A 53,695-nucleotide genomic window follows, 5' to 3' on the forward strand; every position below is an offset into this window, starting at 1 on the left:
ACCGAAATACTTGGTGATCGCTGCGGTCAGCGTCGTCTTACCATGGTCAACGTGGCCAATCGTACCAATGTTGACGTGCGGTTTTGTACGCTCAAACTTTTCCTTTGCCATTCCTCAGGCGCCCTTTTGCGATTTGGGGGACCCTTGGTCCCGTGGTTACATCTGCGCGCGCGAGATATTTGGTTCACACGGGAAAATCAAGCACATCCTGAGGGAAAAGCGCTTTATGACGCGGGATTTTGCGCGGGCTCACCGGTTTCCAGCGGCTGGATCAATGCAGGGCGCTGATCGAACCAGCCATTGTCGCGATGTTCCTCAGCCAACCACTCTTCGACACGGTCGGCCACTTTCAGGGCAAGACCGCTCATCTGCTCTTCTCTGGTACGGGTGTGGCCAGACCCGGCAAAGGCGCTTTCACCGGTTGTATCCTCGAGCACCTGGAACTGTTTGGCCTTGGCCAGAAACTCTTTTTTGCTCACGTCATAGACGTTGACCAGAACAATCGCGGTGCTTTTGGGGTTGTAGATCACCGGCACACCGGGAGGGGCCAGCATGTACCCTTCGAGGCTGATGCCAATATCATACTCCTGCGCGCCCTCATAGCGGCCAAGACGGATATCGACGGCGTTCTGAATGGCGTCTTCCCACTCTTTCGGTGTCGCATCCCGCGAAATCGGGCCCTGTTTGGCCTTCTCGGCAAAGGCGTAGTTCACGCGCAGATTAAACTCGCCCAGCGATTCAGGTTCTTCATAAACCTGTGTCTGCGTACAAGCGCCCATCAGGGCAAGTCCGGCGATCAGGGTCAGAATGCGCAACATGTCTCTCGTCTCGATAGGCCTGTTTTATTTTGATCTAGCGCACCGATACGGCCTGTGCCAAGCCGTATCAGCGGATTTTCACCACACTGTGCCCCAGATCACGAAAACTTATAGTCGCGTGGGAAGCCATAGGGCGCTTTTTTCCCGACCCCTGCCCGCTTGGCCAGCCATTGGGACATATCCGCCTCGTGCCGGGTTTTGTCGCCACCCATGGACCATTTTAGGCCGTCGTCCCAGTTGAAGGTGGTGATGTCAGAGAGACCCCCATCCAGTTCGAGTGTCCCCTGACGGCCCCGCGCCATGTTGTATTTCTGCAGCCGAACACCTTTGCCACGCGTCATCTCGGGCAGTTCAGATGTCGGGAAGACCAGGAATTTGCCGTTCTGAGACACCACGGCCACGTGATCGCCATCGACCGGTTTACAGATCATCGCCGTCTCATCGCCTTTGACGTTCAGCACCTGTTTGCCGTTCCGGGTCTGGGCCAGCACATCATCCTCGGGCACCATAAAGCCGTTACCTGCATCGGATGCCACCAGCAACTTGCGACCCGGCGTGTGAATCAGGATGTCGATGATCTGCGCTTCATTCGGCAAGTCGACCATCAGGCGCAGCGGTTCGCCCATGCCGCGCCCGCCGGGTAGGTTGGCAGCGCTGACGGTGTAGAAACGGCCGTTGGACGCAAAGACCAGCAGGCGATCTGTGGTTTCCGCATGAAAGATGAACCGCGGGCCGTCGCCATCCTTGAATTTCAGCTCGCGCTTCAGGTCGATATGGCCGGTCATGGCGCGAATCCAGCCCATCTGAGAGCAGACCACCGTGATCGGCTCTTTGTCGATCATCGCCTCAAGCGGTACTTCCTCGACCTGTCCGGCCTCGGCAAACTGCGTGCGGCGCGCGCCACCTTCGTAGTCTTTGCCAAAGGTCTTTTTGGTCTCTTTCAGCTGCTCCGCAATCTTGGCCCATTGCAGGGCGGGATCGGCCAGCAGGTCTTCGAGATTGGCGCGTTCGAGCATCAGCTCGTCGCGTTCGCGGACCAGTTCCATCTCTTCCAGGCGACGCAGGCTACGCAAGCGCATGTTGAGGATCGCGTCGACCTGAACCTCGGACAGCTCGCCCTCACCCGGTTTGGGTGAGACATAATCAGACTCGTCGGTGGCGCGAACGTGGTCGATGCCCCAATCTTCACGCATCAGCGCATCTTTGGGGTCGTCGTCGTAGCGGATGATGTCAATCACACGGTCGAGGTTGAGGAAGGCGACGATAAAGCCTTCCAATACCTCCAAACGGTGGTCGATTTTGCCCAGACGGTGACGAGATCGCCTGATCAGCACCTCTTGGCGGTGATCAAGGAAGGCGCGCAGCACTTCCTTCATCGAGCAGACCTTGGGCGTCACGCCGTCGATCAGCACGTTCATGTTCAGGCTGAACCGCACCTCAAGATCCGAGTTGCGGTAGAGCATGCCCATCAGCACCTCAGGATCCACGTTTTTGGACCTTGGTTCGAGGATCAGGCGGATGTCATCGGCGGATTCGTCGCGCACATCGGCGAGGATCGGGATTTTCTTGGTCTGGATCAGTTCCGCGATCTTTTCGATCAGCTTGGATTTCTGAACCTGGTAGGGAATCTCGGTGACAACGATCTGCCATTGACCGCGTCCAAGATCTTCGACTTCGAACTTGCAGCGCAGACGGAACGAGCCGCGCCCGGTACGATAGGCCTGCGCGATGTTCTCGGGTGGTTCGACAATTACGCCGCCGGTCGGGAAGTCCGGACCTGGGACGTAATTCAACAGAGTGTCGTCGCGGGCATCCGGCGTCTTGATCAGATGCAGACAGGCATCACAGAGTTCCGAGATATTGTGCGGTGGTATATTCGTCGCCATGCCCACCGCAATACCGCTGGCCCCGTTTGCCAACAGGTTCGGGAATTGTGCGGGCAGCACAACCGGTTCGGTCAGCGTGCCGTCATAATTGTCGCGAAAATCAACGGCGTCTTCGTTCAGACCCTCAAGCAGCGCCTCGGCCACGATGGTCATCCGCGCCTCGGTATATCGCGAGGCCGCCGGGTTGTCGCCGTCAATATTGCCAAAATTGCCCTGCCCGTCGACCAGCGGATAGCGGACGTTGAAATCCTGCGCCAGACGCGCCATCGCGTCGTAAATCGCAGCATCGCCATGCGGGTGATAGTTGCCCATCACGTCGCCCGAGATTTTGGCCGATTTGCGGAAGCCCCCGGTTGCGCTCAGCCGCAGCTCGCGCATGGCGTAGAGGATTCGCCGATGCACCGGCTTGAGACCATCGCGCGCATCCGGCAGGGCGCGGTGCATGATGGTGGACAAGGCATAGGTCAGATAGCGTTCGCCAATGGCACGGCGCAGCGGCTCGGCCACTTCACCCCCGGTTTCGGGGGTCTCCATGTTGGGGTCGTCGATCGTGTCGTTCATATATAATGTGGTACAACGCAAGCTCAGCTTGGTAAAGCAAGCAACGCGTATTTTGCTGGGGACAAGTCGCGCTTTTTGCAACAGGGGGACGCAAGCCCCGGTTTTCCCCGGTTTTTCGACTCGGCCCCCAAAATATGGTATGATCTCTGCAATTGAATTGCTGCCAAATTTAGTTGTTACGATTGATCTGGGGGATGCGCCATGACGCGCCTTATTGTTGTTACTTTTGCCGCGCTCGGCTGGGCCTTTTACGTGATGAGCGGAGGGCCCGATTTCGAACCACGAGGCCTGCGCACCGAGACGCCGCCGCAGGTGGCCAGCGTACAGAAACCCAAGCCACAGGCCGCCACCGCAGCCGAAGAGCTGGTGACGCGCGCCGCGCTGCGCCCAACCGTGGTTCAAGAACCTGAGACCGCAGTTGCCGTTGAGGCTGTGCAGGAAGAGGTCGCCGCCGATGTGCTGCTGGCGCAGGTGGCTGCCGGGCTGAGCGCCAACGCGACTGTCTTTGATGACCAGGGCACAACGATCACGCTGGCCTCGCTTGAGGACGGCGCTGCCGGGTTGCAGCAGATCACCACACCAGCGTCCGATGAAGCCGCCGAGGCCCCCGTCCCTGCTGCGCCTGAAAAGGACATCCGCGAAGTATCGGGCACCCGCGTCAACATGCGTGACGGCCCCGGAACGATCTATCCGATTGTCGGCAAAGCCGCGCTTGGCCAGCAGGTCGAAATCCTGAGCGACTCGGGCACCGGCTGGTTGCGTCTGCGCGTGTTGCCAGAGCAACAGGTTGGTTGGATTTCTGCCTCGCTCATCCGAAAAATCCCTGACTGACGCAGTCGTGTCATTGCCCTGAGATGAACCGCGCCATAGCTATGTGCGAGGTTCATCTTTGGGTAGGTCATGCAAAAAACCATCCTTATCACCGGCTGCTCATCAGGCATCGGGCTGGACGCCGCGCATGGGATGCGCGCGCGTGGCTGGCGGGTCTTTGCGTCTTGTAAACAACAGCGCGATTGCGATCGGCTGCGGGCGCAGGGCTTTGACAGCCCCCGAATCGATTACACCGACACTGCAAGCATCACCGCAGGGCTGGCCGAAGTTCTTGAGGCAACGGGCGGCACGCTGGACGCGCTGTTCAACAATGGCGCGCACGGGCTGCCCGGGGCGGTCGAAGATGTGCCCACAGACGGGCTGCGCCATATTTTCGAGGCCAACTTTTTCGGCTGGCACGAACTGACCCGACAGCTGATCCCCGTCATGCGGGCGCAGGGGCATGGGCGCATCGTCCAGAACTCGTCCGTTCTGGGGCTGGTCGCGTTTCCCTGGCGCGGGGCCTACGTGGCCACCAAATACGCCATCGAGGGCCTGACCGACACGCTGCGACTGGAGCTGCGCGAGAGCGGCATCAAGGTCATCCTGATCGAGCCAGGGCCGATCACCTCGAAAATCCGCGAAAACTCGATCCCCAGATTCGAACGGTTTATCGATTGGGAAAACTCGGCGCTGCGGCAGAAATACGAGGATAGCCTGCTCAAGCGGCTCTATAACTCGTCCGGGCCCGATACGTTCGAACTGCCGGCCAAAGCTGTCACCGCCAAGCTGGCGCAGGCGGTGGAATCGAAACGCCCGCGCGCCCGATATTATGTGACCACGCCGACCTATATCGCCGGGTATCTGCGGCGTGTCCTGTCATCCAACGCCATTGATCGCATCCTGTCCCGCCTCTGAGACGAAATTACCCGTTCGCTTTTGCCCATATCGGCGCTAGATGAGATCGAACGGATTAAACGCGAACGGTGAACTTATGGACCCGATGATGGTCATCTTGCTTTTGGCTATGGCGGCGGTTGTCGTCGTGCTGGTGCTTGGCATCGCCAATTTTGGAAAACCCGGCAAAGACGCCGCGCTGAAAAGCAACAAGATGATGCGGCTGCGCATCCTGTTTCAGTTCATTGCCGTGGTGCTGATTGTGCTTTACGTCTTTTTGCGCGGACAGGGGGGGCAGTAAATGGTCGTACTCAACAAGATCTACACCCGTACGGGCGACGACGGCAAAACGGCGCTGGGAAATGGCGAACGTGTTGCCAAATACTCGGGCCGCGTGGCGGCTTATGGCACGGTGGACGAGTTAAACGCTTTTGTCGGCCTTGCCCGCACAGAAGCCGAAGGTGAAACCGACGCAGCGCTGGCGCGCATTCAGAATGACCTGTTCGATCTGGGGGCTGATTTCTGTCGCCCCGATATGGAGAAAGACGCCGAAGCGGATTATCCGCCGTTGCGCATCGTCGCGGCCCAGATTGACCGGCTTGAGGCCGAAATCGACGTCATGAACGAAACGCTGGAGCCCCTGCGCAGCTTTATCCTGCCCGGAGGGTCGCGGCTGGCCGCGCATCTGCATGTCTGCCGCACAGTGTCGCGCCGGGCCGAGCGGCTGGCCGTTGAACTGACTAATATGGAGCCAGTCAACGAAGTGGCCGTAAAATACCTGAACCGTCTGAGCGACTGGTTCTTTGTGGCGGCCCGTTGCGCCAATAATGGCGGCAAGGACGACGTGCTATGGGTTCCGGGTGCCAACCGCTAACGCTTGAAATGGCGGCCTGTATCGAAGACGCATATGCGGTTTTCGATCGGGCCAAACCAACCTCTTTGGAGGTGTGCGACTGCTGCATGTATCCGGAAATCAAAGATAACTTCTTTGAACCGGATATTCGCGACCTGCCGCTTCACTATGTCAGAGACTGGTTTTTTGCCGCAACCGCCCCGCAGGTTTCGCTGGCCCTGTCGCGTTATCTGCTGCCGCGCGTGTTCGACCTGCTGGCGCAGGGGCAAGAGGTCGCCAGCGTAGGGCTTGAGGTCAGCCTGAAACGGTTCGCAACCGGCGCGCCAGATCGGTGGACCGACCCCGAAACCGAATTGATCAACCGCTACACCCTGCTGTTTCTGGACTATCATAGGCCATCGGGCCCGCTTGCGCAGGGCTGCTATCTGGACGACGTTCTGTGCATGTTCGGTAGCGCCGGGCATGATCCGTCCCCCCTGCTGGATCATATCTGGTCCTGGGACGACGCTGATCTGTTTCGCCGTCTGGCCCATGACTGGAACATCACCGGCGGTTTCCCCAGCATCTGGTCGACCGCGTTTTGGGTGGGCGACGAATGGAGCCTGCCGGATCAGGACGCCCGCGCGCAGCAGGTGACGGAGTGGTATCGCAGCCCTCAGATGACCAACCGCGCCGCGCGTGCGATGGATAGCGCGGATCCCGGCTCTGATCTGCATCGCCATGCGGCCTGGATTCTCGACGCCCTGACGACGGCCTGAATCTGGCCTACAAACCGCTCCTTAGCGCAGCGCATTTCCTGAAAGATTCCCGACAGAAAAGGTAAAACGCGACGTCCCGACGCCATGACGTGACGATTTTGCTCTGTTGCCGGGCAGCGCAAGGCGCTATTTAGGCCAGCGAAAGCATTGGTGGAGCCGTGCAGCGGTTCACCGTTTTTTTGAGGAGAAAGCGCCAAAATGAAGGTACTCGTGCCTGTCAAACGCGTGATTGACTACAACGTGAAAGTCCGCGTCAAAGCGGATGGCAGCGGCGTTGATCTCGCCAATGTGAAGATGTCGATGAACCCGTTCGACGAGATCGCGGTTGAAGAGGCGATCCGCCTGAAAGAAGCTGGCAAAGCCGAAGAGGTTGTTGTGGTTTCGATTGGCGTGAAGCAATCGCAGGAAACACTGCGGACCGCTCTGGCGATGGGCGCGGATCGCGCAATCCTGGTCAATGCGGCTGACGATGTGCATACCGACATCGAACCGCTTGCCGTTGCCAAGATTCTGGCCAAAGTGGTCGAGGAAGAGCAGCCCGGTCTGGTTCTCTGCGGTAAGCAGGCGATCGACAACGACATGAACGCCACCGGTCAGATGCTGTCGGCCCTGCTGGGCTGGAGCCAAGGCACCTTTGCCTCGGAACTGGACATCGAAGGCGACAGCGCCAAGGTCACCCGCGAGGTTGACGGCGGTCTGCAGACCATCAGCGTCAAGATGCCAACCATCGTGACCGTCGACCTGCGCCTGAACGAGCCGCGTTATGCGTCGCTGCCGAACATCATGAAGGCCAAGAAAAAGCCGCTGGATGAGAAGACCGCCGCCGATTATGGCGTCGACGTCTCGCCGCGTCTCGAGGTCGTCAAGACCGAAGAGCCGCCCGCGCGCGCCGCAGGTGTCATTGTCGGCTCGGTTGACGAGCTGGTTGCGAAACTCAAAGAAGCGGGGGCTGTGTAATGGCTGTACTTCTGCTTGCCGAAGTCAACAACGGCGAACTGGCGCTGGACGCCACCGCCAAGGCTGTTGCTGCGGTTAAACCGCTGGGCGACATCACCGTTCTGGCCGCAGGCGGGTCTGCCGCTGCTGCCGGTGAGGCCGCTGCCAAGATCGAAGGCGTGTCCAAGGTTCTGGTTGCCGAAGACGCCTCGCTGGGTCACCGTCTGGCGGAATCGACCGCAGCCCTGATCGTGGGTCTGGCCGATGGCTATGAGCATATCGTTGCACCGGCGACCACCGACGCCAAAAACGTCATGCCGCGCGTTGCCGCGCTGCTGGACGTGATGGTGATCTCGGATGCGTCCGGCGTTGTCGACGCCTCGACCTTTGAGCGTCCGATCTATGCGGGCAACGCGATCCAGACCGTCAAGTCGAACGACGCCAAGAAGGTCGTCACCATCCGGACCGCGTCATTTGACGCAGCCGGCGAAGGCGGTTCGGCGGCTGTTGAGACCATCGCAGTTGGCGACAACCCCGGCCTGTCCGAATGGGTCGAGGACAAGGTGGCCGAGAGCGACCGTCCTGAACTGACCTCGGCTGGTGTAGTTGTGTCGGGTGGCCGTGGTGTTGGCTCGGAAGACGACTTCAAACTGATCGAAACCCTGGCCGACAAGCTGGGCGCCGCTGTTGGCGCTTCGCGCGCGGCTGTCGACTCGGGCTATGCACCGAACGACTGGCAGGTGGGCCAGACCGGTAAGGTTGTTGCACCGGACCTGTATGTCGCCGTTGGCATCTCGGGCGCGATTCAGCACCTTGCGGGCATGAAGGACTCGAAAGTCATCGTTGCGATCAACAAGGACGAAGAAGCGCCGATCTTCCAGGTCGCCGATCTGGGTCTGGTCGCCGACCTGTTCGACGCCGTCCCGGAGCTGACCGAGAAACTCGGCTAACATCCGTTTCGGCTACACACTTCAGAGGCCCGCCAATGGCGGGCCTTTTTCATACGCAGGCATCACTTAGAACTGCGTCGGCATCGCGGCAATATCCGTTGGCCCTGGCGCTGCCCCTTGTGCGGTGAGCATGGCATGGACCTGCCCGCGATGATGGGTCTGATGGTTGAACAGCTGGACAACACAAACCGCCTTGGGCATTTCCACCCTAGGCGCGCCATTGACGGGGTAGAACCCGATCAAGCCACCCAGATCCGTATCGCTGACACGGGCCGCCCATTCGACGATTTCAGCATCCCGCGCGGCACGCAGTGCTTTGAACTCCGCCCAGTCCGCGGGGCTGTCCAGGGCATGTCTGATCGTGTCCTGCGGGCGTTCATTTCCCTTAATGCGCTCCAGAATCAGAGCATCCGCCCAATGGAGATGGTTCAACGTCGCCGCGATGGATTTGAAGAAAGCCCCTTGATCCATCCAGCGCTGAGCATGGGTCAGTGGGTCTGCGGCGGTCAGAAGCGAGATGTTTTGCCAGCGATTGTAACGGGCAAAATAGCGGCAGTATTCGGCAGAGATCATCATATGAGGCCTCAATGTAGGATGCGATTTTGGGAAAAGGGATGCTACGCGGCCCGAGGGCGGCAGAGTGCAGCGGGCTCCGATCACCGGATGACGCCCACCATAGGGCGACACCCGGATTGCGTAAACCCTTTCTGAGGCCCTGACCGATGGCGAGGCAGCTGCCCCCTGCGATCTGTTAGCTCAGATCGAGAATGGCCTTGCGCAATGCCTCTGCGATGCTGCGATGCGTCGCGGGGCCCAGCATATGTTCAGCCATGGGCTGTTGCAGGCTGCCGAACATGACATCCTCCAACTCATTGGAGACACCTGCAGTCTGAACATGTAGCTCAACACAATCGGCGCAGTAAGCGCGCAGTAGGTCGATCATCGCCTCATGGATCGGAACGGGTTCCGATGATTGCGTCTCGGCCTCATCCGACAGGTCCTGTTCATTCACCCGCAGCCAGAGCAGCACAACGGGCGGCTCTACTTGTTTCAGAAACGCACCAAGCGCCCTGCCCCAGGCAAGCCGCAACTCTTGCGCGATGACCTCGAACCGGGCATCCGAGAATCCCTGCAGGCGGGTCAGAAGGTGGCGCACGAAATGCACATCGGTAAACTCCACCTCAGGATAAAGCGTTAGCAGATCCGGTGTCGGTTCCAGAAAGCGGTCATTGCGCCGATGATGAACCCGGTAGAACCGGTTCGCCTGCATCAGGACACCGGGCAGTTGCAGGATGCAAAGATCGGCTCCGTTCACAAGATCCAAAAGCCCACCGTCTTGCGACAGCGCCTCAGCCCCACTGAACAGGCTGCCGAAGTTGACGCAAGGCTGGTCCAGCCGATCCTGCAAGACAGACGCATAGGGCTGCTGAACAAAACGCCCAAAGGTCTCATTCCCGCCCACACAGGCCACATATGGTTTGTCCAGCGCCTGTTCCGGCCCGCGAAACCACAGCCTGGACGCTTCGTATTGGCAAACTGATGTGTCCAGCTCGCCTGGTTCACCATGATAGCTCATGACACTCACCCATTTTTTCACCCGATTGCCATCTTGCAGCCTCAAATGTTGAAAAATTCCTAATGCGCGCATTTGAAGCGAATTGGATCGGTCCGATCCTCTTGCTGCCGCCCCCTGTCTGCCGATAGTGTCGCGGCAACCCCTGAGATAGAGGCACCTGAACATGGATGTGAAATCGGTCGGAGTGATTGGCGCTGGACAGATGGGCAACGGGATTGCCCATGTCATGGCGCTGGCAGATTACGATGTTCTTTTGAACGACATCAGCCAGGACGCGCTGGACAGTGCCTTGGGGACCATCCGGGCCAATCTGTCGCGGCAGGCGTCACGCGGCAAGATCTCGGACGAGGCCGTCGAGGCCGCTTTGAAGCGGATCAAAACAACCCTGCATCTGCCGGAGGTTGGGCAAACCGATTTGGTGATCGAAGCCGCAACCGAACGCGAGACCGTCAAACAGGCGATCTTTGAGGATCTGCAGCCGCATTTGCAGCCGCATACGATCCTGACGTCGAACACGTCTTCGATTTCCATCACGCGTCTGGCCAGCCGCACCGACCGGCCTGAACGGTTTATGGGATTTCATTTCATGAACCCGGTTCCGGTGATGCAACTGGTCGAACTGATCCGCGGCATCGCTACCGACGAAGAGACGTTCAGCGCCTGCAAGGCCGTGGTCGACAAGCTGGGCAAAACGGCGGCCAGCGCCGAGGATTTCCCGGCCTTCATCGTCAACCGTATCCTGATGCCAATGATCAACGAGGCGGTCTATACGCTGTATGAAGGGGTCGGCAGCGTCAAATCCATCGACGAATCCATGCGATTGGGAGCCAACCATCCGATGGGGCCGCTGGAACTGGCCGATTTCATCGGGCTGGATACCTGTCTGGCCATCATGAACGTGCTGCATGACGGGCTGGCGGACACCAAGTATCGGCCCTGCCCCTTGCTGACCAAATATGTCGAGGCCGGATGGCTGGGCCGCAAGACCGAACGCGGGTTCTATGATTATCGGGGCGATGTTCCAGTGCCTACCCGATAGTATATGAGAAGACCCACCCAATCTTGAGCTTGCCGCTGAATTCCCTTCGGCGATACCTGGGGCCGGGTACCGCTGCGGATCAGGGAGTAGGATTTCGCCCTAAAGACATTGTGCGATCTCTGAGCCATGCCATGAAGCCCCGCGGGTCTTTCTCCAACAGCTGCATGTCATCGTCTGATATCGGCTCACCAATCACGGGGGACTGAGGCTTGTTGCAGGAACGCACGATCTCGTGCAGCAGCAGGCCTTGCCGCAAGATTCCGGATATCCGGTTGGCGATCTGGTACCAGCGCGAATTGCTGCCGGGGAAAAAGATCGGCACAACACGGGCGCCTGAACGGCGGATCATCTTGGCGGTGAAGACATTCCATTCGCGTTCTATCGCAGGGCCAAACCAGTCATCGGAAGACATGACCACGCCCGACGGGAACAGCGCCACAACACCGCCATCCTTGAGGTGGTCCATCGCCTTGCCGCGCATCTCGAGCATTTTGGTCTGAGCCTCGGGGTCATGCGGGAACGGCACCGGGATCATGAAAGAGGTCGCCGCCTCGTCCAGGCCGGTCAGGACCGAGCGCGTCAGGATGCGGTAATCGCTGCGCACACGGCCGATCAGTTCGGCCAGGATCATGCCGTCCACCATGCCATGCGGGTGGTTGGCGACCACAACGACCGGGCCTTCTTTGGGAATACGTGAAAGCTGTTCGTCGGGGGTGGTCAGGTCAATGCCCATAACCTCGAGCGCGCCGCCCCAGAATTTCTGACCCCGGTAATACTCGTTCTTCTTTTCGAACTTGTTGACCATCCGCAGAATGGTCAGCTTGCCGGTACACCATTCAATGGCTCGAATGGCGGTGCCGGTCCAGGCGTCGTCGAACGAATTGGCATAGGTCAGAGTTCTACGGTCGTAGACTTCACCCTGGTCCGTGGGTCCATCCACCACAGAATTTGTCTTGGTATCGTGAGTGGTTTCCGCCAATTCCTGGTCTTCCCGTTCATCATCTTGTGGCAGAGGGGATCAGAATCCTTCGCCGAACTTGTCGTTCACCAGGGTTTCCAAAGCATCTGCCAACGCCTCAGCATCCGGTCCGGACGTCTCGACGTCAATAGTTGTTCCGCGGGACGCTGCCAACATCAAAAGCCCCATGATACTGTCGCCGGATGCAGAAAGTCCGTCTTTGGACACCTCTGCCCTTGCGTCAAACCCTTCGACCACCTCAACCAGCTTGGCGGAGGCGCGGGCGTGAAGCCCTTTTTCATTAACGATTCTCAAGCTGCGGTTAGTCATCTTCAATCAATCCGGTTTAGTCCAGCGTCACATTTTGCGTGTTAATGTATTTGCGTCCAGCCTCCATCGCCTGACGGACAGCATCCCCGACAGGCAAGTGGCGACTTTTGGCCAATTTGATCAGCATAGGCAGGTTGGCCCCGTATAAAATGCGCCGACCCTGCGGTGCGCAGGCCCGCAAACTGAGATTGGATGGGCTTCCGCCAAACAGATCGGTCACAACGACAACGCCGTCGCCTACGTCCACCTCATCGGCGGCGCGGCAGATCTCAGCCTGCTTTTCGTCACGGTCGTGATCCGGTTCGATGGCGATGGCGACGAGCCCGGGCTGTTTGCCCACGACATGCTGCATGGCGGCCAGATATTCCTGAGCCAGCCCGCCATGCGCTACGATTACGATCCCGATCAATCCGACCTCACACTCAACGACCGACGCTCCATTTCGCGATGCCTAATTGCCACTTGCTGCCCCCCTTCTGCAAGGGCCTTTGCAACGGCTTCGGCCACCGCAACCGACCGGTGCTGACCGCCGGTACAGCCAAAGGCCACCGACAGATGGGCCTTACCCTCGGCCCGGAACCCGGGCAGCAGCACGGTCAGCAGATCGACGACCCGGTCAAAGAACGGGTCATAGCCCGCATCCGACCGGACATAGGTTGCCACATCCGGGTTTCTGCCGTCTTCCGCGCGCAGATCGGGCCGCCAATAGGGATTGGCCAGAAACCGACAGTCGAACACCATGTCCAACCCGCGCGGCAAGCCGCGCTTATAGGAAAAAGACTCGACAGAGACGGCCAGATGCCGGCCGCCTTTTGGCGCAAACCAATGTTCTACATCTTTGCGCAACTGGTGGACGTTCAGCATGCTGGTGTCGATGAGCGTATCCGCGATCTCGCGAATGGGGTGCAGCAGCTCTTTCTCTTGCCGGATCCCGGTCTCGGGACTGGCATCGGACGCGACAGGGTGGCGTCTGCGGGTTTCCGAAAAGCGGCGCAGCAAGACCTCATCACTGCAATCGAGATAGAGCACGGTCAGATCAACCTGTTCCATCCGGCTCAATTTGGCGGCGAGTTCGATGAACCCGATGGTGGAAAAATCGCGGTTGCGGGCATCGATGCCCAGCGCCATGGGACGCGCGGGTTCGGGGCCGTCCAGCAAACGGGACAGCAGACCCATCGGCAGGTTGTCAATCGCTTCGAACCCCAGATCTTCGAGCACGTGAATCGCGGTCGAGCGCCCCGCCCCCGAAGGTCCTGTCACCAATACGATGCGTCGCTGCGTGGTCATATGCTCGGCCATTGTGGATCGACGCGCCCCTGTTTCATGAGTTGGATGAGTGCTGCAGCCAAATTGGGCACACCCTGCGCCCGAAGCAAGGGGACACACTGCCCCAACAGATTTAGTGTCAGCGGGTCCGGCAGGCGGGCTGGTTCCGGCTGGTCCAAATCAACAACAAGGGCCACAGGCACCGGCCCGCAGGGTTCGGCCCGCAACAGTCCCACGCCGCGGGCTTCGATCAGGCCGCGGATCGGTGGCACAGCCGCGGCAATGAGGGCCCCGCCGTCGGTCGTCAGCTCAACACGGTCATCCGCCACAAGCTGAGCGCCCAGCGCCATCAGTTGCAAAGCCAGCGCGGATTTGCCCGCCCCGGACGGACCAACGATCAGGATGCCCCGGCCCTGCAGCGCGATACAGGTTGCATGAAGGCAGGCGTCGTTTTGGTTTTCCAGACTGGACAGGCTATCTGCAACCATAACCTAGACGGGCAGCCCGACGACAAAACGCGCGCCCAGCGGGTCAGAGGTGATGTCGGCCTCAGTGGGGCGAATGTTTTCGGCCCAGATCACACCGCCATGGGCCTCGACAATCTGTTTCGAAATCGCAAGCCCAAGGCCGGAATTGTTGCCGAAATGCTCTTCGGGCCGTTCGGAATAGAACCGTTTGAACACTTTGGTCAGTGCCTGATCCGGGATGCCGGGGCCGGTGTCTTCGACCACGACCAGCACACGATTGTCGCGCTGACGCACCCAGACGCGGATCGCATCGTTTTCTTCGCAGAAAGAAATCGCGTTGGTAATCAGGTTCACGAAGACCTGCGCCAGCCGCGCCTCAAGCCCATTCACGGTGATCGGAGCCGAAGGCAGATCGGTGATATAGTCAATTCCTTTGGAGCGGGCATCCTCACCCAGAAACTGGCTAATATTGCCAAGCAGGGTCAGCAGGTCGAAGGGTTGTTCTTCTTCCTTCACCAGTTCCGCATCCAGCCGCGATGCGTTCGAGATATCGCTGACCAGCCGGTCCAGCCGCCGCACATCATGTTCGATCACACCCAACAGCTTGTCGCGCTGATCGTCGCGCTTGACCATACGCAGTGTGCCCACCGCCGATTGCAGGCTGGCCAGCGGGTTCTTGATCTCATGCGCAACATCTGCGGCAAACTGCTCATTCGCGTCGATCCGGTTATAAAGCGCCGTCACCATCCCACGCAGGGCCTGGCTGAGGCGGCCAATCTCGTCGGGCCGCGCGCTGAGGTCGGGGATACGGATACGCCCCGGATTGACCCCTGCCCCCCGGTCTTTGCCCATCTCGGCCGCCGCTGCCAAATCGGCCAGCGGGTTGGCGATGGTCGAGGCCAGCACAAGGCTGAGGCCGATCGATACCAACAGAGCGACGACGAACATCTGCAGAATGCGTTCCTGTTCTTTGCGGGCCAAAGCGTCGATCTCGCCCGGCGGACCCGCCATCGCAACGGCCCCCACTGGCACATCACCGTGTATGATCGGCGCTGCCGCAACGATCACGGTGTCGCCCGCCGCATCCGATACAGCCTGAACCTGCATCTGGCCATCCAGCGCAGCCGGTATGATTTCTTGCACCCGTTGCGCCAGCGTTGGCGCCTCATCCTCTCCTGCACCGCTGAACACAGCCGTCAGACCCGTCCAGACCGCGTTCAGAGCATCGCTGATCAGCGTGCTGTTAGTGGGGGCATCGGCCTCAGGGTTGAGAAGTCCGGGCAATTCCGAGATCGGAGACGCCCCGCGTGTCCAGCCAATCAGCGTCCCCGAACGGTCATAGACAAAAACCTCGCCACGTTCTGGCAGACTTAGCCCCGACAGAGTATCTTTGACATCCAGATCGGCGGCATCCTCTGGCCGTGCCGCTGTTGCCTGCCGCAATTGAGTTTCGAACACGTTGCTGACCAGCTGCGCATCGCCGATTAGATTGCGTGCGGTCTGCTGAACCCGCTCTTTTCTGGTGTTGTCTAGATACAGCAACCCGGCAACCAGGATCACCAGAGCAATCAGGTTAAAGGTGATGATCTTGCGCGCAAGGGGTGAACCGCGCAGCGAAAACAGATTGCGCCGCAGGCGGCGTTCACTCAGTTCGACCGACTCGGGATCCTGCGGGATGACCCAATCATCCCCGAGGACGACATCGCCGTCCCGCATTTCGCTGGCTTGTTCAGTATCGCGCACGAGACCCTTTTACCTCTTATAAAAGGCCACGCCTATTCTTCGTTATATCTATATCCGATTCCATAGAGGGTTTCGATAGCCGAAAACTCTGGATCGGCGGCGCGCATTTTTTTCCGCAGACGTTTGATATGACTGTCGATGGTGCGGTCGTCGACATAGACCTGATCATCATAGGCGACATCCATCAACTGATCGCGGCTTTTGACAAAGCCCGGACGCTGCGCGAGGGCCTGCAACAGCAGAAACTCGGTCACTGTCAACGAGACATCACTGCCCTTCCATGTAACAGCGTGGCGCAGCGGGTCCATGCGCAACTCACCACGCTCCATAACTTTGGTGTCACCGGTGCTGGCGCTTGTGGCGTCGCCTGTGGTGGCCTCTTGCCGGCGCAGCAGGGCGCGGATCCGCTCGACCAGAAGACGTTGCGAAAACGGCTTTTTAACATAATCGTCCGCACCCATGCGAAGGCCCAACACCTCGTCGATCTCATCATCTTTCGACGTCAGGAAGATCACCGGCATCTGGGTCTTCTGACGCAGCCGCTGTAGCAGGTCCATACCATCCATACGTGGCATCTTGATATCCAGCACAGCCATATCGGGCAGTTTCTTGTTGAACGCATCCAGGGCCGCCTGGCCGTCATTATATGTCTCTACCTCGAAACCTTCGGCCTCGAGCGTCATGGATACAGACGTCAGAATGTTTCTATCGTCGTCCACCAGTGCAATCTTTGACATCGGGCTCACCCCTATTCCTGCTCACTTATGCAATAATGCGCTTATTTCTGAAGCATTGTTGGCGTTTTTAGGACGCCGAATCAATCCGTAACCGCGAATCGTGCCTTTGTTGCGGCAGCTATGCGGCAAAATTGCCTTGCTGCTCGCAAAAAGCTGCCCAGTTTCACTGCAGGAAATTTTTGGTGGCGCTAAACCTGAACTTGGTTGCGCTAACTGCGCCAAACCGTCCTGTTCATGCCCTAAACGACCGTGATAAGACCCAGCCAACCGCCGGTATTTCCCGGTATACTGCCCAAGAGCGTGTGCGGCCAACACCCGCAGCGCCGCCACAGGAGAAGACACACATGACATCTGGACGGGTTAACCCGCAATTCCGCCTCGAGGATCAGGGCATCGAGGGTCTGGACAATGTCTATTACAACTTCATGGAACCGGCGCTGATCGAAGAGGCGCTAAAGCGTGGCGAAGGGACCCTAGGCAATGGCGGAGCCTTTCTGGTCACCACCGGAAAGTTCACCGGTCGGTCACCCAAGGACAAGCATGTCGTCAAAACGGACAGTGTTGCTGACACCATCTGGTGGGAAAACAACGCCGCAATGAGCCCCGAGGGCTTTGACGCACTGTATGCGGACATGCTCGAACATATGAAGGGTCGCGACTATTTCGTACAGGACCTGGTGGGCGGTGCCGATCCGTCCTACTCGATAAACGTGCGTATGGTCACTGAGCTGGCCTGGCACAACCTGTTCATCCGCCACCTGCTGCGCCGCCCGGACCGTGAAGATCTGGATGAGTTCACAGCAGACTTTACCGTCATCAACTGCCCCAGCTTTCAGGCGGACCCCGCCAAACATGGCTGCCGCAGCGAAACCGTGATAGCGTTGAACTTCGACCGCAAGCTGATCCTGATTGGCGGTACCGAATACGCGGGCGAGAATAAGAAGTCCGTCTTTACCCTGCTGAACTACATGCTGCCCGACAAAGGCGTGATGCCGATGCACTGTTCGGCCAACCACGCCGTTGGCAACCCGGTCGACACTGCCGTGTTCTTTGGCCTTTCGGGCACCGGCAAGACCACCCTGTCGGCAGACCCGGCACGCGTTCTGATCGGTGACGACGAACATGGCTGGTCGGATCGCGGCACCTTCAACTTCGAAGGCGGCTGCTATGCCAAGACCATCAACCTGAGCGCTGAGGCCGAGCCGGAGATTTATGCCACAACCAGCAAGTTCGGCACCGTCATCGAAAACATGGTGTTTGACCCGGAAACCAAGGAACTGGATTTCGACGATGACTCGCTGACTGCGAATATGCGCTGCGCCTATCCGCTCGAGTATATCTCGAACGCGTCCAAGACCGCGCTGGGTGGCCACCCCAAGAACATCATCATGCTGACATGTGATGCCTTTGGTGTGCTGCCTCCGATCGCGCGCTTGACGCCGGCGCAGGCGATGTATCACTTCCTGTCGGGCTTTACCTCAAAAGTCGCTGGCACCGAGCGCGGCATCACCGAACCGCAACCAACCTTCTCGACCTGCTTTGGCGCGCCGTTCATGCCGCGCCGCCCTGAAGCATATGGCAATCTACTGCGGGACAAGATCGCTCAGCACGGCGCGACCTGCTGGCTGGTCAACACCGGCTGGACCGGCGGCGCCTATGGTGTGGGCAGCCGCATGCCAATCCGCGCCACGCGCGCACTGCTGACCGCTGCACTGGAAGGATCGCTGCGCGACGCCGAATTCCGCAAGGACGCCAACTTTGGCTTTGACGTGCCGGTATCGGTTCCGGGCGTGGCCGAGGTTTTGCTGGACCCGCGTCGCACATGGGACGACCAAGAAGCGTTCGACAAACAGGCCGATAAGCTGGTTCAGATGTTTGCCGAGAACTTTGAGCAATACGTCCCCTTCATTGATGACGACATCAAGGCCGTTGCAATCGGTTGACGCCTTCCGGGTGTGCACACCCTATGCGAATAAGGAGCCTCTCTCGGGCTCCTTATTCCTTTTGGAACGGAAACGAATCCCGCGATTCCAACGTGCGCGAGACTTTGACGGACCGTCTGCACGGGCCTGCGTGATGCTTCGTGCGCGCGTTACGTTACTGTCGATCATCACATCAATGTGCAAATGCATTGCCCGGTTAACCGACATACGATATGTCAATTAGATATCGAAACGAAAAAGCCCGGCGCAACTGCACCGGGCTGATCGTAAAATACTTATGGTCAGCTCTTCACGCGCCCACTCACACGCACAGGTTGAGCTGACTCAGAATAACGGCAGTCTATTCGAGAGGGGATGGGTGTCAACATGATACATCGCATTCGGCACATGAAACGGTGCCATATGCTGCGATATGTTGACACAGAACAAGAGAGTTAACGATATGACAGAGATTTCAAAACTGACAGAGCTGCGCAAGCTCATGCAAAGCATGGAGCGGACCCTGGGGCTGGAGGAACTATCTCCGGTTGAGCGCGACATCTATTACGCAGCGGGTGAGCTATCCAAAGCCAACACTGAAGTCCGCACATATGGCCTGATCGAACATACGCTGGTCCAGAGCGTCTCGCGCCCGACATTTTTTCGCGCACTGAAATCTCTGGTGCAAAAGGGGTACCTCTCGCAGAGCGGCAGCGCCAACCGGGGTCGCTATATCGTTCATGCGCCTCAGTGACACCTGTAACGGTGTAACGACGACTATAGGACATGCGCAGCTGGGCCTCTGAAACATTCATCGCCTCATTGGCTTATATAGTTGCATCATTCCTGACCTTCGAGGTCCTGATGCCGCTGCAAAACGTGTTCTTTCCAGAATATCCAAGCCGCGCCAGCCTGCTGTTTCTGCCGCATGGGGTGCGTGTACTTTCGGCCTGGCTGCTGGGCTGGCGCGCAATCTTCGCGTTGCTGCCGGGCGTGTTTGTGGTCTTCGCCTTTCTGGGCGGGACCGACGTGTTCATGCCCAGCCGCCTGCTGGCCATCGCAATTGCGGTCACAACCGCCCCTGCGGTGTTTTACCTGTGCAAGTGGCTGGGATGGGATCTGTTCCCGGCGGTTGATCGTCGCCCCTGCTGGATCTGCGTCATGGGGGTCGGCGTGGTCACGTCTTTTCTGGTCTCCGGCCTGACCAACTTGGCCTTTGGCAGCGCAACAGCAGAATATATTGCTTATCTGATCGGCGATCTGTCCGGCTTGTTCTTCTTGATGCTGGGCCTCTATTTCGGGTTCCGTTACATCGAAAGACGAGCCTCATAGCTTATGCCAGCAGCCCGCGCCGCAAGAGGTTCAGGCCTACCACCAGCAGCACCAGCAACGTTGCCTTCCGAAAGGTTGCCTGATCGATGCGGTCCTGCAACCGCATCCCCACCCACAGCCCCGCCAGAGCAGGAAGGATCAGCACCGCCGAAAACGGCACCGTGTCCGCCCGCAGCACGCCAGAGCCCAGATGGGCAAACACCAGCGCAACGGCCCCTAGACCATAGATGACCCCCTGTATCCGCAGCTGGTCTTTCTTGGGCGTGTTCAGAGCCGTCAGATACGCCACTGTCGGCGGCCCCCAGACACCGGACATGCCGCCGATGAACCCGGCAATTGCGCCAATGGCGGCCTCGATCCGCATCGACGGGTGCGCCAGCGTCAGCCTGACGCCGATCAACTGGACGAAGGCAAAAAACGTGACCGGCAGTCCGATCATAACCAAAAACACCTTGAGCGAGACCAGGCTCACTAGCTGCGCGCCTGTCACCAGAAAGATCACGCCCACCGCAAGAAAGACGCGAAACTGCCGGATGGAAAGCAGCGCCGCAGCCACCCCCTCGCGCAGGGCCTGAACGCCGTTTGTGACCAGTGTCGGCAGGATCAGTCCAGCCAGCGCAAGGTCCGGCGGCAAGATCATGCTCAGCCCCGAGACCAATACCATCGGCATAGCAAAGCCAACCATCCCCTTCACGCAGCCAGCCAGAAAGGCAACCGTCAGCGCAAGGTAGAGATCCTGTAGGGTAAACAATGAAAACAAAGTCATACGCCCTACATAACACCACAGAGTTTCTCTGCACTGCAAAAACGGGAAAGTAATTTTCGAATAATATGCAGCCCTGCAGAGAATTTTTGTTGCGCTGCACGTGCAGCATGATATGACCAGACGACCCAGAGAAGGACGTGATTCATGGCCCATGACGGACAGGATACTGCGAATATGACCGCTTCTGCGATTTTGCCCGATCTTCTGACACTAACCCGCGCTGCGCTGCCAGCGGTGGAAAGCGTTGTTGACCGCGCGCGCAACACGGTGCGCGCCATGGTCAGCGCCGACGGAAAGATCTCGGGCGCTCTGATCGAAGCGAATCAGACTGCGGCGCATGGGCTGGCGTGGCTGGCTACCTATCAGCAGTCGCTACAGCAGATGCAACGCTGGGCCGAAGCGCTGGAGGCTGAAGGCAAATTCGGTGAGCTGGAACAGCTATTGCACCAGATCGCCTTTGGCGAATACCTCTGGCAGATCTACGGCGGCATCCAGATGAACCAGGGCGAAATCGTGCGCCTGCAGGACATGGGCCTGAGCCAGGATGACATGCGCGCGATGATGCTGCCTGAGGTCATGACCCTGACCCAGAGCGGCAATACGCAAGCAGTGCGCACACGGCTGGTCGAGCTGATGGAAGATCAGGCAGGCGCCACCATGTTCGGCGCTTCCGGTCTGGACGAAGAACTTGAGATGATCCGTGACCAGTTCCGCCGCTATGCTGTTGAAAAAGTTGAACCAAATGCCCACGACTGGCACCTGAAGGATGAGCTGATCCCGATCGAAGTGATCGAAGAGCTGGCCGAAATGGGCGTCTTTGGCCTGACCATTCCCGAAGAGTTCGGCGGTTTTGGTCTGTCCAAAGCCTCGATGTGCGTGGTGTCCGAGGAACTGTCGCGCGGCTACATTGGTGTAGGCTCGCTGGGCACCCGGTCCGAGATCGCGGCCGAGCTGATTATCGCGGGCGGCACGGATGAGCAAAAGGCCAACTGGCTGCCAAAACTGGCCAGCGCCGAGATTCTGCCCACGGCCGTCTTCACCGAGCCGAACACCGGATCCGACCTTGGCAGCCTGCGCACCCGCGCCGTCAAGGATGAAAGCGGTAACTATAAGATAACAGGTAACAAAACATGGATCACCCATGCTGCGCGGACCCACGTGATGACCCTGCTGGCACGGACCGATCCCGACAGCACCAACCACCGCGGCCTGTCGATGTTCCTGGCCGAAAAGACACCCGGAACCGATGAGAACCCCTTCCCCACCCCTGGCATGACCGGCGGTGAGATAGAGGTACTGGGCTATCGCGGCATGAAGGAATACGAGCTGGGCTTTGACGGGTTCGAGGTCAAAAGCGAGAACCTGCTGGGCGGTGAAGAGGGCAAAGGCTTTAAACAGCTGATGGAAACCTTTGAATCTGCCCGCATCCAAACCGCCGCCCGCGCCATCGGTGTGGCGCAAAGCGCGCTGGATATCGCGATGCAATATGCGCAGGACCGCAAGCAGTTCGGCAAGTCTCTGATCAATTTCCCCCGTGTTTCCGGTAAGTTAGCCATGATGGCGGTCGAGATCATGATCGCGCGCCAGCTAACCTATTTCTCGGCTTGGGAAAAAGATCATGGTCAGCGCTGTGACCTTGAGGCTGGTATGGCCAAGCTACTGGGCGCACGCGTGGCATGGGCTGCGGCGGATAACGGGTTGCAGATCCATGGCGGCAACGGCTTTGCGCTGGAATACAAGATCAGTCGCGTGCTGTGCGATGCGCGTATCCTGAACATCTTCGAAGGGGCCGCTGAAATTCAGGCTCAGGTGATCGCGCGGCGTTTGCTGGGCTGACCCTCAAGACAACATCCTCGTTTCCCCAACTTGACCCGGCCTGCGCCGGGTCTTTTCTTGTTTGTCTGTTTTGTACGCCCTCAGGGACACGGATTATATGTTTTGTACAAAACAAAACCGGCACAAATCTGCGGTTTGCCGCTTGCAATTTCCCCTTCTGCACTGCAGCACGAATGCGGTAGACGCCGTTCATGATTTCGTAACCAAAGCGCGCAGTGTTGCGTGTCAAAAGGCAGAGAATGACCAGACTCATTACCTCAATTCTAGGCGCGCTGATGATGGCGATTCTGGCCGGATGTGCCATGGCTCCGGTCACTGGCCCCGACGATGTGGATCAGCTGGCGCAAGCGATCCAGCAGCTTGGCCCTGATGTCGACCCGTCCGAGGCCAGACGCGCGGCCGAGATTTCCTATGCCTATTCCAGCCAGCTCAAGCAGGAGTGGAATGTCACCGACCCGGCCATTATCCACAACGCCAAGATCATCAACGGCTTTCGCGAGAAGGGCCTGTGCAATGACTGGGCGCAGGCGATGACGACGCGCCTGAAGCAAGAGAACTTCCGCACGCTGGACCTGCACTGGGCCACCTCGCCCCCGACCGCGTTTCGGATCATCCACCACTCGGCCCTGATCAGCGCAAAGGGGGATTCGATGTATGAGGGCATCATTCTCGACCCGTGGCGCAACAGCGGCGCGCTGTATTGGGCGCCGGTGCGCGAGGACACGAGGTACAACTGGCGGCCGCGCCTTGAAGTCCGCGAAGAGCTGATCAGCGGCGCGAACCCCTATTAAACGGAGCTTGCGATGACACGTTTTGCCCTGCTTCTGCCCGCCATGGCTCTGTTTCAATGCGACAGGGATGAAACAGTCGCCGCTTATGGCGCGGCGGATCAGGATTGGGTCCTGCAGGAGGTCGATGGCCAGCCTTTTGCGGCCACAGCCACGTTGCGTTTTCCGCAAGAGGGTCAGATCGCGGGCGGTGCGCCCTGCAACACCTATACCGGTACGTTGAACGCGCCTTATCCATGGTTCGAAGTTGTTGATCTGGCAGCCACCGAAATAGCCTGTTCCGGGCTGGAGGCCGAAGGGTTCTATTTCGCCGCCCTGATGGCGATGACCCAATCCGAAGTGTCCGGCGATGTGCTGGTCCTGCGCAATGAGGACGGGCATGAGATGGTGTTCACAGCCGCCGAGTGACCTGATCTGTGAACCGCGTACGGGCCTCAGGCAAGGGCGTGTGGCCCAGCGACGGGGCGAGATGGTGTTCAAGAAAATAACCGGTGGTGCGCAGCGCCGCAGCGATCTCGGCATCCGGGGCCGCGCCTTCGCCGCGCAGACAGGGAGGCAGTGGCAGCAACCTGTCGGCCCACTCCCCGGCCCCTTGGGCGCTGACCGCGCGCCCGGTTTTGGGCGAGACATAGATCAACCCCTCGGTCGTGCCGGTTACGGCGCAGGCGCTGAGGTCGAGGCCAAAGCCCAACTCTTCGAGCAGCGCCAGTTCCCAGCGCAGGTAAGCGAGAGGCCAGATCTCATCCTGCCCCAGCAGGTCCATCAGCTGTTCGGTCTGCTTGTAAACCGCCGGGTGCGGTTCACGTTCGGGCAGGCAGAAGGACAGCAGTGACACCACCGCGTTCAGCCCCGCCAGCGCCAGCCGTCCCGAAAACGCCGCTGCCGCGCGGGAGCGCAGGGGTTCGACCTGAAAGGTGCCGATATGTTCCTCAAGCCGCGCGCGCCATAGCACATCCAGTTGCGCGCCCGGCTGCAGGATCGGCGCAATCTTGCGGCTGGCCCCCCCGCGCACAACGCCGGCATGACGGCCATGGCCTTCGGTGAAGACCTCGATTATCGCCGCCGTTTCGCCGTGGCGCCGAGAGGCCAGAAGTATACCGTGATCGCGCCAGTCCAAGTTTGGGTCCGCTCAGTTGTCAGCTACGTCTGCAGGAAATCTTAAGCCTGTCATACGCGCAAGGCAGAAACTGGCCGATGGCATTTATGCCGTTGGACAAACGAATTGCTTGTAACGGGTGCATTGGCTAATGTTCGCTTATTGTTCTTTCAAAAGGAATTCAAGCCATGTCTCTTAACTATGTCATGATCGGCTCAAACGATGTTGCCAAAGCCCGCACCTATTACGACGTGGTCATGGCCGGAATGGGCGGCAAGGTTGTCGCCGAATACATGCCCTACGCGGTCTGCTATGAGCTGCGCGGCGGCGGGCGCGTGTGGGTGTCAAATCCGCATGATCAGAAAACGGCGACCCCCGGAAACGGCAACATGGTTGGCCTGATGTGCGACAGCGAAGATGAGGTGCGCGCAGTCCACGCGGCAGCGCTGGCCAATGGGGGTGCCAACGAAGGCGACCCCGGCCCGCGTCCGCAATATGGCCCGGACTTCTTTGGCGCCTATGCCCGCGATCCGGAGGGCAACAAGATGAGCTTTGTATACTTCAAAGAGAACGGCTGAGCGCAGTCGCGGTCAGGTCAGCCAGAGGGCGTGAAGCAGCATCACGCTTGACGTGCATAAGGTATATCCTTTAATTAACTTAAGTGTTAAATAATGTGAGATATCATGCGCGGAATTACGATTACGTATAGTTACGACGGCGATGAGAGCGCCTGGGTCGACGCCACTGCGGCCTTCATATCTGCCATCGACTCTGACCCGGCGGTGGCGGGGAGATTCACCTATCAGGTGGCGGTTGCCGATGACGGAAAGTCCCGGTTTCACTGGGGCCGGTGGGACAGCGCCGAGACCTTGGCGCATGTGCAGGCGCAGTCCTATTTCAAGGAATTCGCTGCCAAGGTGCGGGAATTTGCAGATGGCGCGCCCAATGCGACCGGCCACGATATTTCCGCAAAAACGGGCGGTTGGTAGGTTAATCCAACCCCTCTTCGCCCAGCAGATGCCGCCCCTGTCGGTCTTCGACCTCGATCACCCAGAGATCGGGGTCAAAGCTGCGTTGGCGTTGGATGGCGGCGTCAACGTCGGGCTCGGGGCCCGAGGAGAGCTCGACCCATTTGCGGTCCCCGGTCATCAGATCAAAGCTGCGCTGAAAGGCGGTTGCCTGACCGTCGAGCGTGTTCAGCTTGACCAGCACCGCGCCTGCGGTGTCGTCGCCGTGGGCGACAACAAAAGCCGGGATCTCCTGAAACCGCAGCCGCGCAAGATAGGCGTGAACCCAGAAATCTGCCGTCAGGCGGGTCATGCGTTGCCGTCTTTGAAATCCAGACCCATTTCCGAGTAGCGCTCGGATTCCTCTAGCCAGTTGGGCCGGACTTTCACTTGCAGGAAGAGATGGATTTTGCGGTCGAGGAACTCTTCCAGTTCCGCCCGCGCGGCCTGACTGACCGCCTTGATCGTCTCGCCCCGTTTGCCAAGAACGATGCCTTTGTGGCCGTCGCGCATGACATAGATGACCTGATCGATTTTGGCCGAGCCGTCTTTTCGCTCTTCCCAGTTCTCGGTCTCGACCGTCAGTTGATAGGGCAGTTCCTGATGCAGGCGCAGGGTCAGTTTCTCGCGCGTCATCTCAGCGGCGATCATGCGCATCGGCAGATCGGCGATCTGGTCTTCGGGGTAGAGCCAAGGGCCTTCGGGCAACTTGCTTGCCAGCCATTTGCGCAGGTCATCGACGCCGTGGCCCTTCTCGGCCGAGATCATGAAGGTTTCAGCAAAGGGATAACGCCCGTTCAGATCGCTGGTCAGCGCCAGCAGTTTTTCAGACGGGACCTTGTCGATCTTGTTAATGGCCAGTGCAATGGTGCGGCCCTGCCCGATCTCTTCCAGCCCTTCGAGGATACGCTCAACCCCTTCGGTGATGCCGCGATGGGCCTCGACCATCAGGACAACCACATCCGCATCCGCTGCGCCACCCCAGGCTGCTGCGACCATCGCGCGATCCAACCGGCGGCGGGGTTTGAAGAGGCCGGGTGTGTCGACAAAGACCAGCTGCGCCTCGCCTTCCATCGCGACGCCGCGAATGCGGGCGCGGGTGGTCTGGACCTTGTGGGTCACGATCGAGACCTTGGCCCCGACCATACGGTTCAGCAGGGTGGATTTGCCCGCATTGGGCTCTCCGATCAGGGCGATAAATCCGGCGCGTGTGGTCATGTGTGGTGCGATCCTGTTTGCAGGTGCGCACCCCTATAGCAGATTGCGCAGACGGACCAGAGGGATTTGTCGCATTGCAGCCATGCGCCAGTATTGACAAGACTGCATTACACCACGCCAGTTCCAGCCAGGTGATGCGTTTATCAACGGGGCAATAAATGAAACGTCGGGAGTTTCTATGGGGCAGCGCTGCTGCGGCAGGAGCAGCGGCGTTGGGTGGCTATGGGCTGGCTGCATGTAATGCAGAGCAAGAGTTGGTCATTCAATCCGCCAGATTTCAGCTGCGCGATCAGGTCACAACCGGAATGATCAGCCTATCCCCCGATGCGCCCCCACCGGTGTTGTACGGGCGGCAGGGCGAAAAGATGATCTTGCCGGTGCGCAATGCGACCTCGGACTATACCGCTATGCATTGGCACGGGATGCGCATCGCCAATGCCATGGACGGGGTACCTTATCTTACCCAGATGCCGATGGGCGAAGGCGAGCTGTTCACCTACGAATTCACCCCACCCGATGCCGGAACGTATTGGTATCATCCCCATTGCATGACAATGGAGCAGATGGCCCGAGGCCTGACCGGTGTGATGGTGATTGCCGAGGCTGACGACCCAGGCTTTGACGGCGATCAGGTGATCAATCTACGCGATTTCAGGCTGGATGAAGACGGGGCCTTTTTGCCCGCGTACACCGCTCGTGGTGCGGCCCGGTCAGGAACATTTGGAAATGTGCTGACGGCCAACTGGCTGGATGCCCCAATCTATGATCATCCGGCTGGTGGGTTGGTGCGTTTGCGGGTGGTGAATACCGATACCACACGCATCCACAAACTTCACCTGACCGGGGCTGAGGCAAGGATCATCGCTTGGGATGGGCATCCGGTTACGAATACCCAGCCTTTGCCGAGCGCAGAGGACCCCTTGCTGCTTGGCCCCGGTCAACGGGTGGACTTTGCAGTTCAGATACCCGTAAACGAAGGCCAAACCGTTGACCTGATGGCCAAGATACCCGGTCAGAAACACCGGGTCATGGCGCAGCTGCGGGCCATTGGACAATCTCTGTCGCGCGACCTGCGCGACTTGAAGCCGCTGCCTGAAAACCCGGTTGCCAGACCGGACCTGGCACATGCTGAACTGCATGAGTTCGTGTTTGGCTGGACGCCCGAAGGCAGCGCGCCAAATGACGGGTTCTGTGGATCGCTGGGGTACAGTTTCTGGTCGATCAACCGCACGCCATGGCCCGGCGATGCCGCCGAAAATACTGGGCCGCTGGCCACGCTGGAAAAGGGCAAAAGCTATGTGCTGCGATTGCGTAACGAGTCGCCCAACCTGCATCCGATCCATTTGCACGGGCTGGCCTTTGTGCCGCTTCGGTCAAACCTACGGCAGTTACCGCCACTGATGACGGATACGATGCTGCTGTTGAAAGACGAGGTGATTGATATCGGTTTCGTCGCCGACAACCTTGGAGACTGGGCATTTCACTGCCATGTTATCGAACACCAGAAAACCGGGCTGACAGGATTTATCCGGGTGGTCTAGAGCACTACAGCTGGGTGTGAGGTTGCGCTATTTGATCAACGTGTCCAGCAAGGCTTTGGCTGCGGCCTGTTCCGCCTGGCGCTTGGAGCCCGCAGTGGCCTGAGCTTCGGCTCCGTCCTGCAGGCGGGCGGCGATGGTGAAGATGGGCGCGTGGTCGGGTCCGCTGCGTTTGACCTCGACATAGCTGGGCGGTTTCTGGCCGCGGGCCTGTGCCCATTCCTGCAGCGCGGTTTTGGCGTCACGGGCGTCGGCCTCGACCGTGTGGATGCGATCCCCCCAGAGGGCCAGGATCACATCGCGGGCGGCATCAAACCCGGCATCGCGATAAATCGCGGCAATGACAGCCTCCATCGCGTCCCCCAGCAGGGCCTGTTTGCGGCGCCCGCCGGACAACATCTCGGACCGGCCCAGTTTCAGAACCGCGCCCAGATCGATCTGACGGGCGACATCTGCGCAGGCCTCTTTGCGGACCAGCGCGTTGAAGCGCGGGGCAAGCTGGCCTTCCGAGGCTTTCTTGTCGGCCTCAAGCAGCGCCGTGGCCATAACCAAGCCCAGCACGCGGTCGCCCAGAAATTCGAGCCGCTGGTTGTCGGGCCGCGTCGGCGAGGACACGGACCCATGGGTCAGCGCACGCACCAGCAGCTCAGTCGACTTGAACTCATACCCCAGCCGCTGCTGGAATGCTTTTATCTCAGCCGATAGCTTCAATTGACCGCCTTGAAGAAGCGATCCTTGCGCCAGGTCCAGAAGAACAGCATCGACCGGCCTGCGGACGAGAACATGATCCGGTCAGCGCGCCCGATCAGATTTTCATAGGGCACATATCCCACGCCCCCGGCAGATTGCGGCAGGCGACTGTCGGCGGAATTGTCGCGATTGTCGCCCATGAAGAAATAGTGATCCGCAGGCACCGTATAGACGCCGGTATTGTCAGAGCCCTGATTGCCGATGTTCAGCACGTCATACGAAACACCATTGGGCAGGGTTTCGATCAGACGGTTCTTTTCGCAGGTACCGCCAACCCCGACCGGACCGTTGGCGCAGCGCGGTCGCAGGCGTTGAGGGCCTTGCGGCTCGGCAGTTTCGGTAAAGACGCCATCGGGTTGCTGCGGCACGGGTGTGCCATTCAGAATGATCTGTCCGTCGCGGAGTTGTATCGTATCGCCCGGCAGACCGATGAGACGCTTGATGTAGTCGCGGCCGGTCACCGGGTGGCGGAAGACGATCACGTCGCCGCGGTCAGGCGCGCCGCCCCAGATGCGGGTATCGCCGTCACCCTGCATCCAGCCACAGACGTCTTCGGCATCGATATTCAGCCCAACGCTGGGGATGATCAGGCTGGGACAGGAAGCATAGGAATAGCCATAGGCCATTTTGTTGACAAAGAGAAAGTCACCGATCAGCAATGTCTGCTTCATCGAGCCGGACGGGATCCAGAAGGGCTGAAAAAACAGGGTGCGGAAGATGCCCGCGATCAGCAGGGCGTAGACGATGGTTTTGATCGTCTCCCAGACGCCGCTTCCGGTTTTGGCTTCCTCGGCCATACTGCTCTCCGATTGTTTTTGGCTTCGCTGCTACATGCGTCCCTACCCGGGTCAAGTCAAGGCCGCGTGGCCCCATCGTGAAGCGGGCGCGCCTCGATCACCACAAAGGCCTGCGCCCAGGGGTGATCATCGGTCAGGGTGACATGGATGATGGCCTCGTGCCCCTCGGGCGTCATCTCGCGCAGGCGTTCGGCTGCCCAGCCGGTGACATGCATGACAGGCTGGCCGGTGCGCAGATTGCTTACGGCCATGTCTTTCCAGGCGATGCCCATGCGCAGACCGGTGCCCAGGGCTTTCGAACACGCCTCTTTCGCGGCCCAGCGCTTGGCATAGGTGCCGGCAGTATCGGCGCGGCGTTCCGCTTTGGTCTGTTCGATCTCGGTGAAGACACGGTTGCGGAACCGGTCGCCGAACCGGCCGAGCGTACCCTGAATGCGGTCGATATTTGCAAGGTCTGTGCCAATGCCGAGGATCATAGCGCCGTTCCTGAAGGTTCTGTCGCGCGTTCGCGCATTTCCTGCAGTCCTATACCAAAAAATATGCGCCCGACGACAGCCCCGCCGACAAGCGCAACAGCCAGATTGAAAGCCTGTCGCGCGCCGAAGTTAAAGGACGTGAAACCAAGCCACCCTTCCACTGAGAGAGCAATCAGACACAGAAAGGCAATGGTGGTCACGATACCAGCCAGAGCCATCACGATACTGGTGATCAGCATTTGAGCGGGGCTGGGTCGTGTTTTTTGGTTCTGCATCAGCCGGTATCCCTCGACATAGGCGGGCAGAGCAAACGCGCCAAATTCGAGTATAAACAGGTAATCGACATAGTTTGACAGGTAAGGTGCAATCAACATTGCGGCCCAGATCAGATTGGAAAACAGGCTTGGAATGATGGCGGGTGGCCCGCCACCGGCCACCAGCACGATGAAGAGGCCCTGGGCGGTGACAATGATAAGGATTGCCACAAATGTCAGAAGGAAGACCACCGAATATCTTATCAGTTTAAAGTGCAAGTCCGGTGCCCTATGTACTGCGCCAAAAAATCCATCATCGGCTGTATTAGCGCCGCTGAAAAGACCAAGTCGATCTATTTGTCTGCGGTATCGCTGCGGCGCACGGATCGCAACCCGGCGCCAAACGAAACGCGGCACATTATGGTGGTCACAACAACATACGCAGCAAGGTAATAGCTGCTCAAAAATCTAGTGAGCCGCGAAGTATGCGCCTGCAACACGCCTTATGACAGTCGCACCGTCAAAATCTTGTAACTCGCCACGCCAAAGAACCCGGCGAAGGCAAAGTCGAACCAGCGGCGCGCGCGGCCGTAGATGCGGACCATGCGTTCAGACGAGAACAGGAATGCGTAACCGATAAAGATCAGCAGAGACCCGGCATAAAGCAGTGCGAAATAGCCCAGCAGCATCGACAGGCTGGCATCGCTGGGCGCGACGATGGCATAGATCGAGCCCCAGCTGAGGATCGCCTTGGGGTTGGTCAGGTGAATGGCCGCGCCCTTCGCGAAGATGGTTCCGAGTGTGCCGGTGACCGGGTTGCCCAGCGCAACCTCGTCCGAAGTCATCGCCCGACGCAAGGCCTTGAGGGCCAGCCATCCCAGATAGGTCACGCCGATATAGCGGATCACCTCGAACACCCAGGCATTGGCCAGCATGATGGCCGACAGACCCAGCGCTGCGGCGATCCCCCAGGCTGCGGAGCCGGCACAGATGCCCAGCGCAAAGGCCAGACCGGCGCGACGCCCCTGGTTCATGGCTGTGCCTGCAATGCCCATGGTTGCGGGCCCCGGTGACCCTCCGGCCATCATCCACGCAACCCAGATGGCTATGAAACCTGTGGTGATCATCGCTGTCCCCTATCCCCTCTGTGCATCAGAGATGTGCCCTACTGCTGTAGCGGAAGTGCCCTGCCGGTCGCAACCTTATCCGCGACTGCGTTTATTTCCGGGCGCGTTGGGCATTTTTGAGATGAGACCGTGCGCCCAACCCAACAAATAGACGACAGATCAGAATGGCAATGATCAGCGAGACACCAAATCCGATGGCCAGAAAGACAGGCGGCAATTCCGCCAGCGGGGCCAGCTGCTCTGGCAGCACCAGATAGAACAGGGCAACCAGCACAACATTGATGACCATGCCAACAACGGCCATGATCAGCGCCGCCAGCCACATTTCCCCGCCTGAGGGCTTCGCTCCGAACTCCTGCGCGTATCGCTGGCCTTCATACATGGCCGCACCCAGAAACGGGATAAAGGGCACAAAGCTGCTGTTGAGATTGATATTGAACAGCGCATCAAGCGCAAAGAGCGCCAGCGGCACGGCAAGGCTGATCAACGTGAAAACAAGTGCAAATCTGAAAATACTGGAACCCATAATTCCCTCAAAAAACTGTCTTAAAACAAATGTCATCCGCCTTTCAGTCGTTATCACGGCGTTCAAGCGGGTCTGCATGCGATGATAAAAGCAGCCGGACCGCGCCCGCAAGACCGACGAACTGCTTAGGCGCGCGCCGCATCCATCAAACGACGCATCTCGTGAATGGCCGGGGTCAGGCCAAGGAAGATCGACTCTCCGATAAGGAAATGACCGATATTCAGCTCGCGCACTTCGGGGAAGGCGGCGATGGGCTGGACCGTGTCATAGGTCAGGCCATGACCGGCATGCACCTCGAGCCCAAGTGAATGGGCGAAGGCGGACATTTCACGCAGGGCCTCAAGCTCTCGCGCGGCGTCTTCGGGGCGGTTTTCGGCATGCGCATCGCAATAGGCGCCGGTGTGCAGTTCGATCACTTCGGCCCCGATGCGATGGGCGGCCTCAATCTGTTTTTGGTCCGCTGCGATGAAGATCGACACACGGCACCCGACATCGCGCAAGGGGGCAATGAAATGGGCCAGCTTGTTCTCCTCACGCGCGACTTCGAGCCCGCCCTCGGTGGTACGTTCCTCGCGCTTTTCGGGCACGATGCAGACGGCGTGCGGCTTGTGACGCAGGGCGATTTTCTGCATTTCGTCGGTGGCCGCCATCTCAAAGTTCAGCGGCACTGACAGCACCTCCATCAGCCCGTCGATATCGGCGTCCGAGATGTGGCGGCGATCTTCGCGCAGATGCGCGGTGATACCATCGGCCCCGGCCTGCTCGGCCAGTTTTGCCGCGCGCAGCGGGTCGGGATAGGCCCCGCCGCGGGCGTTCCGCACGGTGGCCACGTGATCAATGTTCACGCCCAGTCTCAGATGGTTCTCAGACATCGTTTGATTCCTTATTCAACCCTGAGGCCGACCCTAGAGGGTTTGCCACTTGCCCGTCAGCCTTGGTTTCGGCCAACTGCTTGATTTGTTCGAATTTCGCTTTGATTCTGGCCCGGCGGCGCTGCTGATAGGTGCGGATCAGCGGCAGGCTGAGATAATAACAGATCACAGCGGCCACGATGCCCGGAATGACGCCGCCCACCAGATAGGGGAAAAAGACATCGTCATAAAACCGGTCGAGCCCGTGCCAGTCGGCCTTGCGATCGGTGAACATGGCAATGCAGTTGTCCTTGAGGTCGCCGATCGCATCGGCGAACTTGCCCATCAGTCCGTGGGTGTCCCCTTTGCGGAACCGCGTGCCGAGCAGGAAATGCCCGGTCTGGAGGCTGACGACGCCAATGGGAACATAGGTCAACGGGTTGCCGAAAAACGTGCCGCTGAGGGCGGCCAGAATGTTGCCGTTCAGCAGGCGGGCCAGCACGGCGGCCACCACGAAATGCAGCCCATAAAACGGTGTAAACGCGGCAAAGACCCCTGCCCCGATCCCGCGCGCGATCCGTTCGGGTGAGTCAGGTAGGCGGCGGACGCGATGTTTGACATAGTGAAAGGCACGGGTCCAGCCACCGCGCGGATAGACGAATTCCGATGCAATCTGGATAGGCGAGCGTCGATCTCGGCGCTTGAAAACCACTCCTGATCACCCCTTCTTAACCAGCCGGAACTGCGGCATCCGCCTTGTCCCGGAAACGCTCAACAGCCGCCACATCACTTTCCGCCTCAAGCATCAGCATCAGCGAATGCAATTGTTCAAGGTCGCGCAGTTCGACATTGATCATCAAGCGGTAAAAATCCGGTTTGCGGTCGACAAACTCGAGATTGGAGATATTGGCCTTTTTCTCGCCAATCAATGTGCAAATGCGACCCAATACCCCGGCATCGTTTCCAATTGTAAGATCCAGGGTCGCCCCATAGACCGCCGGGTGAGTCCCGGAATGCCAGTGCAGATCGACCCAGCGCTCGGGCTCGTCCTCAAACTCGGACAGGCGGTTGCAATCAATGGCATGCACCACAACGCCTTTGCCGCGATAGGTAATGCCGACGATGCGTTCCCCGGGCAGCGGCTGACAGCAGGGCGCGCGGTCGAATTTCTGCCCAGGCTCAAGCCCGATCACCGCGCGGCGGGGCGAGATCGCGTCGCCTTCGTCTTTGGTCAGCTCGGGATAGACGGCCTCAACCACCTCATGCGCGGTCAGCTCGGCACTGCCGAGACGGGCCAACAGCTCATCGCGGTCCTTCAGGCGCAGGTGTTTGGCGGCGGTTTCAAGTGCCTTGTCGGTGGCCTTGCGCCCGACATGTTCAAACCCGGCACGCGCCAGTTCCTTGCCCAGCTTGATGAACCGTTCGCGATCCACTTCGCGCAGCGCACGGCGGATGGCAGTGCGGGCCTTGCCGGTGACGGCAATCTCAAGCCATGTCACCTGCGGGGTCTGACCGTCCGCCGTGATGATATCCACCGACTGGCCGTTTTTCAGCCGGGTCCAGAGCGGCACGCGAATGCCATCGACCTTGGCCCCTACACAGGCATGACCGATCCGTGTGTGGATCGCATAGGCAAAGTCAATCGGCGTGGCCCCGCGCGGCAGTTTCACCACGTCGCCCTTAGGCGTGAAACAAAAGACCTGGTCCGAATACATCTCGAGCTTGACGGCCTCGAGGAAGTCTTCGTGATCCTCTTCGTTGTCGAACTGTTCGGTGAGGTTCGAAATCCACTTGGCCGGATCGACCGCAAAGGGGTTTTCCGAGCGTACACCATCACGATAGGACCAATGGGCCGCAACGCCGGTTTCGGCCACGTCATGCATCTGACGGGTGCGGATCTGCACCTCGACCCGTTTGCCATCACGTCCCGACACCGTGGTGTGGATGGAACGGTAGCCGTTGGATTTCGGCTGACTGATGTAATCCTTGAACCGCCCCGGGACGGCGCGCCAACGCTGATGGATCGCCCCGAGGGTGCGGTAACAGTCTTCCTCGGTCTGAGTGATGATGCGGAAGCCGTAGATGTCGGATAGGCGCGAAAAGCCCTGATCCTTTTCCTGCATCTTGCGCCAGATCGAATAGGGTTTCTTGGCGCGGCCAAAAACCTCGGCCTCGATCCCGGCCTTGTCCAGTTCGTGCCGCATATCGCCGGTGATACGGTGGATCACATCGCCGGTTTCGCGTTGCAGCGTGATAAAGCGGCGGATGATCGACTGGCGGCCTTCGGGGTTCAGGACGCGGAAAGCGAGGTCTTCCAGCTCCTCGCGCATCCATTGCATCCCCATGCGGCCCGCAAGCGGCGCGTAGATATCCATCGTCTCGCGCGCTTTGACCACCTGTTTCTCGGGGCGCATCGCTTTGATCGTGCGCATGTTGTGCAGACGGTCGGCGAGCTTGACCAGAATGACCCGCAGGTCCTTGGACATGGCCATGAACAGCTTGCGGAAGTTTTCGGCCTGTTTGGTCTCACGGCTGGAGAGCTGCAGGTTGGTCAGCTTGGTGACGCCATCAACCAGCTTGGCGACCTCTTCCCCGAATAGTTCGGACACTTTGCCGTAATTGGCCTTGGTGTCTTCGATCGTGTCGTGCAGAAGGGCCGTGATGATGGTAGCATCATCCAGACGCTGTTCGGTCAGGATGGCGGCAACAGCAACAGGATGGGAAAAATAAGGCTCGCCGGAATGGCGGAACTGGCCTTCATGCATCTGCTGGCCAAAGTCATAGGCCCGTTCGATACGTTCGGCATTTGTCTTGGGATTGTAATTGCGGACCAGCGCAATCAAGTCTTCGGCTGAAATCATCCGGTCCGCACCTTTTGCAGCTTGGGTTACCCCTGGCCCTGAGCCTCCATCAGGGCGCGCAGGAGTTTTTCCTCGGACATGTCGTCATCGGCAGGCTTGTCCGATTCCGCACCCATCAGCAACGCCATCTGATCTTCTTCGGGCTCGTCCACCTCGATCTGGGTTTGGTTCGCCTCAATCAGACGCTCGCGCAGGTCATCGGCACCTTGCGTTTCGTCAGCGATTTCGCGCAGGGACACGACCGGGTTCTTGTCGTTGTCACGGTCCACGGTGATCGACGCACCAGCAGAAATCTCGCGCGCCCGGTGGGCGGCAAGCATCACCAGTTCGAACCGGTTCGGGACCTTGTCTACACAATCTTCAACCGTAACGCGGGCCATGGGGCGCTCTCCGTAAATGAATCCGTGGCTGGAAGGGGTTTATCTAAGCGTGATTCCCCGCCTTGACAAGCAGGAAATCGCGCGGTGGCGCTGTATCACAGGGGCTTTACCAGCGAGACCTCTGTGGTTGGCAACCGTGAGATCATCTGGGAAACAGACAGGTCCAGAACAGGGTGCCGCCAGTCCGGTGCAACATCCGCCATCGGAACCAGCACAAAGGCGCGGTCCTGCAGGCGCGGATGCGGCAGGATCAGCTGCTCGGGGGCCTCATGCCGCTGTGCCTCGGGAGCGAGGTGCAGCCAGTGATCATACACCGCGCGATCCGGCAGCACCCGGTCCCCCCAGGCAACCAGATCCAGATCCAGTGTCCGCATCCCCCAGCGCTGCGCGCGGGCGCGCTCGAACTGATGTTCGACCTGATGCAGCACAACAAGAAGTTCGTCAGGCGACAAATCGGTCTCGACCAGGGCCGCAGCGTTTACGTAGTCCGGCCCGGCCCCGGCGGGAAAGCAGGGGGTTTCATAATACCGGCTGACCGCGCGAATCGATACCCCACGCCCCGGCAACGTGTCGAGGGCCTGCTGAAGTGTCGTCTTGGGCCCATTGCCTCTCAGTTTGAGATTCGCGCCCAAGGCCAGAATCACATTTGCCATGTTTTGTTCACTCATAACTCCATATTCCGGGAGACGCATACTTGCGATAAATGCAAAAAGCCCTAATTATAGGCACACTGGCGCGCCGAATTTTTTTTTAACTCACTCACCTAACTAGCGGCGATCCGGTTTATACCGAAAGGGACTTTTATGTTTTATAAGGACGAACGGCTAGCGCTGTTCATCGACGGCTCGAATCTTTATGCCGCAGCAAAAGCACTCGGTTTCGACATCGATTACAAGCTGTTGCGTCAGGAGTTCATGCGCAGGGGGAAGCTGCTGAGAGCCTTTTACTATACAGCGCTGCTTGAAAATGACGAATATTCGCCGATCCGACCGTTGGTCGACTGGCTGCACTATAATGGCTTTACCATGGTCACCAAACCGGCCAAGGAATACACCGACAGTATGGGGCGTCGGAAAGTCAAAGGAAACATGGATATCGAACTGACCGTCGATGCCATGGAGCTTGCGCCACGCGTGGATCATATTGTGCTGTTTTCGGGCGATGGGGATTTCCGCCCGCTGATTGCCAGCCTGCAACGTCAAGGCGTGCGTGTGTCCGTTGTATCGACCATCCGCAGCCAGCCGCCGATGATTTCGGACGAGCTGCGGCGCCAAGCCGATAATTTCATCGAGTTGGAGGACCTGCGCGACGTGATCGGACGCCCGCCGCGTGAAATGCCGGCCGAGCCCCGCAGCGTGGCGATTGCCGGCGGCAGCTGATCCGCAGGGACATATGATGGGGAAGAAAATCGCGCGGCCGGAACATGATGTTCTGGCCGCGCTTCTTTAAGAAAGAACCCGTGCTGAAACACCGGTTGGCTAGCATTGCTTTGTGTCAGATCAATGACGATCCGGTGGTCACTGGACCAACCGCGTCAAAAGCCTTACCTGTCCCCAGCAAGGAGACAGCACCATGACAAAGCCACCCCTGACACTTTATCTGGCCGCACCGCGCGGATTTTGCGCCGGTGTGGACCGTGCCATCAAAATCGTCGAGATGGCGCTGCAGAAATGGGGTGCGCCGGTCTATGTGCGCCATGAGATCGTGCATAACAAATTTGTCGTCGACAGCCTGCGTGACCAGGGCGCGGTTTTTGTCGAGGAACTGGACGAATGCCCCGACGACCGCCCCGTGATCTTTTCCGCCCATGGCGTACCCAAATCCGTGCCGGCCGCGGCCGAGCGGCGCGAGATGATCTATGTGGATGCCACCTGTCCGCTGGTCTCCAAGGTCCATATCGAGGCCCAGCGCCACGCCGAGGCCGGGCTGCAGATGATCATGATCGGCCATAAGGGCCACCCCGAGACCATCGGGACCATGGGGCAATTGCCGGATGGTGAGGTCTTGCTGGTCGAAACCGTCGATGATGTGGCCAAGGTCGCGGTGCGCAACCCGGACAAGCTGGCGTTTGTCACCCAGACCACGCTGTCGGTGGATGACACCAAAGATATCGTGGCCGCGTTGCAGGTGCGGTTTCCGGCGATCGTTGGCCCGCACAAGGAAGACATCTGCTACGCCACCACCAACCGCCAGGAGGCGGTGAAAGAGGTCGCGCCGAAATCCGATGCCCTGCTGGTTGTGGGGGCGCCGAACTCGTCCAATTCGCGCCGTCTGGTCGAGGTCGCCTCGCGCGCGGGCTGCACCTATGCCCAGCTGGTGCAACGCGCCACCGAGATTGATTGGCGGGCGCTGGAGGGCATCAAAAGCGTTGCCATCACCGCTGGTGCCTCGGCCCCCGAAGTGCTGGTCAACGAGGTGATCGACGCGTTCAAAGCCCGCTATGACGTCACGGTCGAGATCGTGGAAACCGCCGTCGAAAACGTAGAATTCAAAGTGCCCCGCGTTCTGAGGTAACCGGCATGACGCAGGATCAGCGAACAATCGACGCCTATAGCAGCCGGCTGACCGACTATCTGGAAGCCCCCCTGCCCCGCGAACAGCTGGAGGCACGGCAGGCCTTTGCCGATGCCGTGGGCGCGGGTGGCTATGTTCTGGATCTGGGCGCGGGTCCGGGATCGGACAGCGCATATCTGCTGCGGCAGGGGCTGAAGGTTCGGGCGCTGGACGCCACGCCTGCCTTTGTCGAACATGCGCGCGGTCTTGGTGTCGATGCGCATCTGGGCAGTTTCGATGATGTTATCGAGACCGACGAATATGACGCGGTTTATGCCAGTTTCTCACTGCTGCACGCTCCTCACACCGATTTCCCGCGTCATCTGCGTGCGATCCACGCGGCGCTGAAACCGGGGGGCTTGTTGTTTCTGGGCATGAAGCTGGGCACCGGAGAACATCGCGACGATCTGGATCGGTACTATAGCTACTATTCGCGGGCCGAGATCGAGACGGCGTTGGCCGAGGCCGGTTTCACCGTCGACCGTGTTGTCGAAGGCGTCGGAAAGGGTCTGGCCGGGTCATATGACGGATTCATACTGGTGTTTGCTCATGCCTGATCTGTTTGCCTATACCGATGGTGCCTGTTCCGGAAATCCCGGTCCAGGCGGCTGGGGCGTGCTGTTGCGCGCGATGGATGGCGAAACCGTTCTGAAAGAGCGCGAGCTGAATGGTGGCGAGGTCGAGACCACCAACAACCGAATGGAGCTGCTGGCCGCAATCAGTGCGCTGGAGGCGCTGGAGCGCGCCTCGACCATCACGATCGTGACCGACAGCGCTTATGTGAAAAACGGTGTGACCGGTTGGATTTTCGGCTGGAAACGCAACGGCTGGAAAACCTCGAATAAGAAACCGGTCAAGAATGTCGACCTATGGCAACGGCTGGATGAGGTGCAGGAACGCCACAACGTGACCTGGGAATGGGTCAAAGGCCATGCGGGCCATCCCGAGAACGAGCGCGCGGATGAATTGGCCCGCGCGGGCATGGCTCCGTTCAAACCCAAAAAGGCGCAGGCGTGAGCGGGCTTGCCCTGCTAGATTATGCCTCAGTTCTGGTCTTTGCACTGACCGGAGCTTTGGTCGCCAGCCGGGCACAACTGGATCTGGTGGGGTTCGCCTTCATCGCCTGCCTGACGGCAGTGGGCGGCGGCACAGTACGCGATCTGTTGCTGGACCGGCATCCTGTGTTCTGGGTCGGCCAGCCGGACTATATCCTCATTGCCTGCGGCGCAGCGGGGCTGGTGTTTTTCACTGCACATCTGATGGAGAGCCGGTATCACTGGCTGATCTGGCTGGACAGTTTTGCCCTGTCCATCGCGGTTGCAGCGGGCACCGGCGCGGCGTTGTCGCTGGATCAGTCAGGTATCATCGTGGTGCTGATGGGAGTGACCACGGGCTGTCTGGGTGGGTTGATGCGCGACGTGGTCTGCAACGAGGTGCCTCTGATTTTGAAACAAGGCGAGTTGTACGTCTCTTGCGCTTTTGCCGGGGCGCTGACGGCGGTGCTGGCCACACGAATGGGGCTTGAGGGGCTGCCCGCACTGGCCTTGTGTGCTCTGGTCTGCTGGGCGCTGCGCGCGGGATCGCTGTTGTTTGGCTGGCAATTGCCTGTCTACAAAAGCAGACCGCCACGGCAATAAGGTTTATTTCGATGAAATACCTCCCCTATCTGGCTGCGGCGCTATCGCTTCTGGCGGCATGCTCGGACCCGTACACTCCGGTCAGCTTCACTGCGCACGAAGATCGGATCATCGCAAGCGGGACGATTGATGACACAACGCTGAGCGCCTTCGAAGAGATCATCGACGAAAACCCCGGCATCAAAACACTGGTTCTGCTAAACATCGAAGGCTCGGTTGATGACGACGCCAATGTAGTGTTCAGCCGCATGGTGCGCGAGGAAGGTTTCGATACCGTTGTACCGTCGAATGGTCTGGTGGCCTCGGGCGGGACCGATCTGTTTCTGGCGGGCCATCGGCGGGTACTGGAGCCCGGCGCCTGTGTTGGTGTTCACAGCTGGGGAGGTGGCGGATACATCGCCGCGGAATTACCCGAAGACCATCCAGAGCATGATCGTTATCTCGACTATTTCGATGATATCGATGTCGATCCTGCCTTTTACTGGTTTACGCTGGATGCCGCACCAGAAGACCAGATACACTGGATGACATCATCCGAGGCAAACCGGTTTGAACTGACATCGCGCGCGGCCCCCGTTTTGGGATCGGCGGCTGTGTGTGACATGCGTTAGAACCGGTCAGCGCCGGAGATAGGTCTTCCAGATCCAGAGCACTAAGAGCGCGCCCAAAACCGCGCCAACAAAACCGGACAGCCAGCCCATCACGGTCAGTAAGGCCCGCAACAGAAACCCGCCCACCAACGCGCCCACGATACCGATGAGCATGGTGGTGGGAATATCCGCCTCGATCCGCATCAGCCGTGTGGCCAGAAAGCCGGCAGCAGCCCCGATGATGATCAGCGCGACGATAGGCATCTTACTTCCTCCAATGGGTCGGAACGATGATCAGCGCACCGATCGAGGACAGCACGGCGTTTGTGCCGGGTGAAAAAAACCGAAACCCGAACATTCGGCCGATCATGATCGTAGCAAAGTAAAACAGGAAAGCCCCACCGATGCAGATGATGATGGATTGCAGATAGCCATTGCGCGTAAAGCCGGTTTTCTCAGACAGGCTGCCCACAATTGCGGCCACCAGCACCGTCCCGATCAATGTCAAATACATTCACAATCCCTTTTCAAATACGGCTGCCTGCGGGCAGCGTCCAGCCGCGCAGAAAGGCCTCGGTATCCTGCGCGCCTTTGCCTGCCCGTTGCAAGCGCAGCAGTTCAACCGCGCCGTCGCCACACGCGACGCGCAGGTGGTCGCCCAGAACTTCGCCCGGCGCACCCTGCCCCTCGGCCAGCCGCGACGCGAGGAGTTTGATCCGTTCGCCCTGAACCTCGGTCCAGGCGCCCGGAAACGGTGAAAGGGCGCGGATTTGCCGGTCAACCTCGACGGCGGGACGCGACCAGTCGATGCGCGCCTCGGATTTGTCGATCTTGGCGGCATAGGTCACGCCGTCTTCGGGTTGCGGCGCGGGCGTGAGGTCGGGCAACGTGCCCAGCGCCTCGACGATCAGAGCTGCGCCCATCACCGACAGGCGGTCATGCAGCTGCGCGGTGGTTTCTTCGGGTCCGATATCGGTAGGCGCGCGCAGCAGGACGGGGCCGGTGTCCAGCCCGGCCTCCATCTGCATGATGCAGATGCCGGTTTGCGCATCACCGGACATGATCGCCCGGTGGATCGGCGCGGCCCCGCGCCAGCGCGGCAAGAGGCTCGCGTGGATGTTCAGACAGCCCTGCGCGGGTGCGTCCAGAATGGGCTGCGGCAGGATCAGGCCATACGCCACGACCACAGCCACATCCGCGCCCAACGCGGCAAAGCGCGCCTGTTCTTCGGGTGATTTCAGCGAGGTGGGATGACGCACCTCCAGCCCCAGCGCCTGCGCCCGGGCATGAACCGGGGTTGGCCGGTCTTTTTTGCCGCGCCCCGCCGGTCGCGGCGGCTGGCAATAGACCGCGGCGATATCGTGCCCCGCGTCCACCAGCGCATCCAGCACCGGGACCGAAAACTCGGGCGTTCCCATGAAGATTATGCGCATCCGTCCCTCCGTAGGATGGGGTTTCACCCCATCTTCTTTGCCTTGCGCAGCAGCATGTCGCGTTTGACCTTGCTCAGGCGGTCGAAATACATCCGCCCGTTCAGGTGGTCGATCTGGTGTTGCACGCTGGTGGCCTCGATCCCGACAAAGTCGCGGCGGTCGATCATGCCCTGTTCGTTGAGGTATTTGACCGTCACCGCGCGGGGGCGTTTCACCTTGGCCGAGACGCCGGGCAGGTTCGGGCTGGCCTCTTCATGTTCGCGCAGCTCGACCGAGCTGTGCAGGATTTCGGGATCGGCCAGACGCACGGCCCGTCCGCGTTCGGTCGAGCCATCCACAACCGCCAGACGCAACATCACCCCGACCTGAGGCGCGGCCAGACCAACGCCGGGCATCGCTTCCATCGTGTCGATCATATCGTCCCAGATAGCGCGGATGTCATCGGTGATTTCCGAGACGTCCTCGGCCTTGGTGCGCAGGCGTTTGTCGGGCCATGGCAGGCAGGTCCGCACCGTCATGAGCGGGCCTTTTCGCGCTTGAGCTTTTGCATCTTGCGGGTGATCATCTGACGCTTGAGCGGTTTGAGATAGTCGATAAACAGCTTGCCGTTCAGGTGGTCAATTTCGTGCTGCACACAGGTGGCCCAAAGCGCATCGAAGGTTTCCTGCTGGGCATTGCCGTCGCGGTCCATCCATGCCACATCCACTACTTTGGGGCGAGTCACCTCGGCATATTGCTCGGGGATCGACAGGCAGCCTTCCTCATAGACATTTGTTTCATCCGAGGACGCGATGACCTCTGGGTTGAACATCACCAGCGGGCGCGGGGCCGCGCCCTCTTCCTTGATGCAGTCGATCACGATCAGCCGGTCCAGCACACCGATCTGCGGCGCAGCCAGACCGATGCCGGGCGCATCATACATGGTCTCCAGCATGTCATCGGCCAGCTTGCGCAGATCGTCGGTGATGTCGGCCACCGGCGCACAGACCTTTTTCAGGCGGGGATCGGGATGGATCAGGATATTGCGTTTCATGGGGCTGATTTAGGCCATCACGTGCGTCGCCGCAACGCCCCCCTTGCGCCTGACCGATTTACGGTTAGCTTTCCGCCAAGCAGATGGAGCACACATGACCTTCAACACCCCGATCGACCGCCGCGGAACCCACAGTTCAAAATGGGACAAGATGGAGCAGCTCTATGGCGTTTCGGCCGAGGACGGGCTGGCCATGTGGACTGCCGATTCAGACTTTGCCACCGCGCCCTGCGTCATTGATGCGGTACGCCGCGCGGCCGATCATGGGGTGTTTGGCTATTCGTGGAAGCACCCGGCCTATCTGGCGTCGGTGCAATGGTGGATGCAGAACCGGCATAACTGGGCGATTGACACCGATTGGGTGCTGACCTCGCAGGGTCTGGGCAACGCCATTGCGCTGTGTCTGGACGTCTGGAGCGCACCGGGGGACGGGGTCGTGATCTTCTCGCCCGTTTATCATGAGTTTGCGCATAAGGTGAACAACGCGGAACGCCGCGTGGTCGAATGCCCGCTGGCGCGCGAAGGCGACAGCTATGTGCTGGATCTTGACGATGCGCAGGCGCGGTTGGACGGGTCCGAGAAACTGCTGCTATGGTGTTCGCCGCAAAACCCGTCGGGCCGCGTCTGGACAGCGGATGAGCTGCGCGCGGTGGCGGATTTTGCCAAGCGCAACGGCCTGATCCTGGTCTCGGACGAAATCCACCATGATCTGGTGTATCCCGGCCATACATTTGTGCCGATGGATGTCGCCGCCCCCGAAGCGCGCCCTTGGACCGTGACACTGACTGCCGCGTCCAAGACCTTTAACATTGCCGGTCAGCGCACCGGCAACATGATCATTCCCGACCCGGAACTGCGCAGACAGATGGCCCACCGGCTGAAAACGCTGGACTATGATCCCAGCGCGCTGGGTGTGGCGATGATCACCGCCGCCTATACCCCGGAAGGGGCAGACTGGGTCGACGCGCAGGTCGCCCATCTGGATGAAAACCGCAAACTGTTCGACGCAGCCATCGCCGAAATCCCCGGCCTGTGGTCCATGCCGTTGCAGGCGACCTATCTGGCCTGGGTCGATTTCTCAGGCACCGGGATGAACCATGCCGAATTCGTCAGACGCCTGCGCAACGATGCACGCATCGCGACCTCATCCGGACCCGGCTTTGGCGTCGGTGGCGAGACATTCGAGCGGTTCAATCTGGCCACCCAACGCGCCCGCGTCGAAGAGGCGTGCAACCGGCTGAAGGCAGCCTTTGCCGATCTGCAATAGACCTTGCGCCGCCTAGTTCTGATAGCTTTTGCGCTTCTGGTGGCCGGGGCCGGCTGGTTTGGCTGGCAGCGTTTCGGCCCTCGCCCCGCCGCGCCACCAATGGCGCCTGCAGCGGCGCAAATCGACCATATCCTGATCGAGAAAGCAGCCCGTCGTCTGACTGCAACTTTGGACGGCGCGGTGGTGATGCAGGCGGATATCGCGCTGGGCTTCGCGCCAGAGGGCGACAAATCGCAGGAAGGTGACGGCAAGACACCGCTGGGGACTTTCAGGATCGACCGACGCAACCCGGACAGCGCGTTTCACCTGTCGCTGGGGATCGACTATCCGCAGGCCGAAGACCGAGCCCGCGCGCAGCAGCAGGGCGTTGATCCCGGCGGTGATATCTTCATCCACGGCCAGCCCAACGGTATCGTTGGCCTGACCCTGCCGGGAGACTGGACCGCCGGTTGCATCGCGCTGTCAAATACTGAGATGGCCCAGCTTTGGAGTCTTACCCCAAACGGCACAACGGTTGAGATTCGCCCCTAAGCGTCAGTCCTCATGCCCCAGAAGGGCAATCGGCGCATCCGGCGCGCGATAGAAATCCAGCGGGGCCTTATCAGCGGCGGCGGTGTTACGCTTGAACTCATAACGCATTTCGCCGCCCTCTTCCTCATCCGCGATGATCAGGCATTGATACAGGTGGTTGGCACCATCATAGATATCCACAAGCCCGCGTAGCTGGGGCGTCGTCTCGGCCTCGACAGAGAATCCGTCATTCCACAATTTAAGAATTTTGAAGTAATTGTCGCCCATTTCCACCCGCAGGCGGCTTGTTTTCTTCAGGCCAGCGATTCGCGCCGCATCCAATTCAGCGCGCATTTCCTTTGAAACATAGGTACTCATCAATACGGTCCCCCCAGTAACGAGTCCTATTGTGGAGACCTGAACGTAAAAATCCAGTGAACTGAATCAGATAGAGCAGCCGGAGTGCGGATTGTTGCCAAGACATCTCAGCCGTTTTGTGCGCCCGCGCAGATGTCTTGCGCGCGGTGTCAAATAGGAACCGGCCTAGCATCGCACTATCGTTGGTTCAGATGAAAACGGAGGATGCACGATGGGCCTGCTGGTCGATGGCAAATGGCATGACACGTGGTACGACACCAAATCCACCGGTGGCGCATTCAAGCGATCCGCGGCGCAGTTTCGCAACTGGATCACCGCAGATGGCGCGCCCGGACCATCGGGCAAAGGGGGGTTCACGGCTGAGTCAGGGCGCTATCATCTCTATGTCAGCCATGCCTGCCCCTGGGCGCACCGCACGCTGATATTTCGCGAACTCAAAGGGCTGAGCGATCATATCTCGGTCTCTGTCGTGCATCCTGACATGCTGGACAAGGGCTGGACCTTCGAGGCCGACGACCATGGCGCAACCGGAGATAAGCTGTTTGGCTCTGAGTTCGCCCATCAGATCTATACCCGCGCCGATCCCAACTATTCCGGGCGCGTCACGGTGCCGATCCTGTGGGACAAGGTGGAAAAGACCATCGTGTCCAATGAAAGCTCGGAAATCATCCGCATGCTGAACAGCGCCTTTGACGCGATCACCGGAAACATCGACGATTACTGGCCCGAAGCGATGCGCGACGACATCGAAGAGGTGAACGCGCGCATTTATTCAGACGTCAATAACGGCGTCTACAAATCCGGTTTTGCCACCTCGCAAGAGGCTTATGACGCCGCTGTCGGACCGCTTTTTGACACGCTCGACTGGCTTGAGGCGCGGCTGGCCTCAAACCGTTACCTGATGGGTGACCGCGTGACCGAGGCGGATTGGCGGCTGTTCACAACGCTGATCCGGTTCGATCCCGTCTATCACCTGCATTTCAAATGCAACCGGCGGCGGCTGATCGATTATCCGAACCTCTGGGCCTATACTCGCGAGCTGTATCAGTGGCCGGGCGTTGCAGAGACCGTGAATATGGCCCACATCGTGCGCCACTATCACTATAGCCATGACAGCATCAATCCGCACCGGATCATCCCGGCCAACCCTGATCTGGACTATCTTGAGCCCCATGCGCGCGATCAGCGGCCTGCGGCGTAATGTTCGACCATAGCGGCCAGATCCTCGGGCGGCGTGCCGCTTTGAACATAGGCGCAGGCGTTGGGGCTGTGGGCAAAGATCGAGCCGTCTGAAAAGAACGTGGTATTGGTGACAAAGATCACCCGCGCATCGGGGCGGCGGTAGCTGGCGAAATCGGCCACCGCCAACGCGCTGCCGGTTTCCAGAACCAGATCCAACACGATGATATCGAAGTCCGTCCCATAGAGCGCCAAAATCGCGGCCTCTTGCGTTTCAACCAAAGTGACCTCCGCCTTCTGCCTTTGCAGATGGCGTCGCCAGACCCGACCAAGGTCGGGGTTACTCTCAACAATCAGAACTTTCATTTGCAACAACCTCGGCACTTGGTAGAGTGAGTGGTGCCGGCCCCTTAGTCCGTGATCCCGCCATTTCCTTAACAAAGTGTTAACGCCACCGTTGGAGGGCCCCGAACCAGCGGATTCGCTTGAATAAATGGCGAAAATCCGCTTGAAGCAGGCAAAATTGCACGAGTCCGGCAGGAACCCCGATGGCAGAGCAGAACAACGACCTTAACCCGCGCGCCACCCGCGACCATGGTGGAGGGCTGGACGGTGCCATCCAAACCTATGGCGGGTCACGGTCCGACTGGCTGGACCTGTCGACCGGTATCAACCCGCACCCATATGATGTCTCGGGCCTGCTTCCGTCAGACTGGATGGAGCTGCCCGATCACGGCGCCTTTGACCGGCTCAGCGCTGCGGCGCGCCGGTTCTGGTCCGTCCCCGATGAGGCGATGATCCTGCCTGCGCCCGGGGCTTCGGCCGTGATCGCGCGCCTGCCCGCGCTGGTAAAACCGGGGCAGGTGCAGATTACGCTGCCGACTTATAACGAGCATGCCGCCGCTTTTGCCGCACAGGGCTGGACGGTGCAGCAACACGGCCCGGCAGAGGCACGCGTGATCGTGCATCCCAACAATCCCGATGGCCGCCTCTGGCAGGACAGCGACGCAGACGCAGCGCTGAGCGTGATTGACGAAAGCTTTTGCGATGTGACGCCTGCCGCCTCGCTGATCCATCTGGCCACACGAACAGGCACCGTGGTGCTGAAGAGTTTTGGCAAGTTCTGGGGGCTGGCCGGGTTGCGGTTGGGCTTTGCCATCGGGCACCCGGATGTGATCGCGCGGCTGAATGATCTGACCGGCCCTTGGGCCGTGTCCGGTCCGGCCCTGCGGATCGGGGCGCGGGCGCTGTGCGACACCGCTTGGGCAGAGGAAACCCGCCTGCTGTTGGCGGCGGAGGCTGCGCGCTTGGACAGGCTGATGATCGCTAAAGGCGCTTCAGTGGTGGGCGGCACCAGCCTGTTCCGCCTGTATGAGGTCGACGATGCCGCCGCGTGGCAGAACCGCCTGGCACGCGCGCATATCTGGAGCCGCATCTTTCCTTATTCCCAAACCTATCTGCGCCTTGGCATGCCCCATTCGCAGGGCTGGGATCGGCTGGAGGCAGCGCTGTGAGCACCGCACTGCTGCTGGTCTGTGCCATGTGTCTGGACGCGGCACTGGGCGAGCCGGATTGGCTGTGGTCGCGTCTGCGCCATCCCGCCGTTCTGGCTGGCGACGCGATTGGTTGGCTGGACAGGCAGTTGAACAAGGGCGTACAGCGACGTCTGAAAGGCGTGTTCGCCGCTATCTTATTGGTAGCGGCGGCTTGGGTTATCGGCGCGATATTGGCTCTGCTGGGACCAATCGTCGAGGTTATCATCTGCGCCATCCTTCTGGCCCAGAACGCATTGGTCGCGCATGTGCGGGACGTTGGTGTGGCGTTGCAAAGATCACCCCTTGATGGACGCGCAATGGTGGCCCGTATCGTGTCCCGCGATACGTCTGATATGTCTGAAGCGCAGGTGGCTCGTTCGGCCATCGAGAGCGCAGCAGAAAACCTGAGCGACGGGGTCATTGCGCCCGCTTTTTGGTTCCTCATCGCGGGTCTGCCGGGGCTGCTGATTTACAAAGCTGTCAATACAGCGGACAGCATGATCGGATATCGCACCGAGAAATATCTGGAGTTCGGCTGGGCCGCCGCCCGGCTGGACGACCTGTTGAATCTGATCCCGGCGCGGCTGACCTGCCTGATGATCGTTGCGCTGTCGGGGCAATGGGCGCGATGGACTGAAATCATGGCAGATGCGCGCCGCCATATCTCGCCCAATGCTGGCTGGCCCGAGGCGGCGATGGCGCGGGCGCTGAATATCGCACTGGCCGGTCCGCGCAGCTATGACGGACAGCTGCGCGATCTGGCCTGGGTCAACGGGGATGCCCGCCGACAGATCGACGCATATGAGATTTTTCGTGCCTGTCACATGCTTTGGCAGGTTTGGGGGCTTGCGCTTGGCCTCGTGTCGGTGTGGGTTGTCATCAGTTTTATTCTCTGACGGACCCAGATATGCGTTTCTTTTCCGGCCTTGTCGTCGCCGCCCTGTTTGCCACGCCCGCTTTTGCCCAATGCGGCGGTGGGTTCAACTCTTTCGTCAAAGGGCTGAAATCCGAAGCCGTACAGCAAGGGTTCGATCAAACAACCGTCAACGCGTTCTTCAAAGGCGTGCAAAAGGATGGTGCGGTCCTCAAGGCCGACCGCGCGCAGGGCGTGTTCCAGAAACCGTTCATCGAGTTCTCGCGCCGCCTGATCTCGCAGAACCGCATCGATCGTGGGCAGGCCATGTCGCGCAAATATGATGCGGTGTTTGACAGGATCGAGGCCGAATACGGCATCTCACGCGGCGTCTTGCTGGCTTTCTGGGCATTTGAAACCGACTACGGATCGTTCCAGGGCGATTTTAACACCCGCAACGCGCTGGTGACGCTGGCCCATGATTGTCGCCGGCCCGAGCTGTTTCGGCCGCAGATCTTCGCCGCCATCGAGCTTTATAGCCAGGGCAATTTCGACCCCGCCCGCACCACCGGTGCCTGGGCCGGGGAGATTGGCATGGTGCAGATGCTGCCACGCGACATTCTGGAAAACGGCGTGGACGGGGACGACGATGGCAAGGTCTCGTTGAAAACCTCGGCCCCTGATGCGCTGATGTCAGGCGGCAAGATGCTGTCGCATCTGGGCTGGCAAGCGGGACAGCCGTGGCTGCAAGAGGTCACGGTGCCTGCGCAGATGGACTGGTCCCTGTCCGGCCCCGGCAAGCCACGCCCGATCTCGGAATGGCAGGCGATGGGCGTTCAAGCGCGCAGCGGATCGCTGAGCAACCTGCCTGCCTCACTGATCCTACCGCAGGGGCATAAGGGCCCAGCTTTCCTCGCCTATCCCAATTTCGATGTGTATTTCGAGTGGAACCAGAGCTTTGTCTACGTCCTGACCGCCGCCTATTTCGGCACCCGTCTGGAAGGCGCACAGGTCTATGACGCCGGCAATCCGGCACAGGGATTGTCCGGCGCGCAGATGAAACAACTGCAGAGCAAACTGCAAGCGCGCGGGCATGATGTTGGCAAGATCGACGGCATTCTGGGCGCAGGGACGCGGGCGGCAGTTCAGGCCGAGCAGACGCGGCTGGGGCTGCCCGCAGATGCCTGGCCAACGGCGGAGTTGTTGAACAGCCTGTGAAGGTCCGCTGGATTAAGCAACCGCAGCCGGAGTAATCGCACAATCAGGTTCAAAGGCGTGGATTTTGATATCTGTTCCTTCGGCCTCAATTGCAGTGTTTGGTTGGATTTCGATCCAACCCTCGCTGGCACCATCCAGAGGCTCGGACGAAATAATTGTCCCGTCTTTACAGCATTGATAATACAGGCTGGGTGCATACCGATCCGAAGCATACCGCGCGGCAAAAATGCGTTGCCCATCCGACCAACAGGCCGCGAACCTGAGATACGGCAGCACGCCGCGCTGTCTTGAAACTGATTCAACACGCGCAACCGCCCGCGCCATAGCGGCGATCGGATCAACATCCAGCCCTTCGCCGTGGGCAATCAAGAAGATTGCCTCGCTCTCGGTTGCACCAAATCGCTGCCCATACAAATCTGAAGGGATCATCGTATCCAGTTCTTGCCGGATGAGATCATGCCCTCCGGCTTGACCATTGTGCATGAAACTCCACCTACCGACCCCAAAGGGGTGGCAGTTATTACGCGAAGTGGCAGTGCCGGTTGAGGCCCGAACATGGGCCAGGAAAAGCCGTGATCTGGTATGATGCGCGAGCTGTTTCAGGTTCGCATCCGACCAAGCCGGGTGGGTGTCTTTATAAAAACATGGCGTCTCTCGATCAGAGTACCAAGCCAACCCAAACCCATCTGCATTGATCGGCGTTTTCCCAATCAGCGCATTACGGCTTTGGATGACAAGAGACTGCTCTTGCTCCAGTACAAATTCATCAAGATATCGCTGCTTACCAACCCAAGCCAAAAACCGACACATTTGCCCGCCCATATTTGTTCTATAGTTTGGGTGTTATATCAGCGCCAATCGGCGTAATATCCTCTTATTTCTCTTAATAATCAGCACCAGATCTATCATTTGATCCGATATTGCCGTTTTTCTCGTTCGATCACTCCGGCCGCACCGGATACCGATCGCCCTTCTCATCAATCAGAATCAACCGCTCGCCGCTGCGCACATACAGGTCGCATCGGGAGAATCCGTTGCGATAGACGATACAGATGCTGCCATCCTCGGCGATGGAATAGGTGCCGAATGCGGCATCTCCGCTGGCATAGGTGTAGGAATAGGCTCCTCCGGCTGAGAATGCGGCCTGGCCGTCGTCGTAGAAGGTCAGCGTGCGGCCTGCCAAGGCGTCCAGTTCCTCTGGCGTCAGAGGGACGTCTCCGGGTTTTGTGGGCCACTCGGCGGCCCCGATCGGAGTGGCGGCCAGCAGCGCGAGGATGAGGTATCGGGTCATGCTATCAGCCTAACCTGATCCGCAGAGGATGGCTCATAACGATCCGGTGAGGGGTCAGGCGACCATCTGTTCGGCTTTCCTGAGGTCAACCGAGACCAATTGGCTGACGCCTTGCTCCTGCATGGTTACGCCAAACAGACGATCCATCCTGGCCATGGTCACCGCGTGGTGGGTGATGATCAGGAACCGCGTGTCGGTCTGGCGGCACATTTCATCCAGAAGGTCGCAGAAGCGGGTGACGTTGGCATCGTCCAGCGGCGCGTCGACCTCATCCAGCACACAGATCGGGGCCGGGTTGGCGAGGAAGACGCCAAAGATTAGCGCGGTTGCGGTCAGTGTCTGTTCGCCGCCCGACAGCAGGCTGAGGGTCGAGAGCTTCTTACCGGGCGGCTGGCACATGATCTCAAGCCCCGCATCCAGCGGGTCATCGCTTTCGACCATGACCAGATTGGCCTCACCGCCGCCGAAGAGATGCTTGAACAGCATGGCGAAGTTTGAGTTCACCTGTTCAAACGCCGTCAGCAGACGCTCACGCCCCTCGCGGTTGAGGCTGGCGATGCCGCTGCGCAGCGCTTTGATCGCCTCTTCCAGATCTGCCTTTTCGCCATTCAGCGTATCGAATTCTTCCTGAACTTCCTTGCTGTCTTCTTCAGCGCGCAGGTTCACCGCCCCCATGGCGTCGCGCTGGCGTTTGTGGCGGTTGACCTCAGCCTCCAGCGCGTCAGCGGCGGGCATCTGGTCGGGGTTGGCGTCGAGCTGATTCAACAACTGGTTTGGCGTCAGTTGCTGGTCCTCAGCGATCCGTTCCGCCGCTGCGACAACGCTTTCCTTGGCCGCGTCACAGCGCGCCTCGGCCGCCGCGCGGGTTTCGCGGGCTTCTGAGGCGAGGCGTTCCGCCTCCCGCTCGGCCAGCACGACCTCACGCTGCTGGGTTTCGGCCTCGGCCAGCTTGTCGGCGGCCTCGGCCCGGCGGGCCTCGGCGGTTTCGATGAGCTCGTTCAGTTCCTCGCGCGCCTCGGCGATTTCGCCGGGGGCGGCCATGGCGTCCGAGAGCTCCTCTTCCGAGCTTTCCTTGCGTTCGGCCAGTTCCGCGATGCGTTTTTCGGCGGTTTCCAGACGGTGTTTCCAGCCGCTGAGATCCTTGGTGACCTCCTGACTGCGCCGGGTGCGGGCCTCGCCCTCGCGGCGCAGCTCGTCATGGGACGAGCGATGGGTCAGCATGGTGATCCGCGCAGCCTCAACCGTTTGCTTGATGTCTTCCACCTGCGCGCGGGCGCTGTCGAGATCGCCCAGCCCGGTCAGCGCGCCTTCGGCCTCGCGCAGTTGGGCGCGGGCGGACATGGCATCTTCCTTGTGGCGGTCGACGGCGAGGGTCAGGGTTTCCAGCTTGCCTTGCGCCAGATTTCGGTCAGCCTCGACCCGGCTGAGCAAGCGCGCGGTTTCAGCCATGCGCTGATCGGCGGCGCGGCGGGCCTCGCGGGCGCGGCGGTCGGCTTCGGTCACGTCGGCCAGTTGCTGCGACAAGGCTTCATGCGCAGCGCGGGCCCCGTCGGCTTGCGCCTCGGTGCGGGAGAGTTCCTGTTTGAGCGCTTCCAGCTTGTTGAGCTGTTCCAGCCGCAGAGCGGCGGCGCTTGGCGCGTCTTCGGCCCAGGCGCGGAACCCGTCCCAGCGCCACAGATCACCCGAGCGCGAAACGAGGCGCTGGCCGGGTTTCAGCGACGCTTGCAAACGGGCACCCTGATCAGCGTCGACCAGACCGATCTGCGCGATCCGGCGGCTCAGGCGGTCGGGGCCGGAGACATGCAAGGCCAGCGGTTCAGCGCCTTCCGGCAAAGGCTGATCGCTGTCATAACCTGCCATCCGCACCCAGCCCGAGGGGCCGTCGCCTTCGACCAGCGGCGCGCGCAGATCGTCAGCCAATGCCGCGCCCAGCGCCTTTTCAAATCCGGGTGCCACGCGCAGCAGGTCAAGCACCTGCCCGCCCTCGGCGGTGTCGCGTTCGACAAGCTTGGCCAGCGCGGTGGTCTCAGCCCGGATCGCGCCCAGTTCACCTTCGGCCTCGGAGCGTTTGGCGCGGGCTTCGGCCTCGCGGGCCTGTGTTTCGTTGC

The 53,695-nt window shown here is 59.8% G+C and carries 66 protein-coding genes (1 of these 66 cut by a window edge); 29 read left to right on the top strand and 37 right to left on the bottom strand.

Annotated elements, in window-relative coordinates; genetic code table 11:
- The 3 genes from ACR0I7_RS15040 to parC all read right to left on the bottom strand — a co-directional run.
- Nucleotides 1-111: GTP-binding protein (locus tag ACR0I7_RS15040; protein WP_170744588.1), on the bottom strand; the 111-nt coding region annotated here is incomplete at its 3' end.
- A 113-nt stretch (nucleotides 112-224) separates the two neighbouring features.
- Nucleotides 225-818 (bottom strand): hypothetical protein, encoded by a 594-nt coding sequence (locus ACR0I7_RS15045; RefSeq protein WP_480512438.1) that lies wholly within the window; start codon nucleotides 816-818, stop codon nucleotides 225-227.
- 98 nt (nucleotides 819-916) lie between these two features.
- Nucleotides 917-3,265, bottom strand: a complete 2,349-nt coding sequence (gene parC, locus ACR0I7_RS15050) for a DNA topoisomerase IV subunit A (RefSeq protein ID WP_480512440.1) — start codon at nucleotides 3,263-3,265, stop codon at nucleotides 917-919.
- Between the two features lie 201 nt (nucleotides 3,266-3,466).
- Here parC and ACR0I7_RS15055 point away from each other — a divergent pair, with 201 nt between their 5' ends.
- The 7 genes from ACR0I7_RS15055 (at nucleotide 3,467) to ACR0I7_RS15085 (ending at nucleotide 8,469) form a co-directional block, all read left to right on the top strand.
- Nucleotides 3,467-4,096, top strand: coding sequence for an SH3 domain-containing protein (locus ACR0I7_RS15055; protein ID WP_480512442.1), 630 nt, complete (start codon nucleotides 3,467-3,469; stop codon nucleotides 4,094-4,096).
- Nucleotides 4,097-4,165: 69 nt separating this feature from the next.
- Nucleotides 4,166-4,993, top strand: a complete 828-nt coding sequence (locus ACR0I7_RS15060; RefSeq protein ID WP_480512444.1) for an SDR family NAD(P)-dependent oxidoreductase — start codon at nucleotides 4,166-4,168, stop codon at nucleotides 4,991-4,993.
- Nucleotides 4,994-5,069: 76 nt separating this feature from the next.
- A complete protein-coding gene (locus ACR0I7_RS15065; protein WP_480512693.1) occupies nucleotides 5,070-5,273 on the top strand; it encodes a twin transmembrane helix small protein in 204 nt (67 codons plus the stop codon).
- Nucleotides 5,274-5,846: a cob(I)yrinic acid a,c-diamide adenosyltransferase gene (locus tag ACR0I7_RS15070; RefSeq protein ID WP_480512446.1), complete on the top strand. Its 573-nt coding sequence runs from the start codon at nucleotides 5,274-5,276 to the stop codon at nucleotides 5,844-5,846.
- The gene (locus ACR0I7_RS15075; RefSeq protein WP_480512447.1) at nucleotides 5,822-6,583 is read left to right on the top strand and encodes a hypothetical protein; all 762 of its coding nucleotides are present in this window, start codon (nucleotides 5,822-5,824) and stop codon (nucleotides 6,581-6,583) included. The genes ACR0I7_RS15070 and ACR0I7_RS15075 overlap by 25 nt, the downstream gene beginning before the upstream one ends.
- 198 nt (nucleotides 6,584-6,781) lie before the next feature.
- Nucleotides 6,782-7,540 carry an electron transfer flavoprotein subunit beta/FixA family protein gene (locus ACR0I7_RS15080; protein WP_480512449.1) on the top strand — a complete coding sequence of 253 codons (759 nt, stop codon included), beginning with the start codon at nucleotides 6,782-6,784 and terminating at the stop codon, nucleotides 7,538-7,540.
- Complete coding sequence (locus ACR0I7_RS15085; RefSeq protein WP_480512451.1) at nucleotides 7,540-8,469, top strand: electron transfer flavoprotein subunit alpha/FixB family protein; 930 nt, start codon at nucleotides 7,540-7,542, stop codon at nucleotides 8,467-8,469. Before ACR0I7_RS15080 ends, ACR0I7_RS15085 begins: the two co-directional genes overlap by 1 nt.
- A gap of 66 nt (nucleotides 8,470-8,535) precedes the next feature.
- Here the strand turns inward: ACR0I7_RS15085 and ACR0I7_RS15090 are convergent, their stop codons facing one another.
- Together ACR0I7_RS15090 and ACR0I7_RS15095 are read right to left on the bottom strand one after the other, a co-directional pair.
- Nucleotides 8,536-9,045, bottom strand: a complete 510-nt coding sequence (locus tag ACR0I7_RS15090) for a DinB family protein (RefSeq protein WP_480512453.1) — start codon at nucleotides 9,043-9,045, stop codon at nucleotides 8,536-8,538.
- Between the two features lie 175 nt (nucleotides 9,046-9,220).
- Nucleotides 9,221-10,045, bottom strand: a complete 825-nt coding sequence (locus ACR0I7_RS15095; RefSeq protein WP_480512455.1) for a DUF6473 family protein — start codon at nucleotides 10,043-10,045, stop codon at nucleotides 9,221-9,223.
- A 163-nt stretch (nucleotides 10,046-10,208) separates the two neighbouring features.
- Between ACR0I7_RS15095 and ACR0I7_RS15100 the strand changes: the two genes are divergently transcribed.
- Entirely contained in the window at nucleotides 10,209-11,084 is an 876-nt protein-coding gene (locus ACR0I7_RS15100) for a 3-hydroxybutyryl-CoA dehydrogenase (protein WP_480512457.1), read from the top strand.
- 79 nt (nucleotides 11,085-11,163) lie between these two features.
- Here ACR0I7_RS15100 and ACR0I7_RS15105 read toward each other — a convergent pair whose 3' ends face one another.
- The 7 genes from ACR0I7_RS15105 to ACR0I7_RS15135 are packed head-to-tail and all read right to left on the bottom strand — an operon-like array spanning nucleotide 11,164 to nucleotide 16,585.
- A complete protein-coding gene (locus ACR0I7_RS15105) occupies nucleotides 11,164-12,063 on the bottom strand; it encodes a lysophospholipid acyltransferase family protein (RefSeq protein ID WP_480512459.1) in 900 nt (299 codons plus the stop codon).
- Nucleotides 12,064-12,102: 39 nt separating this feature from the next.
- Complete coding sequence (locus ACR0I7_RS15110; RefSeq protein ID WP_480512461.1) at nucleotides 12,103-12,372, bottom strand: HPr family phosphocarrier protein; 270 nt, start codon at nucleotides 12,370-12,372, stop codon at nucleotides 12,103-12,105.
- Nucleotides 12,373-12,388: 16 nt separating this feature from the next.
- On the bottom strand, nucleotides 12,389-12,781 hold the full coding sequence (locus tag ACR0I7_RS15115; protein ID WP_480512463.1) for a PTS sugar transporter subunit IIA: 393 nt from the start codon (nucleotides 12,779-12,781) through the stop codon (nucleotides 12,389-12,391).
- Nucleotides 12,778-13,671 carry an RNase adapter RapZ gene (rapZ, locus tag ACR0I7_RS15120; protein WP_480512465.1) on the bottom strand — a complete coding sequence of 298 codons (894 nt, stop codon included), beginning with the start codon at nucleotides 13,669-13,671 and terminating at the stop codon, nucleotides 12,778-12,780. The genes ACR0I7_RS15115 and rapZ overlap by 4 nt, the downstream gene beginning before the upstream one ends.
- Nucleotides 13,656-14,126 (bottom strand): HPr kinase/phosphorylase, encoded by a 471-nt coding sequence (locus ACR0I7_RS15125; RefSeq protein WP_480512467.1) that lies wholly within the window; start codon nucleotides 14,124-14,126, stop codon nucleotides 13,656-13,658. Before ACR0I7_RS15125 ends, rapZ begins: the two co-directional genes overlap by 16 nt.
- 3 nt (nucleotides 14,127-14,129) lie before the next feature.
- A complete protein-coding gene (locus ACR0I7_RS15130; protein ID WP_480512469.1) occupies nucleotides 14,130-15,848 on the bottom strand; it encodes an ATP-binding protein in 1,719 nt (572 codons plus the stop codon).
- Nucleotides 15,849-15,880: 32 nt separating this feature from the next.
- Nucleotides 15,881-16,585 carry a response regulator transcription factor gene (locus ACR0I7_RS15135; RefSeq protein WP_480512471.1) on the bottom strand — a complete coding sequence of 235 codons (705 nt, stop codon included), beginning with the start codon at nucleotides 16,583-16,585 and terminating at the stop codon, nucleotides 15,881-15,883.
- A 344-nt stretch (nucleotides 16,586-16,929) separates the two neighbouring features.
- On the opposite strand from ACR0I7_RS15135, the gene ACR0I7_RS15140 reads away from it, so the two are divergent.
- The 3 genes from ACR0I7_RS15140 to ACR0I7_RS15150 all read left to right on the top strand — a co-directional run bounded on the left by ACR0I7_RS15140 (nucleotide 16,930) and on the right by ACR0I7_RS15150 (nucleotide 19,839).
- A complete protein-coding gene (locus tag ACR0I7_RS15140) occupies nucleotides 16,930-18,528 on the top strand; it encodes a phosphoenolpyruvate carboxykinase (RefSeq protein ID WP_480512472.1) in 1,599 nt (532 codons plus the stop codon).
- A 442-nt stretch (nucleotides 18,529-18,970) separates the two neighbouring features.
- Nucleotides 18,971-19,261, top strand: coding sequence for a hypothetical protein (locus ACR0I7_RS15145; protein WP_480512474.1), 291 nt, complete (start codon nucleotides 18,971-18,973; stop codon nucleotides 19,259-19,261).
- A 32-nt stretch (nucleotides 19,262-19,293) separates the two neighbouring features.
- Complete coding sequence (locus ACR0I7_RS15150) at nucleotides 19,294-19,839, top strand: hypothetical protein (RefSeq protein ID WP_480512476.1); 546 nt, start codon at nucleotides 19,294-19,296, stop codon at nucleotides 19,837-19,839.
- Nucleotide 19,840: 1 nt separating this feature from the next.
- Here ACR0I7_RS15150 and ACR0I7_RS15155 read toward each other — a convergent pair whose 3' ends face one another.
- Nucleotides 19,841-20,605: a sulfite exporter TauE/SafE family protein gene (locus ACR0I7_RS15155; protein ID WP_480512478.1), complete on the bottom strand. Its 765-nt coding sequence runs from the start codon at nucleotides 20,603-20,605 to the stop codon at nucleotides 19,841-19,843.
- Between the two features lie 144 nt (nucleotides 20,606-20,749).
- Between ACR0I7_RS15155 and ACR0I7_RS15160 the strand changes: the two genes are divergently transcribed.
- The 3 genes from ACR0I7_RS15160 to ACR0I7_RS15170 all read left to right on the top strand — a co-directional run bounded on the left by ACR0I7_RS15160 (nucleotide 20,750) and on the right by ACR0I7_RS15170 (nucleotide 23,637).
- Nucleotides 20,750-22,441 carry an acyl-CoA dehydrogenase family protein gene (locus tag ACR0I7_RS15160; protein WP_480512480.1) on the top strand — a complete coding sequence of 564 codons (1,692 nt, stop codon included), beginning with the start codon at nucleotides 20,750-20,752 and terminating at the stop codon, nucleotides 22,439-22,441.
- Between the two features lie 239 nt (nucleotides 22,442-22,680).
- Entirely contained in the window at nucleotides 22,681-23,232 is a 552-nt protein-coding gene (locus tag ACR0I7_RS15165) for a hypothetical protein (RefSeq protein ID WP_480512482.1), read from the top strand.
- Between the two features lie 12 nt (nucleotides 23,233-23,244).
- A complete protein-coding gene (locus ACR0I7_RS15170) occupies nucleotides 23,245-23,637 on the top strand; it encodes an META domain-containing protein (RefSeq protein WP_480512484.1) in 393 nt (130 codons plus the stop codon).
- Here ACR0I7_RS15170 and recO read toward each other — a convergent pair.
- A complete protein-coding gene (gene recO, locus ACR0I7_RS15175) occupies nucleotides 23,621-24,346 on the bottom strand; it encodes a DNA repair protein RecO (protein WP_480512486.1) in 726 nt (241 codons plus the stop codon). The two genes, ACR0I7_RS15170 and recO, sit on opposite strands and share 17 nt — an antisense overlap.
- Before the next feature lie 167 nt (nucleotides 24,347-24,513).
- Here recO and ACR0I7_RS15180 point away from each other — a divergent pair, with 167 nt between their 5' ends.
- Together ACR0I7_RS15180 and ACR0I7_RS15185 are read left to right on the top strand one after the other, a co-directional pair.
- The gene (locus ACR0I7_RS15180) at nucleotides 24,514-24,903 is read left to right on the top strand and encodes a VOC family protein (RefSeq protein ID WP_480512488.1); all 390 of its coding nucleotides are present in this window, start codon (nucleotides 24,514-24,516) and stop codon (nucleotides 24,901-24,903) included.
- Between the two features lie 105 nt (nucleotides 24,904-25,008).
- A complete protein-coding gene (locus tag ACR0I7_RS15185; protein ID WP_480512490.1) occupies nucleotides 25,009-25,314 on the top strand; it encodes a hypothetical protein in 306 nt (101 codons plus the stop codon).
- Between the two features lies 1 nt (nucleotide 25,315).
- On the opposite strand, the gene ACR0I7_RS15190 is transcribed toward ACR0I7_RS15185, so the two are convergent.
- Together ACR0I7_RS15190 and era are read right to left on the bottom strand one after the other, a co-directional pair.
- Nucleotides 25,316-25,645: a DUF1491 family protein gene (locus tag ACR0I7_RS15190; protein WP_480512492.1), complete on the bottom strand. Its 330-nt coding sequence runs from the start codon at nucleotides 25,643-25,645 to the stop codon at nucleotides 25,316-25,318.
- On the bottom strand, nucleotides 25,642-26,550 hold the full coding sequence (gene era, locus ACR0I7_RS15195) for a GTPase Era (RefSeq protein ID WP_480512494.1): 909 nt from the start codon (nucleotides 26,548-26,550) through the stop codon (nucleotides 25,642-25,644). Before era ends, ACR0I7_RS15190 begins: the two co-directional genes overlap by 4 nt.
- Before the next feature lie 158 nt (nucleotides 26,551-26,708).
- Here era and ACR0I7_RS15200 point away from each other — a divergent pair, with 158 nt between their 5' ends.
- Nucleotides 26,709-28,091 (top strand): multicopper oxidase family protein, encoded by a 1,383-nt coding sequence (locus ACR0I7_RS15200; RefSeq protein WP_480512496.1) that lies wholly within the window; start codon nucleotides 26,709-26,711, stop codon nucleotides 28,089-28,091.
- 27 nt (nucleotides 28,092-28,118) lie between these two features.
- Here ACR0I7_RS15200 and rnc read toward each other — a convergent pair whose 3' ends face one another.
- The 11 genes from rnc to folK all read right to left on the bottom strand — a co-directional run bounded on the left by rnc (nucleotide 28,119) and on the right by folK (nucleotide 36,778).
- Nucleotides 28,119-28,799 (bottom strand): ribonuclease III, encoded by a 681-nt coding sequence (gene rnc / locus ACR0I7_RS15205; protein ID WP_480512498.1) that lies wholly within the window; start codon nucleotides 28,797-28,799, stop codon nucleotides 28,119-28,121.
- On the bottom strand, nucleotides 28,796-29,635 hold the full coding sequence (gene lepB, locus ACR0I7_RS15210; RefSeq protein ID WP_480512500.1) for a signal peptidase I: 840 nt from the start codon (nucleotides 29,633-29,635) through the stop codon (nucleotides 28,796-28,798). The genes rnc and lepB overlap by 4 nt, the downstream gene beginning before the upstream one ends.
- A gap of 56 nt (nucleotides 29,636-29,691) precedes the next feature.
- A complete protein-coding gene (gene acpS, locus ACR0I7_RS15215; protein WP_480512501.1) occupies nucleotides 29,692-30,111 on the bottom strand; it encodes a holo-ACP synthase in 420 nt (139 codons plus the stop codon).
- On the bottom strand, nucleotides 30,108-30,596 hold the full coding sequence (locus ACR0I7_RS15220; RefSeq protein WP_480512503.1) for a hypothetical protein: 489 nt from the start codon (nucleotides 30,594-30,596) through the stop codon (nucleotides 30,108-30,110). The genes acpS and ACR0I7_RS15220 overlap by 4 nt, the downstream gene beginning before the upstream one ends.
- 272 nt (nucleotides 30,597-30,868) lie before the next feature.
- Entirely contained in the window at nucleotides 30,869-31,492 is a 624-nt protein-coding gene (locus ACR0I7_RS15225; RefSeq protein WP_480512505.1) for a LysE family translocator, read from the bottom strand.
- A 91-nt stretch (nucleotides 31,493-31,583) separates the two neighbouring features.
- Nucleotides 31,584-32,018, bottom strand: a complete 435-nt coding sequence (locus ACR0I7_RS15230; protein WP_480512507.1) for an ABZJ_00895 family protein — start codon at nucleotides 32,016-32,018, stop codon at nucleotides 31,584-31,586.
- A gap of 125 nt (nucleotides 32,019-32,143) precedes the next feature.
- Nucleotides 32,144-32,890, bottom strand: a complete 747-nt coding sequence (locus tag ACR0I7_RS15235) for a pyridoxine 5'-phosphate synthase (RefSeq protein ID WP_480512509.1) — start codon at nucleotides 32,888-32,890, stop codon at nucleotides 32,144-32,146.
- Nucleotides 32,883-33,581, bottom strand: coding sequence for a DUF2062 domain-containing protein (locus tag ACR0I7_RS15240; protein WP_480512511.1), 699 nt, complete (start codon nucleotides 33,579-33,581; stop codon nucleotides 32,883-32,885). Before ACR0I7_RS15240 ends, ACR0I7_RS15235 begins: the two co-directional genes overlap by 8 nt.
- Nucleotides 33,582-33,597: 16 nt before the next feature.
- Nucleotides 33,598-35,730 carry a RelA/SpoT family protein gene (locus ACR0I7_RS15245; protein WP_480512513.1) on the bottom strand — a complete coding sequence of 711 codons (2,133 nt, stop codon included), beginning with the start codon at nucleotides 35,728-35,730 and terminating at the stop codon, nucleotides 33,598-33,600.
- A gap of 26 nt (nucleotides 35,731-35,756) precedes the next feature.
- Nucleotides 35,757-36,110 carry a DNA-directed RNA polymerase subunit omega gene (gene rpoZ, locus ACR0I7_RS15250; RefSeq protein ID WP_008758344.1) on the bottom strand — a complete coding sequence of 118 codons (354 nt, stop codon included), beginning with the start codon at nucleotides 36,108-36,110 and terminating at the stop codon, nucleotides 35,757-35,759.
- Nucleotides 36,111-36,205: 95 nt separating this feature from the next.
- Nucleotides 36,206-36,778, bottom strand: coding sequence for a 2-amino-4-hydroxy-6-hydroxymethyldihydropteridine diphosphokinase (gene folK / locus ACR0I7_RS15255; protein WP_480512515.1), 573 nt, complete (start codon nucleotides 36,776-36,778; stop codon nucleotides 36,206-36,208).
- A 135-nt stretch (nucleotides 36,779-36,913) separates the two neighbouring features.
- Between folK and ACR0I7_RS15260 the strand changes: the two genes are divergently transcribed.
- The 6 genes from ACR0I7_RS15260 (at nucleotide 36,914) to ACR0I7_RS15285 (ending at nucleotide 40,911) form a co-directional block, all read left to right on the top strand.
- The gene (locus ACR0I7_RS15260; protein ID WP_480512517.1) at nucleotides 36,914-37,489 is read left to right on the top strand and encodes a LabA-like NYN domain-containing protein; all 576 of its coding nucleotides are present in this window, start codon (nucleotides 36,914-36,916) and stop codon (nucleotides 37,487-37,489) included.
- Nucleotides 37,490-37,682: 193 nt separating this feature from the next.
- Complete coding sequence (gene ispH, locus ACR0I7_RS15265) at nucleotides 37,683-38,624, top strand: 4-hydroxy-3-methylbut-2-enyl diphosphate reductase (RefSeq protein WP_480512519.1); 942 nt, start codon at nucleotides 37,683-37,685, stop codon at nucleotides 38,622-38,624.
- Nucleotides 38,625-38,629: 5 nt separating this feature from the next.
- Nucleotides 38,630-39,220 (top strand): class I SAM-dependent methyltransferase, encoded by a 591-nt coding sequence (locus tag ACR0I7_RS15270; protein ID WP_480512521.1) that lies wholly within the window; start codon nucleotides 38,630-38,632, stop codon nucleotides 39,218-39,220.
- The gene (rnhA, locus tag ACR0I7_RS15275; protein WP_480512523.1) at nucleotides 39,213-39,680 is read left to right on the top strand and encodes a ribonuclease HI; all 468 of its coding nucleotides are present in this window, start codon (nucleotides 39,213-39,215) and stop codon (nucleotides 39,678-39,680) included. Before ACR0I7_RS15270 ends, rnhA begins: the two co-directional genes overlap by 8 nt.
- Nucleotides 39,677-40,300: a trimeric intracellular cation channel family protein gene (locus ACR0I7_RS15280; protein ID WP_480512525.1), complete on the top strand. Its 624-nt coding sequence runs from the start codon at nucleotides 39,677-39,679 to the stop codon at nucleotides 40,298-40,300. The genes rnhA and ACR0I7_RS15280 overlap by 4 nt, the downstream gene beginning before the upstream one ends.
- Before the next feature lie 11 nt (nucleotides 40,301-40,311).
- Nucleotides 40,312-40,911, top strand: coding sequence for a COG3904 family protein (locus ACR0I7_RS15285; protein WP_480512527.1), 600 nt, complete (start codon nucleotides 40,312-40,314; stop codon nucleotides 40,909-40,911).
- 6 nt (nucleotides 40,912-40,917) lie between these two features.
- Here ACR0I7_RS15285 and ACR0I7_RS15290 read toward each other — a convergent pair whose 3' ends face one another.
- From ACR0I7_RS15290 to def (ACR0I7_RS15310), 5 genes are read right to left on the bottom strand one after another with little or no spacing between them, the layout of a single operon-like run.
- Nucleotides 40,918-41,154: a GlsB/YeaQ/YmgE family stress response membrane protein gene (locus ACR0I7_RS15290; protein WP_480512529.1), complete on the bottom strand. Its 237-nt coding sequence runs from the start codon at nucleotides 41,152-41,154 to the stop codon at nucleotides 40,918-40,920.
- Between the two features lies 1 nt (nucleotide 41,155).
- Nucleotides 41,156-41,404: a hypothetical protein gene (locus ACR0I7_RS15295; RefSeq protein WP_480512531.1), complete on the bottom strand. Its 249-nt coding sequence runs from the start codon at nucleotides 41,402-41,404 to the stop codon at nucleotides 41,156-41,158.
- A 13-nt stretch (nucleotides 41,405-41,417) separates the two neighbouring features.
- Nucleotides 41,418-42,323: a methionyl-tRNA formyltransferase gene (gene fmt, locus ACR0I7_RS15300; protein ID WP_480512533.1), complete on the bottom strand. Its 906-nt coding sequence runs from the start codon at nucleotides 42,321-42,323 to the stop codon at nucleotides 41,418-41,420.
- Between the two features lie 23 nt (nucleotides 42,324-42,346).
- The gene (gene def, locus ACR0I7_RS15305; protein WP_480512535.1) at nucleotides 42,347-42,841 is read right to left on the bottom strand and encodes a peptide deformylase; all 495 of its coding nucleotides are present in this window, start codon (nucleotides 42,839-42,841) and stop codon (nucleotides 42,347-42,349) included.
- Nucleotides 42,838-43,356: a peptide deformylase gene (gene def, locus ACR0I7_RS15310; RefSeq protein ID WP_480512536.1), complete on the bottom strand. Its 519-nt coding sequence runs from the start codon at nucleotides 43,354-43,356 to the stop codon at nucleotides 42,838-42,840. The genes def (ACR0I7_RS15305) and def (ACR0I7_RS15310) overlap by 4 nt, the downstream gene beginning before the upstream one ends.
- 94 nt (nucleotides 43,357-43,450) lie before the next feature.
- Between def (ACR0I7_RS15310) and ACR0I7_RS15315 the strand changes: the two genes are divergently transcribed.
- Nucleotides 43,451-44,623 carry a MalY/PatB family protein gene (locus ACR0I7_RS15315; RefSeq protein ID WP_480512538.1) on the top strand — a complete coding sequence of 391 codons (1,173 nt, stop codon included), beginning with the start codon at nucleotides 43,451-43,453 and terminating at the stop codon, nucleotides 44,621-44,623.
- 3 nt (nucleotides 44,624-44,626) lie between these two features.
- Nucleotides 44,627-45,154 (top strand): L,D-transpeptidase family protein, encoded by a 528-nt coding sequence (locus tag ACR0I7_RS15320; RefSeq protein WP_480512540.1) that lies wholly within the window; start codon nucleotides 44,627-44,629, stop codon nucleotides 45,152-45,154.
- Between the two features lie 3 nt (nucleotides 45,155-45,157).
- Here the strand turns inward: ACR0I7_RS15320 and ACR0I7_RS15325 are convergent, their stop codons facing one another.
- Complete coding sequence (locus tag ACR0I7_RS15325; protein ID WP_480512542.1) at nucleotides 45,158-45,511, bottom strand: hypothetical protein; 354 nt, start codon at nucleotides 45,509-45,511, stop codon at nucleotides 45,158-45,160.
- A gap of 211 nt (nucleotides 45,512-45,722) precedes the next feature.
- Here ACR0I7_RS15325 and ACR0I7_RS15330 point away from each other — a divergent pair, with 211 nt between their 5' ends.
- Complete coding sequence (locus tag ACR0I7_RS15330) at nucleotides 45,723-46,712, top strand: glutathione S-transferase family protein (protein WP_480512544.1); 990 nt, start codon at nucleotides 45,723-45,725, stop codon at nucleotides 46,710-46,712.
- On the opposite strand, the gene ACR0I7_RS15335 is transcribed toward ACR0I7_RS15330, so the two are convergent.
- Entirely contained in the window at nucleotides 46,694-47,056 is a 363-nt protein-coding gene (locus tag ACR0I7_RS15335) for a response regulator transcription factor (protein ID WP_480512546.1), read from the bottom strand. The genes ACR0I7_RS15330 and ACR0I7_RS15335 overlap by 19 nt on opposite strands.
- Before the next feature lie 182 nt (nucleotides 47,057-47,238).
- Between ACR0I7_RS15335 and ACR0I7_RS15340 the strand changes: the two genes are divergently transcribed.
- The 3 genes from ACR0I7_RS15340 to ACR0I7_RS15350 are packed head-to-tail and all read left to right on the top strand — an operon-like array spanning nucleotide 47,239 to nucleotide 50,296.
- Nucleotides 47,239-48,204, top strand: a complete 966-nt coding sequence (locus ACR0I7_RS15340; RefSeq protein ID WP_480512548.1) for a threonine-phosphate decarboxylase — start codon at nucleotides 47,239-47,241, stop codon at nucleotides 48,202-48,204.
- Nucleotides 48,201-49,121, top strand: coding sequence for an adenosylcobinamide-phosphate synthase CbiB (cbiB, locus tag ACR0I7_RS15345; protein ID WP_480512550.1), 921 nt, complete (start codon nucleotides 48,201-48,203; stop codon nucleotides 49,119-49,121). The genes ACR0I7_RS15340 and cbiB overlap by 4 nt, the downstream gene beginning before the upstream one ends.
- A gap of 11 nt (nucleotides 49,122-49,132) precedes the next feature.
- Nucleotides 49,133-50,296 (top strand): lytic murein transglycosylase, encoded by a 1,164-nt coding sequence (locus ACR0I7_RS15350; protein ID WP_480512552.1) that lies wholly within the window; start codon nucleotides 49,133-49,135, stop codon nucleotides 50,294-50,296.
- A gap of 12 nt (nucleotides 50,297-50,308) precedes the next feature.
- On the opposite strand, the gene ACR0I7_RS15355 is transcribed toward ACR0I7_RS15350, so the two are convergent.
- The 3 genes from ACR0I7_RS15355 to ACR0I7_RS15365 form a co-directional block, all read right to left on the bottom strand.
- On the bottom strand, nucleotides 50,309-51,106 hold the full coding sequence (locus ACR0I7_RS15355; protein WP_480512554.1) for a class II glutamine amidotransferase: 798 nt from the start codon (nucleotides 51,104-51,106) through the stop codon (nucleotides 50,309-50,311).
- Between the two features lie 130 nt (nucleotides 51,107-51,236).
- Complete coding sequence (locus tag ACR0I7_RS15360; protein WP_480512556.1) at nucleotides 51,237-51,587, bottom strand: hypothetical protein; 351 nt, start codon at nucleotides 51,585-51,587, stop codon at nucleotides 51,237-51,239.
- A 54-nt stretch (nucleotides 51,588-51,641) separates the two neighbouring features.
- Nucleotides 51,642-53,695: the 3' portion of a chromosome segregation SMC family protein gene (locus ACR0I7_RS15365; RefSeq protein WP_480512558.1), read on the bottom strand. The gene runs 1,402 nt beyond the window's last position; 2,054 of the gene's 3,456 nt are visible here — the last part of the coding sequence; the start codon falls outside the window, past its right edge; it ends in the stop codon at nucleotides 51,642-51,644.

This window comes from Ruegeria sp. AM1 (assembly GCF_056540745.1).

Coding starts and splice junctions, on each gene's coding strand:
- ACR0I7_RS15045 (WP_480512438.1), bottom strand. CDS start 818: ATGTTGCGCATTCTGACCCTGATCGCCGGACTTGCCCTGATGGGCGCT.
- parC (WP_480512440.1), bottom strand. CDS start 3,265: ATGAACGACACGATCGACGACCCCAACATGGAGACCCCCGAAACCGGG.
- ACR0I7_RS15055 (WP_480512442.1), top strand. CDS start 3,467: ATGACGCGCCTTATTGTTGTTACTTTTGCCGCGCTCGGCTGGGCCTTT.
- ACR0I7_RS15060 (WP_480512444.1), top strand. CDS start 4,166: ATGCAAAAAACCATCCTTATCACCGGCTGCTCATCAGGCATCGGGCTG.
- ACR0I7_RS15065 (WP_480512693.1), top strand. CDS start 5,070: ATGGACCCGATGATGGTCATCTTGCTTTTGGCTATGGCGGCGGTTGTC.
- ACR0I7_RS15070 (WP_480512446.1), top strand. CDS start 5,274: ATGGTCGTACTCAACAAGATCTACACCCGTACGGGCGACGACGGCAAA.
- ACR0I7_RS15075 (WP_480512447.1), top strand. CDS start 5,822: ATGGGTTCCGGGTGCCAACCGCTAACGCTTGAAATGGCGGCCTGTATC.
- ACR0I7_RS15080 (WP_480512449.1), top strand. CDS start 6,782: ATGAAGGTACTCGTGCCTGTCAAACGCGTGATTGACTACAACGTGAAA.
- ACR0I7_RS15085 (WP_480512451.1), top strand. CDS start 7,540: ATGGCTGTACTTCTGCTTGCCGAAGTCAACAACGGCGAACTGGCGCTG.
- ACR0I7_RS15090 (WP_480512453.1), bottom strand. CDS start 9,045: ATGATGATCTCTGCCGAATACTGCCGCTATTTTGCCCGTTACAATCGC.
- ACR0I7_RS15095 (WP_480512455.1), bottom strand. CDS start 10,045: ATGAGCTATCATGGTGAACCAGGCGAGCTGGACACATCAGTTTGCCAA.
- ACR0I7_RS15100 (WP_480512457.1), top strand. CDS start 10,209: ATGGATGTGAAATCGGTCGGAGTGATTGGCGCTGGACAGATGGGCAAC.
- ACR0I7_RS15110 (WP_480512461.1), bottom strand. CDS start 12,372: ATGACTAACCGCAGCTTGAGAATCGTTAATGAAAAAGGGCTTCACGCC.
- rapZ (WP_480512465.1), bottom strand. CDS start 13,671: ATGGCCGAGCATATGACCACGCAGCGACGCATCGTATTGGTGACAGGA.
- ACR0I7_RS15125 (WP_480512467.1), bottom strand. CDS start 14,126: ATGGTTGCAGATAGCCTGTCCAGTCTGGAAAACCAAAACGACGCCTGC.
- ACR0I7_RS15135 (WP_480512471.1), bottom strand. CDS start 16,585: ATGTCAAAGATTGCACTGGTGGACGACGATAGAAACATTCTGACGTCT.
- ACR0I7_RS15140 (WP_480512472.1), top strand. CDS start 16,930: ATGACATCTGGACGGGTTAACCCGCAATTCCGCCTCGAGGATCAGGGC.
- ACR0I7_RS15145 (WP_480512474.1), top strand. CDS start 18,971: ATGACAGAGATTTCAAAACTGACAGAGCTGCGCAAGCTCATGCAAAGC.
- ACR0I7_RS15150 (WP_480512476.1), top strand. CDS start 19,294: ATGCGCAGCTGGGCCTCTGAAACATTCATCGCCTCATTGGCTTATATA.
- ACR0I7_RS15155 (WP_480512478.1), bottom strand. CDS start 20,605: ATGACTTTGTTTTCATTGTTTACCCTACAGGATCTCTACCTTGCGCTG.
- ACR0I7_RS15160 (WP_480512480.1), top strand. CDS start 20,750: ATGGCCCATGACGGACAGGATACTGCGAATATGACCGCTTCTGCGATT.
- ACR0I7_RS15165 (WP_480512482.1), top strand. CDS start 22,681: ATGACCAGACTCATTACCTCAATTCTAGGCGCGCTGATGATGGCGATT.
- ACR0I7_RS15170 (WP_480512484.1), top strand. CDS start 23,245: ATGACACGTTTTGCCCTGCTTCTGCCCGCCATGGCTCTGTTTCAATGC.
- ACR0I7_RS15180 (WP_480512488.1), top strand. CDS start 24,514: ATGTCTCTTAACTATGTCATGATCGGCTCAAACGATGTTGCCAAAGCC.
- ACR0I7_RS15185 (WP_480512490.1), top strand. CDS start 25,009: ATGCGCGGAATTACGATTACGTATAGTTACGACGGCGATGAGAGCGCC.
- ACR0I7_RS15190 (WP_480512492.1), bottom strand. CDS start 25,645: ATGACCCGCCTGACGGCAGATTTCTGGGTTCACGCCTATCTTGCGCGG.
- era (WP_480512494.1), bottom strand. CDS start 26,550: ATGACCACACGCGCCGGATTTATCGCCCTGATCGGAGAGCCCAATGCG.
- ACR0I7_RS15200 (WP_480512496.1), top strand. CDS start 26,709: ATGAAACGTCGGGAGTTTCTATGGGGCAGCGCTGCTGCGGCAGGAGCA.
- lepB (WP_480512500.1), bottom strand. CDS start 29,635: ATGGCCGAGGAAGCCAAAACCGGAAGCGGCGTCTGGGAGACGATCAAA.
- acpS (WP_480512501.1), bottom strand. CDS start 30,111: ATGATCCTCGGCATTGGCACAGACCTTGCAAATATCGACCGCATTCAG.
- ACR0I7_RS15225 (WP_480512505.1), bottom strand. CDS start 31,492: ATGATCACCACAGGTTTCATAGCCATCTGGGTTGCGTGGATGATGGCC.
- ACR0I7_RS15230 (WP_480512507.1), bottom strand. CDS start 32,018: ATGGGTTCCAGTATTTTCAGATTTGCACTTGTTTTCACGTTGATCAGC.
- ACR0I7_RS15235 (WP_480512509.1), bottom strand. CDS start 32,890: ATGTCTGAGAACCATCTGAGACTGGGCGTGAACATTGATCACGTGGCC.
- ACR0I7_RS15245 (WP_480512513.1), bottom strand. CDS start 35,730: ATGATTTCAGCCGAAGACTTGATTGCGCTGGTCCGCAATTACAATCCC.
- rpoZ (WP_008758344.1), bottom strand. CDS start 36,110: ATGGCCCGCGTTACGGTTGAAGATTGTGTAGACAAGGTCCCGAACCGG.
- folK (WP_480512515.1), bottom strand. CDS start 36,778: ATGAGTGAACAAAACATGGCAAATGTGATTCTGGCCTTGGGCGCGAAT.
- ACR0I7_RS15260 (WP_480512517.1), top strand. CDS start 36,914: ATGTTTTATAAGGACGAACGGCTAGCGCTGTTCATCGACGGCTCGAAT.
- ispH (WP_480512519.1), top strand. CDS start 37,683: ATGACAAAGCCACCCCTGACACTTTATCTGGCCGCACCGCGCGGATTT.
- ACR0I7_RS15270 (WP_480512521.1), top strand. CDS start 38,630: ATGACGCAGGATCAGCGAACAATCGACGCCTATAGCAGCCGGCTGACC.
- rnhA (WP_480512523.1), top strand. CDS start 39,213: ATGCCTGATCTGTTTGCCTATACCGATGGTGCCTGTTCCGGAAATCCC.
- ACR0I7_RS15285 (WP_480512527.1), top strand. CDS start 40,312: ATGAAATACCTCCCCTATCTGGCTGCGGCGCTATCGCTTCTGGCGGCA.
- ACR0I7_RS15290 (WP_480512529.1), bottom strand. CDS start 41,154: ATGCCTATCGTCGCGCTGATCATCATCGGGGCTGCTGCCGGCTTTCTG.
- ACR0I7_RS15295 (WP_480512531.1), bottom strand. CDS start 41,404: ATGTATTTGACATTGATCGGGACGGTGCTGGTGGCCGCAATTGTGGGC.
- fmt (WP_480512533.1), bottom strand. CDS start 42,323: ATGCGCATAATCTTCATGGGAACGCCCGAGTTTTCGGTCCCGGTGCTG.
- def (WP_480512535.1), bottom strand. CDS start 42,841: ATGACGGTGCGGACCTGCCTGCCATGGCCCGACAAACGCCTGCGCACC.
- def (WP_480512536.1), bottom strand. CDS start 43,356: ATGAAACGCAATATCCTGATCCATCCCGATCCCCGCCTGAAAAAGGTC.
- ACR0I7_RS15315 (WP_480512538.1), top strand. CDS start 43,451: ATGACCTTCAACACCCCGATCGACCGCCGCGGAACCCACAGTTCAAAA.
- ACR0I7_RS15325 (WP_480512542.1), bottom strand. CDS start 45,511: ATGAGTACCTATGTTTCAAAGGAAATGCGCGCTGAATTGGATGCGGCG.
- ACR0I7_RS15330 (WP_480512544.1), top strand. CDS start 45,723: ATGGGCCTGCTGGTCGATGGCAAATGGCATGACACGTGGTACGACACC.
- ACR0I7_RS15335 (WP_480512546.1), bottom strand. CDS start 47,056: ATGAAAGTTCTGATTGTTGAGAGTAACCCCGACCTTGGTCGGGTCTGG.
- ACR0I7_RS15340 (WP_480512548.1), top strand. CDS start 47,239: ATGGCAGAGCAGAACAACGACCTTAACCCGCGCGCCACCCGCGACCAT.
- ACR0I7_RS15350 (WP_480512552.1), top strand. CDS start 49,133: ATGCGTTTCTTTTCCGGCCTTGTCGTCGCCGCCCTGTTTGCCACGCCC.
- ACR0I7_RS15355 (WP_480512554.1), bottom strand. CDS start 51,106: ATGTGTCGGTTTTTGGCTTGGGTTGGTAAGCAGCGATATCTTGATGAA.
- ACR0I7_RS15360 (WP_480512556.1), bottom strand. CDS start 51,587: ATGACCCGATACCTCATCCTCGCGCTGCTGGCCGCCACTCCGATCGGG.